Source organism: Kitasatospora sp. NPDC051164 (genome assembly GCF_044455625.1).
Taxonomy (GTDB): domain Bacteria; phylum Actinomycetota; class Actinomycetes; order Streptomycetales; family Streptomycetaceae; genus Kitasatospora.
On sequence record NZ_JBITFB010000017.1, the window covers coordinates 1 to 55,740 of the forward strand.

Below are 55,740 nucleotides of genomic sequence, written 5' to 3' on the forward strand. Positions count from 1 at the left end.
GGGGGGGCCGGGGAGCCCGCGACACGGGCCGAACGCCCCAACGTGACACCGGCAGCGGGTTTTCCAACGGGGGCCACGGGGGGGGGGGGGGGGGGGGCCCGGGGGGGGGCCCCCCCCCCCCCGGCGGGCGACGCCCGGCTGCGGGGCCGGGCGTCGCGGGTGACCGATGGCTACTGGACGAGCCGTGTGGTCAGCACGTCAGGGCTGGTCAGCCCATGTGCGGGTAGCGGTAGTCCGTCGGCGGGACGAAGGTCTCCTTGACCGAGCGGGTCGAGGTCCACCGCGTGAGGTTCTGCTTGGCACCGGCCTTGTCGTTGGTGCCGGAGGCCCGGCCGCCGCCGAAGGGCTGCTGGCCGACGACGGCGCCGGTGGGCTTGTCGTTGATGTAGAAGTTGCCGGCCGCGAAGCGCAGCTTGTGCATGGCGTCCTGGGCGGCGGCACGGTCCTGGGCGATGATCGCGCCGGTCAGGCCGTAGGCCGACGCCGACTCCATCTGCGCCAGCATCTCGTCGTACTTCTCGTCCTCGTAGACGTACACGGCGAGGATCGGGCCGAAGTACTCGTCGCGGAAGTACTCCGAGGCCGGGTCCTGGCACACGAGCACGGTCGGGCGGACGAAGTAGCCGACCGAGTCGTCGTAGGTGCCGCCGGCCAGGACCTCCACGGAGGAGTCGGCCTGGGCGCGGTCGATGGCGGCCTTGTTCTTGGCGAAGGCGCGCTCGTCGATGACGGCCGACATGAAGTTGGACAGGTCGGTGACGTCGCCCATGGTGAGGCCGTCGACCTCGGCCGCGAACTCGTCCTTGAGACCGGCCCACAGCGAGGCGGGGACGTAGGCGCGGGAGAGCGCCGAGCACTTCTGGCCCTGGAACTCGAAGGCGCCGCGGGTCATCGCGGTCTTCAGGACCTTCGGGTCGGCGGACGGGTGGGCGACCAGGAAGTCCTTGCCGCCGGTCTCGCCGACGATCCGCGGGTAGGTGCGGTAGCCGGCGATGTTGGTGCCGACCTCGCGCCACAGGTGCTGGAAGGTGGCGGTGGAGCCGGTGAAGTGGATGCCGGCCAGCGCCGGGTGCTTCAGCGCGACCTCGGAGACGGCCAGGCCGTCGCCGGTCACCATGTTGATGACGCCCTTGGGGAGGCCGGCCTCCTCGAGCAGCTGCATCAGCAGGTGCGCGGAGAACTGCTGGGTCGGGGACGGCTTCCAGAGGACCACGTTGCCCATCAGCGCGGGCGCGGTCGGCAGGTTGCCGGCGATCGCGGTGAAGTTGAACGGGGTGATGGCGTAGACGAAGCCTTCCAGCGGGCGGTGGTCGCTGCGGTTCCACACGCCGTCCGAGGAGATCGGCTGCTCGGCCATGATCTGGCGGGCGAAGTGCACGTTGAAGCGCAGGAAGTCGACCAGCTCGCAGGGGGTGTCGATCTCGGCCTGCTGGGCGGTCTTGGACTGGCCGAGCATGGTGGCGGCGGCCAGGGTCTCGCGCCAGGGGCCGGCCAGCAGGTCGGCGGCCTTGAGGAAGATCGCGGCGCGGGAGTCGAAGGAGAGCGCCTGCCAGGCCGGGGCTGCGGCCAAGGCAGTGTCGATGGCCTCCTGCGCGTCGGCCTGGGTGGCGTTGCGCAGGGTGCCGAGCCGAGCCGCGTGGTTGTGCGGCTGGACGACGTGGAACTCGGTGCCGCCGCCCATCCGGCGCTCACCGTTGATCGTCATGGTCAGCTGGACCGGCTCCTGGCCGCCCAGCTCCTTCAGCTTGGCCTCCAGACGGGCCCGTTCCGGGCTCCCGGGGGCGTAGCTGTGGACCGGCTCGTTCACCGGCGCGGGGACCTGGGTCACAGCGTCCATAGAGCGCACGCTCTCCTTCGTTCAATGCGGGGGGATTGCCGGCGCGGGTCGCACGCCGGCCACAGCACGAACGCTATTCCTGGCGACCGGGCCACTTGATTGGCCGCGCGGCTAAATTCCCCCGTACGGCGTTGTCCGGCCCGACGAAGGGGATCACGCTGCGGTCACGGTCGACCTTCACAGCGGCCCCCATCGTCCCCGGCGTCACGTCCGCCCCACCGGACCCACCGGCACGCCGACCGTCAGGCCGCGCGCTTGTCCCGCCCGTGACGGCCCGTCGTCCCCGCGCCCGTCGCGCCCGTCGCGCCCTGCGAGACCGGGGCAACCCGCCGGTCCCAGTCGATCCGGTAGCCGTGCACCGGCCGCAGCGTCCGCTCCGGGCTCAGGAAGGTCCGCATCGCGATCGGCGCGACCAGCCGGAACATCATCCGCCCGATCGGCCCGGAGGACTTCTGGCTGTTGGTGCGCGCCGCGTCGGCGGCGATCTTCTCGACCCGGGGCCGACGCAGCGCCTCGTACGCGGCGAAGGCAGCGGTATGGTCGGGCAGGTCGCGCAGGCAGCGGGCGAGTTCGACGGCGCTCTCGACGGCCAGTGAGACGCCCTGGCCCGAGCTGTTGGACGGGGCGTGCACCGAGTCGCCGACCAGGACCATCCGGCCGCGGTACCAGCGCGGCACGGACGGCATGATCTCCAGCCGCGGGAAGGTCTCGATGGTCTCGACGTCGGCCGTCCGCAGCACGTCGCGGGCGGGCAGGTCGTCGGAGTGCAGCTCGCGGCAGCGGCGCAGCCACTCCGCCGTGCCGACGGCGCGGGCCTCCTCCGGGGCGAGCGGCTCGGGCTGCGGGATGTTGCTGAACCAGGCGGTGCCGCTGCCGTCGGCCAGGCCCCAGTAGCCGAAGAAGGCGCGGGCGCCGTTGGCGAAGTGCACGGACTCGCCGCGGCCGGCCCGGCCGGGCAGCCGGTGGGAGCTGTAGCCGCCGACGCCGAGCAGTCCCGTGTACTGGGCGGCGGGCGCGGCCGGGTCGATCAGGGTGCGGACGGTGGAGCCGGTGCCGTCGGTGCCGATCAGCAGGTCGCCGGTGGCGCTGCTGCCGTCGGCGAACCGGGCGGTGATCCCGTCGGCGCGCTCCTCGACACCGACCAGCCGCTTGCCCCACCGCACCTCGATGCCGGTCTCCCGCAACCGCCGCTGCAGTACCTCGTACAGTTCGGCGCGGCGCATCAGCCGGCCGGGCGGCAGGTCGGCGAGGCCGGTGAACTCGGCCAGCACGCCGCCCTTGCCGTCCTCGATCACCATCGGCCCGACCGGTTGCCCGATCCGGCCGACCGCCGCTTCCAGCCCGACGACGGCCAGGGCGCCGAGGCCGTTGGGGGCGATCATGAAGGTCCCGCCGATGCCCTCGGCGGAGGTCCGGTACGCCTCGAACACGACCGGTTCGAGGCCGGCCTTGCGCAGTGCCAGCGCCATCACCGGTCCGGCGATGCCGCCGCCGATGACCAGCGCCTTACGGGTCGTGCCATTGGTGCCGTTGGTGCCGGCGATGCCATTGGTGCTGGTGGTGCTCATTCCAGGCTCCTCATGAATTCCTGCAGGGTCCGGTTGAACTCCGGTTCCCCGATCTGTCCGATGAGGTTCTCGGTGTAGCGGCGCTCGGCCTCCAGCAATGCGAGGGCGTACTCCTCCTCGACGACGAACATCGGGTGGACGTCCATCCCGGCGGCCTTGTGCAGCTGGGCGCGCGAGGCGTCGATCCGCGCGTCCAACGCCTCCAGCCGCCGGCCGAGCAGGTCGGCCGATTCCTCGGTCGGGAGCACCACCAGCAGGCAGAGGGCGACCCCGAAGGCCGGGTACTCCTCCTGCGGTTCGGCGATCCATTCGCGCATCCAGTCGAGGAGCTCCGCCTGGCCCTCGGGTGTGAGGGCATAGACGGTGCGCTCCGGCCGCTGGGTGTCGCGGACGGTCTCCTGCTCGGCGACGAACCCGGCCTTCCGCAGTTGCTCGACGACCATGTAGAGCGAGCTGCGGTTGTACTTGATGTTGCGGTCCTTGCCGTGCTCCTTGAGCCGGCGCCCCATCTCGTACGGGTGCATCGGCTCGGCTCCGAGTTCGGCCAGGACCGCGAGGGCCAGCGGGTTCGACACCTTGCGTCGCTTCGCCATGAGAACATTCCTCATCACTTGGTCAGTACTGACTATCCGGCATCGACTAGTCAGAATCAACTATTCAGGGGTGACGAACCGAAACTCTGTCCGTCCGGCTAAAATCAACCACACGGTATTGTCCGTGCGGATGAAGGAGGCCTGAGTGACCACCCCCGGCCTCCCGCTCCGTCAACTGCTGATGTCCCTCGGCGAACCGCTGGTCGAACTGCAGGCCGCCCCGCTGGGCCTGGACGTCGCGGTCCGCGACGTGGCGATCCTCGACCCGGAGGACCCGCCGACCGCCGCCCCCGGCGAACTCGTCCTCGCGATCGGCGCCCGCGGCCGCGCCGCCCTCCCCGCCCTGCGCGCGGCCGGCCGGGCCGGCGCGGCCGCCGTCGCGGTCAAGCTGGACGGCCCCGGCCAGGCCGACGCGCTGCGCGAGGCCGCCACCGAGGCGGGCGTCGCCCTGCTCTCGGTGCGCCGGGAGACCCGCTGGGAGCACCTCGACTCGCTGGCCCGGGCGGTCATCGCCGGCCCGGACGCCCCGGACGCGCCCGGCGCCCCCGACTCCAACGCGGGCGACCTCTTCTCCCTCGCCCAGACCGTCGCCGTGCTCACCAACGGCATCGTCTCGATCGAGGACACCTCCAGCCGGGTGCTGGCGTACTCCCGCTCCTCCGACTCCGACGAGGTCGACGACCTGCGCCGGCTCTCCATCCTCGGCTGGCAGGGCCCGGAGCCGTACCTGTCCAAGCTCCGCGAGTGGGGCATCTTCCAGCACCTGCGCAGCTCGGACACCCCGATCGCGGTCGAGCCGCACCCCGAGCTCGGCCTGCGCCGCCGCCTGGCCGTCGGCATCCGGGCCGGGGCACAGCCGCTCGGCACCATCTGGGTACAGGAGGGCGCGCAGCCGCTGGCGCCGCTGGCCGAGCAGGCGCTGGTCGGTGCCGCCCGCGTCGCGGCCGCCCAGCTGGTGCGCCGCCGCCGGGAGCTGTCCGCCGACGTCCGGCTCACCCGGACGCTGCTCACCGGACTGCTGGAGGGCTCCACCGGCCCCCAGTCGCTCGCCACCCATCTCGGCCTGGACCTGCGCCGCCCGGCCACCGTGCTGGCGTACAGCGCGCACACCACCGAGGCGCTGCACCGCTCCGACGTCACCGGCCTGATCTCGGTGCACACCGCCGCCCGGCACCGCACCGCGCTGCTCGCCCCGATCGAGTCCCGGGTGTACGTGCTGCTGCCCGAGCTGCCGCCGGGCCTGCCGATGACCACGGTGCGCGACTGGGCCTCCGAGGTGGTGACGGCTGCCCGGGAGCACCTCGGCGTCCCGCTACGCGCCGCGATCGGCTCGACCGTCGACGCCCTGGCCCAGGTGCCCGACTCGCGCGCGCAGGCGGACCGCATCCTGGACGCGATGGGCCGCGGCGGAGTGGACCTCGACGTCGCGGCGCTGATCGACGTCCAGGCGGAGGTGCTGGTCAGCGAGATGGTCGCGCTGCTGCAGGAGCGCTCCGGCCTGCGCGATCCGCGGCTCACCGCGCTCACCGAGTACGACCGCCGGCACGGCACCCGGCTGGCGGAGTCGGTGCTGGCCTGGCTGGACGCGCTCGGCGAGGTCAGGGTGGCCGCGGACGCCCTGCACATCCACCCCAACACCCTGCGCTACCGGGTTCGCCGCGCCGAGCAGTTGACCGGCATCGACCTGGCCCAGCCGCAGCAGCGCCTGCTGGCGATGCTGCAACTGCGGCTGCCCGCGGACGAGTAGTCCACGGGCAGCCGAACAGCCCCACCGCTCACACCTGGTGGACCGTCACTCGCCGTAGCCCTGGCCGCGCTTGTGCTCGTTCAGCCGACGCCACGGGCCGCTGATGGCCAGCTGGATGCCCGGGGTCTGGATGTTGGCGAACAGGGTCTTGCCGTCGTCCGAGAAGGTCACCCCGGTGAACTCGCTGAACTCGGGCTTCTCGGCGGTGCCGATGTTCAGCTCGTTGCGGGCGATCGGGTAGACCAGCCCGTCCTCGGTGGCGCCGAACAGGTGCGAGATGCCCTCGCCGTCCTCGCAGATCACGATGCCACCGTACGGCGAGACGGTGATGTTGTCCGGGCCGTCGAAGTTGTCGTGGTCGCCCCAGACGTCGGTGTTGACGCCCAGCAGGACCTTCAGGGTGATGGTGCGGCGGGCCGGGCTGTAGAACCACACCTGGCCGTCGTGCTGCAGCGGGCTCTCCGAGCGGGCGAAGCTGGAGACGAAGTAGAAGCCGCCGTCACCCCACCACATGCCCTCCAGCTTGCGGGCGCGGGTGACCTCGCCGTCCTTGAACTGCTTGCGGACGGAGACGGTCCTGGCGTCGCGGTCCTGGACCTTGACCCAGTCCACGCCGTAGGTGGTGCCGACCTTGGTGGCGCGGGAGAGGTCGTCGACGAACTTGCCCTGCCCGTCGAAGACCTTGAAGGCCTCCAGCACGCCGGCGTCGGCGGCGAGCCCCCGCAGCTGGTAGCGGCCGTGCTTGAAGCCGGCCGGCGGGGTCCAGCGGAACAGCAGGCCGTTGGGGTTCGAGGCGTCCTCGGTGAGGTAGACCTGGCCGCGCTTCGGGTCGACGACCACGGCCTCGTGCGCGTAGCGGCCGAAGGCCTTGACCGGCTGCGGGTCGCGGTTGTAGTCGTCGTCGAACGGGTCGACCTCGAAGATGTAGCCGTGGTCCTTGGTGAAGCCGTTCTTGCCGGCCTTGTCCTCGGTCTCCTCGCCGGACAGCCAGGTGCCCCACGGGGTCACGCCGCCCGCGCAGTTGGTGGAGGTGCCGGCGATGCCGACCCACTGCTCGACCGAGCCGTCCCGCTTGGCGTGCACGATGGTGCAGCCGCCGGCCGCGCCCGGGTCGTAGACGTGGCCCTCGGTCAGCGGCACCGGGTGCGGCCAGTTCGCGCGGGCGCCGGACAGCTCGTGGTTGACGACCATGTAGTTGCCGCCGCGCTCGTCCTCGAAGGCGGAGGTGCCGTCGTGGTTGCTCGGGGTGAACTCGCCGGTGCGCAGCCTGGTGACGCCGGCCCGGTTCAGGACCTTGTACGAGAAGCCCTTCGGCAGGGACAGCAGCCCGGCCGGGTCCTGCACCAGCGTGCCGTAGCCGACGGCGGTGCCACCGGCCGCGTTGGTGCCGGCGGCCGCGGCGGCCGGGGCCTCGCCGCCGACCGGGGCGGCGATCGCACCGGGGGCGCTGGCCAGGGCCTCGGCGCTGCCGGCGATCAGCACGCCGGCCCCGACGAGGGTGGAACGGTTGACGAAGTCCCGGCGGGACAGCGACATGGCAGCAACTCCTGAGGGGGTGAGCGGGGCGTCGGGGCGGGATGCCGACGCCAGCAGGCTCCGCCGGACGGGTGAACCCGGCATGACGCCCACCTCACGCCCGGGCGTCCATTTGCCGACTTGTGACCGACACATGACCTCCGCTTTGCCAAGGCGTCGTCAGCCCTGCCACAATCCGGCACACCGCCGCCACCGTCGGGCCGTCAGCGGCGGAGTGTCAGCGGCGGAGTGTCAGCGCCGGGCCGCCCGCCACTGCTCCCAGGCCGCCAGCCACAGCTGCTCGGCCAGCCGGTGCTGCTCCCAGACCCCGGCCCCGCCGCCGCCCGGCCGTTCCCGCCACAGCTGCTCCCAGGCCCGCTGGGCCGGCAGGCTCGCCACCTCGCTCGCGAACACCGTGTACCGGACGACCTCCTCGACGGCCGCCTCCCCCTCCGCCGTGCCGACCAGCCAGTGCGTCTGCTGGGACAGCCGGTTGAGGTGGTTGACCATCGAGGTCACCGCCGCCGCGGCCTCCTCCCGGGTCTCGGTGGCCAGCCTCATCTGCTGGCGCACCGCCGCCTCCCAGCGCACCGCGCAGGCGTCCCCGCGCAGACCGCGCGGCAACCGCGGCGTGCGCCCGGCCCGGACCTGCGCCTCGATCGCGGCGGTCTCCGCGACGCTCTGCGCGATCAGCGACCGGTGCGCCTCCAGCCCGACGACGGGCGGCAGTTCGCGTTCCTCGACCGGGACGTACCTGGCCTGCCGGGAGGCGAGGTCGCGCAGCAGGTCGGTGCGTCCGCGCAGGTACCGCTCGAAGTCGCCGATCCCGCCGAGTTCCACCCCGCCCGGGTTCACCCCGCGGCCGCAGACCATCACGGTCAGGCCGTCGATCCGCAGCCGCACGGCCCACACCGACCCGGGCCCGCCGGCCGCCGTGGCTCCGGGGCGCAGCACCCGCCGGTCCTCGTACACCTCCACGGCGCACGGCTCGCCGTCCACCGTGATCCACTCGCGCAGTGCCCGCACCCGGCCCGGCCCGTCGCCCTCGTCGACACCCAACTGCTCGTAGACGCGGTCCCGTTCGTCCTCGACCACGTCCTCCAGCTCGGGCAGCGGCTCGGCGCGCTCGGCGCCCGGACGGTAGGTGCGCACGGTCACGTACGGGCCCGCCGCCGAGCGCCAGTCGCCGCACTGCACCTCGACCCAGCGCAGTTCGCCGCCGGAGGTTTCGAAGGCGGCCAGCGCCTCACCGGTGCGGGCCGGGCCGGCGGCCACGCCGTACACGGGGAAGTCGACCGCGGCGAGGGTCCGGCGGGAGAACTCCACCTGGTCGGCGAAACGATCCTCCTGGCCCGACCGCTCCGGGACCGGGGCGCGGCCCGAAGGCCCGGTGTTCCACTCCTGGTGCCTGCCGCCGCTCTCCCGCATCATCCTGTGCCGCACCCCCGACTCCTCGCGCCCGCACCGCTGACGCCACCTTACGTGCCCGCCGCTGCCGGGTCATCAGCTCCTCTGCCGGACGGAGGCGGCGGCCGTGTCAGGACGCCCGGTTGTCAGCCGCCCTCCCTACCCTGGCGGCATGACAGCACAGAGCAGCACCACCGCAGGCGGCACCGCGGCACCGAACGGTGTCCCCGCCAGGATCAGCATCGTCACCCTCGGCGTCTCCGACCTCGACCGCAGCGCCCGCTTCTACGAGGACCTCGGCTGGCGGCGCTCCACCGCCTCCAGCCCGGAGATCGTCTGGTTCCGCACCGCCGACTCGGCGCTCGGCCTCTTCCCGAGCGACGAGCTGGCCGCCGACGCGGGCGTGCCCGCCACCGGCGAGCCGTCCTTCCGCGGCGTCACCCTCGCGGTGAACCTGGAGTCCCCCGCGCTGGTGGACGCCGCGATGAAGACGGCCGTCGAGGCCGGCGCCGTGCTGGTCAAGCCGCCGGTGCCGACGAGCTGGGGCGGCTACTCCGGCTACTTCGAGGACCCGGACGGCCACCTCTGGGAGGTGGCCCACAACCCGTTCTTCCCCTTCACCGAGGACGGCTCGCTGGACCTGCCCTGAGCCGCCTACTTCTTGGAGCGCGCCTTGAAGGCCGCCTTGCGGGCCTCCTTGGCCACCGCCCGGTCCAGGTGCAGCTCCCCGATCGCCTCCAGGACGTCCGCCGTGTACGGGTGGTCGACCCGCCACAGCTCGCCGAACCAGGCCGCCGGATCGCCCTTCACCGGCAGGTCGGTGACCAGTTCGCGCAGCAGCGCGGCGTCGCCGCCGTTGTCCAGCAGCTGGGCGGCAAAGGTGTCGACCACCGTCCACAGCGTCATCGTCCGGGTCGGCACCGGCACGTCCGTCGCGCCCTGCGCGGTCAGCCAGGCCCGCCCCGCGCCGCCCAGCTCCGGGTCGTCCAGCACCTCCCGGACGGCCGGTTCGGCGCCCGGCCCCAGCAGGTCGAGCGCGGAGACGCAGAGCATCCGCCGCAGCGGGCCGTACGCGTCGTCGCCGCGCGCCGCCACGAGCAGTTCGCGCGCCGCCGCGACCGGCTCCCGGTCGGCGGTCCACACCCGCAGCTCCTCCTCCGGCAGCACGTTGGCCGACTCGCTCAACCCGCGCAGCAGCTCGGCGGCGTCGCCCTGGGCCAGGTCGCCGACCAGCGGCGCGTCGTAGCCGTCCTCCAGCAGCCACTGCCGGATGCCGTACTGGCCGAGCGGGGTGAGCCGGACCAAGCCGAAGCGGGCCGACTCCTCCTCGTCCAGCGGCTCCTCGCCGACGACGGCGGGCTCCGCGCCCTCCTCCTCGTCGAACAGCTCCGGGTCGATCGGGCGGTAGTCCAGCAGGCCCAGCTCGGCCAGGTCGCCCAGCATCGGGTCCAGCGCGACCATCACATCGGTGATGTCGCCCAGCAGCTCCTCGCTCGGCTCCTCGCCCTCCGGCACCACCAGCAGCGCGGCCAGCACGCCCAGCGGCACGGTCTCGTTGCCCGGCTCGGCGAAGGCAGTGGTCTCGTAGAGCACCTGCAGCGCCTCGTCGAGCAGCTCGGCGGCTTCGTCCCGGGCCTCCTCGACCTCGGAGAGCCCGTCCTCGTCCTCCTCGCCGGGCTCGGCCTGCGCCTCGGCCCCCTCCGCCGTCTCCTCCGGCAGCGAGTCGGCCTCGACGGCCAGCTCCCGGACGATCCCGGCGGCGGTCAGCCACAGCTCCAGGACGGTCTCCGGATCGCCCTGCTCGGCGGGCTCCAGGTCCGGGCCGGGGACGGCGACGTGCTCGCCCTCCGCGGTCGTGCCCAGCTCCACCAGGTCCAGGTCACAGGCGAGCGACCAGGCCCGCAGCGCCTCGATCTCGGCCTCCTCCGGCACCTCGCCCTCGGCCGGGGCCAGGCCCAGCAGCCGCGCCGCGGGCGCCCGGTCCGCCTCGACGAGGTCGCCGAACTCGTCGACCACCAGGTGCGGGGCGGCCCAGCGGGCCAGCGCCAGCGCGTACCCGAACATCGGGACGGCCTTCGCCTGCCCGGCCAGTTCCTGCTCGGGGGGCAGCTTCACCGGCGGCACCAGCACGGCCGCGTCGTCCAGGTCCTCGTCGTCCAGTCCGTGGGCGGCGAACGCCCCGTAGAGGTCCTGGAGCTCCAGGTCGGCGGGCAGCACCGCCTCGGCCGCGCCTTCTCCCGCCGAGCCCCCGGTGTTCTTGCGACGTCGTCCGGCCATCGTTGTGCGCTCTCCCTCAGCCAGCGGTCAGCCCAACAGCGCCGCGTACCGTTTCACCACCTCAGCGTATAGGTGTGGCACCCTCGATGCCCGGCCGCAAGGGGCGCACGCAGGGGCGCGCGCCGCGAATGCGCTCCCACCCCTTATCCTTCGACCTGGTACCCGCGCACACCCCGCGCGGCCCGCCGGGCAACGAAGCCCGAAATCCTCAGCTCATCCGCTCCACCAGGGAGCCCCGCACCGCGGCCACCACCACAGCGCCTCAGGACGGGCGCGCCGGCCTACCCCGCCGACCCGGTGGTGCCCTGCCACAGGAGATCCCTTTCATGGCGGACCTCTCCCCCGCCGGCTCCGGCCTGCGCACCGCGCAGTTCGACGGACGCCGACTGTCGGAGGCCCTGCTTCCCCTGGAACTCGCGCCCCGGCCCCAGCTCCAGCTCTCCGCGATCAGCCGTTGGAACGCGATGCGCGGCGCCCGCGTCGGCCTGGTGGCCGGCGCCCTGCTGCTGATGCTGATCGGTGCCAACCTGGCGACGCCGATCTACCCGCTCCTCCAGCAGCGCCTCGGCCTCGGACCGCTCGACACCACGATCCTCTTCACGATCTACGTCTTCGCGCTGGTCCCCGTGCTCGCCGTGGTCGGCCACTGGTCCGACCACCTCGGCCGCCGTGCCCTGATCCTGCCCGCCGTCGCCCTGGCCGCCGCCGGCGACGTCGTGTTCGCCACCTCCCACAGCTTCTGGCAGCTCGCCGCCGGCCGGGCTGTCCAGGGCATCGCCGTCGGCCTGTCCACCGGCGCCGCCGGAGCCGCCCTCGGCGACCTGCTGCCCGACCACCCGACGCTCGCCGCCAAGCTCACCTTGGCCTGCTCCGCGGGCGGTGTCGCGCTCGGCCCGATCGTCGGCGCCCTGCTGTCCGGCGGCTCCGACCCGCTGCTGACCCCGTTCATCCTGCACGCCATCGCGCTGCTGACCCTCTGCGTGCCGCTGGCCGTGGTCCACCCCCGGATGCCCGGCCGCAACCGCCCGCCCGCGTCCCCGCCCCGGATCACCACCCCGGCCCACCTGCGCCCGCAGCGGCTCGCCCTGCCGGTCACCGGCCGCCGCGAGTTCCTGCTCGCCGCCGCCGCAGGCTTCATCTCGTACGGGGTCTTCGGTGTCTACCTGGCCCTCGCTCCGGCCTTCTCCGCCAAGCTGCTGCACACCCCCTCGCACCTGACCGGCGCGATCGTGGCCGCCCTGCTGCTCGGCTCCTCCGCCGCCGCCCAGCTCGTCGTCCCGCCGACCTCGGACCGCCTGGTGATCGCCCTCGGCATGACGGGCCTGGCCACCGGCCTCGCCCTGGTCGTCGCCGCCGGGTACACCGGCACGCCCGCGCTGCTCTTCATCGGCAGCGTCCTCGGCGGCATCTGCCAGGGCGTGGCCTTCCGCTCCCTGTTCACCACCGCCGTCGCCGCGATGAACCCGGAACGCCGCGGCTCGGAGATGAGCGCCCTCTGGATCATCGTCTACCTGGGCAGCTCCCTCCCCATCGTCGCCGTCGGCGCCCTGGTCCAGAGCTACGGCCTCCTCCCCGCCGTCAGCGGCTTCGCCGCCGTCGCAGCCCTCGCCTGCGCCGCCCTGGCCGTCGCCGTCGCCCGCAAACCCAAGACGGCCTGACCAGCCCCTGGGACGGGGGGGGGGGGGGCCCCCCCCCGGCGCGGGGCGGGGCCCCCCCCGCCCCGCCGGCCCCCCCCCCCCCCACCCCCCCCCCCCCCCCCCCCCCCCCCCCCGCCCCGGGGGGGGGGGGCCGCCGCCCCCCCCCCGCCCGCCCCCCCCCCCCCCCCCCGTCCCAGGCGAACACCCGCGCGTCATCCCGTCCACTGCGCACGTCCCCCACCGTTCCCCACCATCCCCCCACCACCACCCGCCTGCCGGCGGGTGCCCGCCCCCGCCCTCGGTGCGACAGGCACCACCACACAACTCCTTCGACCGATGGAGAGGTTCGCTCGGCAGCAGGTTGACGGCCTCTACCCAATCAGGGCGAGCTCTGCCTCCACTGCCGTAGAGGTAGCACGCCGTGCTCCCGGTGCAGCCGGACAGCCGTACCCCCTCATTCGCCGCCCTCGGACCGCCCGGGACACACGGGCGGACCCTGTGGCGCCGGGGCCCGACGACACCGAGTCGAACGGCGCGTCGGCTGCAACCGGTCCCGCCCGACGTCCACCGCTCGATCGACGAGGAAGCGGCCCACCAGCGGAGCATGCGCGACGACGGCGCTCCGTACCTCCTCAACTTCGGCTACAGCTACGGCTTCGCGTTCGTCAGCCCCGAACACCGCGAGGGCCGCTTATTCCGGGACGCCACCGGGATCGGAGCCGCGATCAGCCGAGCCCTGGCCGCCGCCGGAGCTGCCGTCGTCGCCGTCAACCACCTCGCACAGATCCACCATGCCCGCACCGTGCTCGCCGACGTACGACGCGAGGGCCGCGACGGCATCGAGGTCAGCGCCGACCTCACCGACTCGAACGCCGTCGCCGCGCTGGCCAGTCAGATCGAGTCCGAACTCGGGCCGGTCGACGTCCTCGTCAACAACGCGGGTGCCTACCCGCGCATCCCGTGGGACGAGCTCGGCGAGGACGAGTGGGCCCGCGCCATCGAGTCCAACCTGACCATCCACTACCGCACGTGCCGGTCCATCAGCCCCGGCATGACCGCCCGCCGGTGGGGCCGGATCGTCAACATCGGCAGCGTCAACGCCCGCACGGGCCGCCCCGGACTCACCACCTACAGCACCGCCAAGGCCGCGCTCCTCGGCCTTACCAGGCCGCTGGCCAGGGAACTTGGGCCGGCCGGGATCTGCGTGAACACTGTCGTACCCGGGGCCATCCAGGTTGAGGCGGAGAACGACCTGCCCGCCCACCACCGGGCCCGACCCGAGGACCAGATCCGCCGCCATGCGTCCAGCGCCGAGGCCGCCCCGAGGACGTCGCCGCCGCAGTCGCCTTCCTCGCCGGCCCCAGCGCGTCCTTCATCACCGGCCAGTCGTTGCACGTCGACGGCGGCTGGCTCCTCCACTGACCCGCCCGTCCTACCGAACAGGAAGCAGGCCGCCACCATGCAGCACCGCGTCCGCGCCGTCCTCCTCACCCCGAACGACACCATGCTGCTGATCAAGCGCATCCGCCCCGGCCTCGACCCGTACTGGGTGATCGTCGGCGGCAAGACCGAACCGACCGACGCGAGCCCCAAGGAGGCCCTGCTGCGCGAGGTCCGCGAGGAGATCGCGGGCGAGGCCGAGATCGTCAGCCTCCTCCACACCATCGAGACCGCCGACGAGCGCCAGGACTTCTACCTCGCCACCATCGAGAAGTGGAGCTTCGAGGACCGCACCGGGCCCGAGTTCACCCAGGAGGGCCGAGGCGAGTACCTCCTCGAAGAGATCCCCCTGACCGCCGACGCCCTCGACGCGGTCAACCTCCTGCCCCAGGGCTTCGCCACCGTCCTGCGCGCGGCCGTCGAGTACGGGGAACTCCTCCCGGCCCGGTAACCACGGGAGCGGCAGTAGGGAAGGCGTCAACACCGAGCGGGCGGCCCCCACCCCAGCAGGCCCGCGAATTCTGACGCCGCACCATCGCCTGGTCACGTTGCAACCGCGACCTGACCACCCGCGAGTCGACCGACCCGGCCTACGAGGACTTCCGGGCGGGGAACGTCCTGGAGTGGAACATCGGCTCGATGCTGGACCGCGCCCATCCCAACAGGCCCTGGCCACCGCCCTGTCCGATACCGTCCGCGAGGAAAAGCACATGGCCCTGGGCGAACTGCTGGCCGCCAGCAATACGGCCGTCGTCGCCCATCTCACCGGCGTCGCCACCGTGACCGGCCCCACCGCCGGGCCGTTCGACAAACGGCCCGCCTGGGACAACTGGTCGAACAAGGGCAAGTAGCGCCACCCCCGAACACCCTGGGCCCGCACCAGCGGTGCGGGCCCGGCCCTACCCTCGAGAGAGCGAAGCCCCTCATGGACAGCATCACCTTCGGCCGTGTCACCGTGACCCTGCCCCACCTGGACGAGCCCGGCCTGTACCTGTCCAACGTCACCACCCTCGACTCCGCCCGGGGCATCGTCCAAGACTTCCAGTACGGTGACGCCGACCTGCGGGATCTGGATCTCGCCGAGACCCGCCTCGTCACAGGCCGCGTCTCCAACCCACGGGTCAACCGCATGCAGCTCGATCAAGTCCGCCTCGAATCCGTCGAGTTCGACACCTGCGACCTCGCCGCCGCTCGCATCACCGACAGTAAGCTCTCCCGGGTCGTCTTCCGTAACTGCAAGATCATGGGCGCCGGGCTCATCGGCGGGACCCTGGACAACGTCCTCTTCGACAACTGCAAGCTCGACTACGCGACCTTCGAGCAGCTCCGCACCACCGGCGCGGTCGTCTTCTCCAAGTGCGAGCTCACTGAGGCCTCGTTCACTGGTTGCGACCTCGGCGGCACGGTTCTCGACACCTGCAACCTGCGGCTGACCGAGTTCGGCCGGGGGAAATACCAGGGCCTCGACCTGCGGGGCAACGACCTCACCACGCTGCGGGGCGTCGCCGACCTCGGCAAGGTCCTCATCGACCGCACCCAGCAGGCCGAACTCGCCGAAGCCCTGGTCACCGAGCTGGACGTGACCTTCGCCGACAACCTCGACGACCGGTAAACCCAGCCTGGGAGGAATCCGCGTGAGTCTCGCCATCGCCCACACCGATCCTGCCGCCCTTCTCGCCCGGTGTGACAGCACCGGCGTCCGCACCGCTCGCGGCGAGCCCGACTACGAGGACGGGGCTGTCCTCCCGGCCGGCCCCTGGCGGCCCGTCACCGCCGTGCTGGCGGCGGAACTGCGCCCGACCGAGCGGAGCACCGACAGCACGCTCGTGGAACTGGTGAAGCTGCCCGACGGCCCGCCACCGGCCACCCTTGCCACCCTCGCCGACCAACTCGGCGACCCCGACGCCGTCCACCTCGGCCAAGCCAGGAGCCCGGCCAAGGCCCTCACCACCACTCCCAATTACCAGGACGGCCGCCGTATCGGCCTGCACATCGACAATTGGGACAGGCTCCGCTACCAGGCCAAGCACACCGGTCGCCGACGCCTGTGCTTCAACCTCGGTCCCGGAACCCGCTACCTCCTGCTCGGTGGTCTCGACATCCGCGCCGTCTGCCGCAATCTCCACGCCGACCCCGAGGACCGCCATCCGCACACCGACGACCTGCGCGCCTATGCCGCCCTCGGGCTGCCAATGCGTGTCTTCCGGCTGCGGATCGACCCCGGCGAGGGCTACATCGCCCCCACCGAACTGCTGCCCCACGACGGCTCCACCGAGGACCAGTCCCCATCGTCCACCGCCTCGTTCTGGCTCGGCCACTGGCCACGCGGCGTCCTCGTCTCGCTGATCTGACACCGGCCCGTGCGAGCTGTTCCGCTGCCCGTGATCGTGACAGCGCCGCGTCCGATCCCCAATCACGTAGGAGACTTCCATGGCTGCTGCACCGCCGCAAAGCCCTCGTACGGTCACGCCTCGACTGTCGACCGGCCCGACCTTCGACCAGGAGCTGTGCGGGCTCGTGCTCGACACCGCACCCCGCCTGTTCGCCGTCGTCCAGGTTTGGGGCGAGGGCCTCCCGAACGTGGACGGGTGGGTCGTGGCCTGGGGAGTCGCCGACCACAGCGGGCCAGCGCACGTGATCAGCACCGACGGGCGGGCGCGAATGACCCTCACGTCTCCCGGTCGGGCCTTGCGCCATTTCGCCGGGCGACCGGGGGTCACCGCACGGCTGGTCTGGCTCGCACAGCCGAGTGCAGCGGCAGTGGATCGGGCCGAAGCTGCCTGACCTTGACCTGCTGGCACGAGCAGGCCGTGATGGTGCGGCGGACTCGGGTCATGCACTGAATGTCGCGAATGCCTCACACTGCGTCAAGTGCCGTGGTACGTTCCGCACTCCAACCGAAAATAGGTGACCCCGGCGGTGCTACCAACACCCCGGGGTCCGGCACCAGGAGCCAACACTCCCCATGCGTGTCCATCGTAGCGCCCACGTGCGCAACTTCACCGTGCTGCCCAACGGCCTGCTGCAGTACCGGCAGCTGTCCTACACCGCCCGCGGCCTGCTCGCGGACCTCCTCTCCCGCCCGGACGGCCGGCGCGAGGACGGCCGGCACATGGCCGACACCAGCCCCCAGGGGCACGGTGCGATCCGCAAGGCCCTGAAGGAACTGACCGAGGCCGGTTACTACCGGGTCGCGAAGATCCGTATGCCGGACGGCACGATCCGCACCGAATCCCACGTCTACGACACCCCGCAGCTCGCGCGACCGAGTGCCACCCCTCCGGCGTCCGGTGGATCGGGTGCCGGCCGCGCTGTCGGCTCTGTAGTAAAGAACCGGCAGCAAGAACCCACCCTCCCGCCACCGCCGGATCCCGAAACCGAAGAGGTCCGCACAGCGGTGGCCACCCTGTTCCGGGTGATCCGGCCCGAGCCGCGTCTGCGCCTCGGCGAGGCCGAGGCGCGGGAGTTGGCGCCGCTGGTCGCACAGTGGCTGGCCCGCGGCTGCACGTCCGCCGACCTCGCCCACGCCCTGCTGCCGGGCCTGCCCGTCCCGATGCACTCGGCGGCCGCCGTGCTCCGCTACCGCCTGGAGCACAAGAGGCCGCCCGCCCAGCCTGCTGCACGACCACCGGCCCGGTACGCCGAGTGTGCCAAGTGCCACGACCCCGTGCCCCGGCCGGGCATCTGCCGCCCGTGCTCCGGCCTGACAGGCCGAACCCCCACGGCCGGCAAGGGGGCAGAGGTGGCAGCCGCAGGTGCCGCCCGAGTCCGAACCGCCCTGCGTTCCGCGATGACCGGTGGTCTGCCTGCACGCATCGCTGCCTGAGACGCGCTGTCCCACCGGTTACCGCGTGCCGCCCGGCCGGGCGGCACGCGGCCAGGCCCGGGGGCGGGCACCCGCCGACAGGCGGGTGGGGGGTGGATGGTGGGGAGCGGCGGTGAGCCTACTCAACGAAGCAGATGATGCGCGAGTGTTCACCCACCTGAGCTGCGGAAACGCCACCGCCCGGGACTCCGAACAGGAGTCCCGGGCAGCGACGGAAAGCACAGACAGCGGTCAGACGTTGAAGCCCAGCGCCCGCAGCTGCTCGCGGCCGTCGTCGGTGATCTTGTCAGGGCCCCACGGCGGCATCCAGACCCAGTTGATGCGCAGGTCCTGCACCAGGCCGTCGGTGGCGGTCTTGGCCTGGTCCTCGATGACGTCGGTCAGCGGGCAGGCCGCCGAGGTGAGCGTCATGTCGATGGTGGCCACGTCGGACTCGTCGATGTGGATGCCGTAGATCAGGCCCAGGTTGACGACGTCGATGCCCAGTTCGGGGTCGACGACGTCCATCAGGGCCTCGGTCAGGTCCTCGACGGAGACGGTGCCGGCGGTGGTGCCGACGATGAGGCCGGTCGGCTGCTCCTCCGCAGCGGAGGGGGTTTCGTCAGTCATGGTCATTCCTCCTCTGCAGGATCAGTCGTTCACGACGGGGTGCTGGGCGAGCGCCTGGGCGGTCGCGTCCTTCCAGGCCATCCAGCTGAGCAGGGCGCACTTGACCCGGGCCGGGTACTTGGAGACGCCGGCGAACGCGACCGCGTCCTCCAGCACCTCCTCGTCGCCCTCGCCCTGGCCCTTGCTCTGCATCAGCTCCAGGAAGGCCTCCTGGACGGCCTGGGCCTCGCCGACGGTCTTGCCGACCACCAGGTCGTTGAGCACCGAGGCGCTGGCCTGGCTGATCGAACAGCCCTGGGACTCGTACGAGACGTCGGTGACCGTCGCGCCGTCGAGCTTCACCCGCAGGGTGATCTCGTCGCCGCACGTCGGGTTGACGTGGTGCACCTCGGCGTCGCCGTCCCGCAGCCCCTTGCCGTGCGGGTTGCGGTAGTGGTCCAGGATGATGTCCTGGTACATCGAGTCGAGCTTCATGGTCGTCCTGCCCTGTCCCGTCAGCCGAAGAAGTTCCGGACGTGGTGCAGGCCGTCGATCAGCGCGTCGACCTCGCCCGGCGTCGAGTACAGGTAGAAAGACGCCCGCGTGGTCGCCGGAATTCCGTACCGGAGGCAGACCGGCCGCGCGCAGTGGTGTCCGACGCGCACGGCGATGCCCTGCTCGTCCAGCACCTGACCCACGTCGTGCGGGTGGATGTCGCCGAGGGTGAAGGAGATCGCCGCACCGCGGTCCACGGCCGTGCGCGGGCCGATGATCCGCAGGTCCGGGACCTCCAGCAGCCGCTCGACGGCGTACTCGGTGATCGCGTGCTCGTGCGCCGCGATCTTCTCCATGCCGACGCCCTGCAGGTAGTCGATGGCCGCGCCGAGCCCGACCGCCTGGGCGATCGGCGGGGTGCCGGCCTCGAACTTGTGCGGCGCCGGGGCGTAGGTGGACGAGCCCATGGTGACGGTCTCGATCATCTCGCCGCCGCCGAGGAACGGCGGGAGGTCCTCCAGCAGCTCCTGGCGGCCCCAGAGCACGCCGATGCCGGTCGGGGCCAGCATCTTGTGGCCGGTGAAGGCGACGAAGTCGGCCTCCAGCGCCTGCACGTCCAGCACCATGTGCGGCGCGGCCTGCGAGGCGTCGATGACGACCAGCGCGCCGACCGACTGGGCCTTGCGGACGATCGTCTCGACCGGGTTCACCGTGCCGAGCAGGTTGGAGACCAGGGTGAAGGAGACCACCTTGGTCTTCTCGGTGATCAGCTCGTCGATGTTCGACAGGTCCAGCCGACCCTCGTCGCTCAGCCCGAACCACTTGAGCTTCGCACCGCTGCGCTGCGACAGCAGCTGCCACGGGACGATGTTGGAGTGGTGTTCCATCTCCGTGATGACGATCTCGGAGTCGGCGTCCACCCGGTACGGCTCATCCGCCCAGGCCAGCATGTTGGCCACGAGGTTGAGCGACTCGGAGGCGTTCTTGGTGAAGATCACCTCGTTGCGGCTCGGCGCGTTGACGAAGGCCGCGACCTTGTCCCGGGCGCCCTCGTACAGCGCGGTGGCCTCCTCGGCGAGCACGTGCACGCCGCGGTGGACGTTGGCGTTGTGCCGCTCGTAGTAGGCGGTCAGCGCCTCCAGCACCTGGCGCGGCTTCTGCGAGGTCGCCGCGTTGTCCAGGTAGACCAGGGGCTTGTCGTCGTGCAGCAGCCGCTGCAGGACCGGGAAGTCCTTGCGGATCGCGTCGGTGTCGAGCAGTCCCGTAAACGTATGGGTCACTCGGAAGCGCCCCCCTTCACGTACGCCTCGTAGCCCTCGTTCTCCAGCTTGTCGGCCAGCTCGGCACCGCCGGACTCGACGATGCGGCCGCCCGCGAAGACGTGGACGTAGTCGGGCTTGATGTACCGCAGGATGCGGGTGTAGTGGGTCACCAGCAGGGTGCCGACCTCGCCGGTCGAGCGGACCCGGTTGATGCCCTCGGAGACGATCCGCAGCGCGTCGACGTCCAGGCCGGAGTCGGTCTCGTCGAGGATCGCGATCTTCGGCTTGAGCAGCTCGAGCTGGAGGATCTCGTGGCGCTTCTTCTCGCCGCCGGAGAAGCCCTCGTTGACGTTGCGCTCGGCGAAGGCCGGGTCCATCTGGAGGGCGGCCATCGCCTCCTTGACCTCCTTCACCCACAGCCGCAGCTTCGGGGCCTCGCCGCGGACGGCGGTGGCGGCGGTGCGCAGGAAGTTGCTGACCGAGACGCCCGGGACCTCGACCGGGTACTGCATGGCCAGGAAGACACCGGCCTTGGCGCGCTCGTCGACGGACATCTCCAGGACGTCCTCGCCGTCCAGCAGCACCGAGCCGCCGGTGACGGTGTACTTGGGGTGGCCGGCCAGCGAGTAGGCCAGGGTGGACTTACCGGAGCCGTTCGGACCCATGATGGCGTGGGTCTCGCCCTGCTTCACGGTCAGATCGACGCCCTTCAGGATCTCGCGCGGGCCGTTCTCGGCCTCGACGGAGACGTGCAGGTCGCGGATTTCAAGGGTTGCCATGTGTACTCAGGACTCCTGGTTGACGGAGACGAGCACATCGTCCCCTTCGATCTTTACGGGGTAGACAGCGACCGGCTTGGTGGCGGGCAGGCCCGAGGGCTTGCCGGTGCGCAGGTCGAAGCTGGAGCCGTGCAGCCAGCACTCGATCATGCAGTCCTCGACCTCGCCCTCCGAGAGCGAGACGTTCGCGTGCGAGCAGATGTCGTTGACCGCGAACACCCCCTCGTCGGTGCGCACGACGGAGACCGGCACGCCGTTGAGGTCCACGCGCCTGGGCACGTCTTCCTGGAGGTCGCTCAGCGCGCAGGCACGGAGGAAGGTCATCGTGTTCAGACCGCCGCTTCCAGCTCGGCGTCGATCTTCTCCATGAGCTGCTCCTGGATCTCGGCCACGCCGATCTGCTGGAGCAGCTCGGCGAAGAAGCCGCGCACCACCAGGCGGCGGGCCTCGTCGGCCGGGATGCCGCGGGCCTGCAGGTAGAACAGCTGCTCGTCGTCGAAGCGGCCGGTCGCCGAGGCGTGGCCGGCGCCGACGATCTCGCCGGTCTCGATCTCCAGGTTCGGGATCGAGTCGACCCGGGCGCCGTCGGTGAGCACCAGGTTCCGGTTGAGCTCGTAGGTGTCGGTGCCGAGTGCGGCGGCGCGGATCAGCACGTCGCCGACCCAGACCGCGTGCGCGTCCTGGCCCTGCAGCGCGCCCTTGTACGCCACGTTCGACCGGCAGTGCGGCGTGTCGTGGTCGATCACCAGGCGGTGCTCCAGGTGCTGGCCGGCGTCGGCGAAGTAGAGGCCGAACAGCTCGGCCTCGCCGCCGGGGCCCGCGTAGTTGACCCGCGGGTGCAGGCGGACCAAGTCGCCGCCGAAGGTCACGACCACGGACTTGTACGTGGCGTCCCGGCCGACCAGCGCGTTGTGCTGGGCGACGTGGACGGCGTCGCGCTCCCAGTCCTGGACGGAGACGAAGGTGAGCTTGGCACCGTCGCCGACCAGCAGCTCGACGTTGGCGGCCCGGGTGCCGGTGCCCGCGTGGTTGAGCACCACGACGGCCTCGGCGAACGGCTTGACGTCGATCACCACGTGGGCGAAGCGGACGCCGCCCTCGCCGCGCACGTCGATCCTGACCGGCTCGGTCAGCACCGCGTCCTTGGGGACGGTGACCACCAGGGCCTGCTCGAAGGCGCTGAACGCCTGCGCGGCCACCCGGTCCACCGGCGTGCCGGCCTTGCCCAGGCGGGCGTCGTCGCGGCCGACGGTCTCGGCGGTGACGCCGTCAGGCAGCGTGAACTCGACCTTGTCCTCGCCCCGCTCGGCGGCGGCGGCGGTCCCGTCGTGCAGCCCGCCGAGGCGGTGCAGCGGGGTGAACCGCCAGTCCTCCTCGCGGCCGTGCGGCACCGGGAAGTCGTTCACGTCGAAGGACGGCTTGACCGCGACGCGCGCGTCGATGGGCTGCTGGACCGTGGCGCGGCCGGTGCCGGGGCCGGCGAGCTGCGCGCCCGCGCCGGCGGTGCCGACCTCGATCGAACCGGCGGTGGTCGAGCCGGTGGTGTTCTGAACGTCAGCCATGGCTGTCGTGTAGCTCTCTTCCTCGAAAGTCGGTTGGGCGGTCGGTGGCCGGGGTCAGCCGACCGCGCCCTCCATCTGCAGCTCGATCAGCCGGTTGAGCTCCAGCGCGTACTCCATCGGCAGTTCGCGCGCGATCGGCTCGACGAAGCCGCGGACGATCATCGCCATGGCCTCGGTCTCGGTCAGACCGCGGCTCATCAGGTAGAACAGCTGGTCCTCGCTGACCTTGGAGACGGTCGCCTCGTGGCCCATGGACACGTCGTCCTCGCGGACGTCCACGTACGGGTAGGTGTCCGAGCGGGAGATCGTGTCGACCAGCAGCGCGTCGCACAGCACGTTGGACTTGGCGCCGTGCGAGCCCTCGCCGATCTCGATCAGACCGCGGTAGGAGGTCCGGCCGCCGCCGCGCGCCACCGACTTGGAGACGATGTGCGAGGAGGTGTTCGGCGCCATGTGCACCATCTTGGCGCCGGCGTCCTGGTGCTGGCCCTCGCCCGCGAAGGCGATCGACAGGGTCTCGCCCTTGGCGTGCTCGCCCATCAGGTAGACGGCCGGGTACTTCATGGTGACCTTGGAGCCGATGTTGCCGTCGACCCACTCCATGGTCGCGCCCTCGTACGCCACGGCGCGCTTGGTGACCAGGTTGTAGACGTTGTTCGACCAGTTCTGGATGGTCGTGTAGCGGCAGCGGCCGCCCTTCTTGACGATGATCTCCACGACCGCGGAGTGCAGCGAGTCGGAGGAGTAGATCGGCGCGGTGCAGCCCTCGACGTAGTGGACGTAGGCGTCCTCGTCGACGATGATCAGCGTCCGCTCGAACTGGCCCATGTTCTCGGTGTTGATCCGGAAGTAGGCCTGCAGCGGGATGTCGACGTGCACGCCCTTCGGCACGTAGATGAACGAGCCACCGGACCACACCGCGGTGTTCAGCGCGGCGAACTTGTTGTCGCCGGCCGGGATGACGGTGCCGAAGTACTCCTTGAACAGCTCCGGGTGCTCGCGCAGCGCGGTGTCGGTGTCCAGGAAGATGACGCCCTGCTCCTCCAGGTCCTCACGGATCTGGTGGTAGACGACCTCGGACTCGTACTGGGCGGCGACACCGGCGACCAGGCGCTGCTTCTCCGCCTCCGGGATGCCCAGCTTGTCGTAGGTGGCCTTGATGTCCGCCGGCAGGTCCTCCCAGGACTCGGCCTGCTTCTCGGTGGAGCGGACGAAGTACTTGATGTTGTCGAAGTCGATGCCGGTCAGGTCGGAGCCCCAGGTCGGCATGGGCTTCTTGCCGAACAGCTTCAGGCCCTTGAGACGCAGGTTGAGCATCCACTCGGACTCGCTCTTCTTCGCGGAGATGTCGCGCACGACCTCCTCGCTGAGCCCGCGCTTGGCCGTGGCGCCGGCGGCGTCCGGGTCGGCCCAGCCGTACTCGTAGTTGCCCAGGCCTTCGAGCTCGGGGTGCGAAACGGTGTCAGTCATGCGAGCTTCCTAACGCGCGGACGCAGAATCTTCGGTGGACGTACCGGCAGTCGGCGCTGCATCGGAGTCGCGGCCCGCGGAACCACGGGCGGACGACGATGCGGCACCGGGTGCCGGCACATAGGTGGTGCAGACCCCGTCGCCGTGGGCGATGGTGGCCAGCCGTTGCACATGGGTGCCCAGGAGCTGGGAGAAGACCTCGGTCTCCGCCTCGCAGAGCTGGGGGAACTGCTCGGCGATGTGCGCAACCGGGCAGTGGTGCTGGCAGAGCTGGGCGCCCGCCGGGGCCTTGGCCGCGGCCGACGGGACACGCCGCACCGTGGCAGCGTACCCGTCCACGCTGAGCGCCTGGGCGAGTGCCTCGGTGCGATCCTCCACCCCAGCCTCGCGCAGCGCCTCCCGGTACTTCTCGCCCTGCTTGCCGAAACGGGCCCGGGCGAAGGCGGCGACCGCCTCCTCGCCCGCCTTGCCGCCGCCCACCGCGTCCGAGATCCAGCGCAGCGCGTCGGCGGCGAGCTGGTCGTACGCCTGGTAGAAGGCGTCCCGGCCGCCGTCGGTGAGGGCGAAGACCTTGGCCGGACGGCCCCGGCCGCGGCTGCCGTAGACCCGCTGTTCGCGGGACTCGACCAGGCCGGCGGCGGCCAGGCCGTCGAGGTGGCGGCGGACGGCGGCGGAGGTGAGGCCGAGCCGGTTCGCCAGGTCGGCGGCGGAGGAGGGGCCGTGGTCCAGAATCGAGCGGGCGACCCGGTCCCGGGTGGCACGGTGGCCGTCCAGCAGCACCTCGGCCGCCGTCACGGGCACGTCGCAGTGGGAGGCCGACTCGGCCTCCTGCTGCTGGGCGTGCTCGCGCATGTTTTTCACAACACCAGTGTTGCGTAATTACTCCCGTTGGGACAACCCGTGATCCAGGCCTCACCGGTGTCATCGATCACGCAGGTAAGCCTTACCTGGCCTGGGGAAACAATCACCGAGGCGCCGTCCGCTCGAAACGTGAGGCCCTCTTACACTCGCCGGTATGCACTCCGAACCCGCGGTCCAGGTCGCCGGGCTGGTCAAGCGCTACGGCGACAAGCAGGCCGTGGACGGTCTCGACCTCACCATCGCGACCGGCGCGATCACCGCCGTCCTCGGCCCCAACGGCGCCGGCAAGACCACCACCATCGAGACCTGCGAGGGCTACCGCCGCCCCGACGCCGGCACCGTCCGCGTCCTCGGTCTCGACCCGGTCACCCAGAGCGCCGCCCTGCGCCCCCGGATCGGCGTCATGCTGCAGTCCGGCGGCGTGTACGCGGGCGCCCGCGCCGTCGAGATGCTGCGGCACACCGCCAAGCTGCACGCCCACCCGCTGGACGTGGACGCCCTGGTCGAGCGCCTCGGCCTCGGCTCCTGCGGCCGCACCACCTACCGGCGGCTGTCCGGCGGCCAGCAGCAGCGGCTCGCCCTGGCCATGGCCGTGGTCGGCCGCCCCGAGCTGGTCTTCCTGGACGAGCCCACCGCCGGCCTCGACCCGCAGGCCCGCCGCGCCACCTGGGAGCTGGTCCGCGACCTGCGCCGGGACGGCGTCACCGTGGTCGTCACCACCCACCACATGGACGAGGCCGAGCAGCTCGCGGACCGCGTCGCCATCGTGGACCGTGGCAAGGTGATCGCCGACGGCACCACCGAGGAGCTGTGCCGCGGCGGCGCCGAGAACGCCCTGCGCTTCGACGCCCCGCCCGGGCTCGACCTCGGCCCGCTGCTCAAGGAGCTGCCCGAGGGCGCCACCGCCGTCGAGACCGCCCCCGGCAGCTACCGCGTCGAGGCGCCGGTGGACCCGCAGCTGCCGGCCACCGTCACCGGCTGGTGCGCGGCCGTCGGCGTCCTGCCCGAAAGGCTGTCCGTGCAGCGCCGCAGCCTCGAAGACGTCTTCCTCGACCTGACCGGACGGGAGCTCCGCGCATGAGTGAGCGAAGCGAGCGGGACTACTCGCCCGAGCCCGGTGCCGCCCCCGTCGGCCGGATGCTGCTCGCCCAGACCGCGTTCGAGACCCGGATGCTGCTGCGCAACGGTGAGCAGCTGCTGCTCACCGTCGTCATCCCGACCGTGCTGCTGGTGCTGTTTTCCGCCGTCGACATCGTCACGGTCGAGGGCCCCGGCAAGCGGGTCGACTTCCTCGCCCCCGGACTGCTCGCGCTGGCCGTGATGTCCACCGCCTTCACCGGGCAGGCCATCGCCACCGGCTTCGAGCGCCGCTACGGCGTGCTGAAGCGGCTCGGCGCCAGCCCGCTGCCGCGCTGGACGCTGCTGACGGCCAAGACCGGCTGCGTCCTGGTGACGGAGGCGCTGCAGGTCGCACTGCTGTCGGTGATCGCGTTGGCGCTCGGCTGGTCGCCTCATGGCAACCCGCTGGCCGTCGTCGCGCTGCTGGTCCTCGGCACCGCTGCCTTCTCCGGGCTCGGCCTGCTGATGGCCGGCACGCTGAAGGCCGAGGCCACGCTGGCCGCCGCCAACCTGGTGTTCATCCTGCTGCTGCTCGCGGGCGGGGTGATCGTGCCGCTGAGCAAGTTCCCCGACGCGGTGCGGTCGGTGCTGGAACTGCTGCCGATCTCGGCGCTCTCGGACGGCCTGCGGTCGGTGCTGCAGACCGGCGCCGGGGTGCCCTGGGCTGACCTCGGGATCCTGGCCGGCTGGGCCGTGCTCGGCCTGGCCGCGGCCGCCCGCTTCTTCCGCTGGGAGTAGCCGCCGAGGTGGCCGCACCCGCGAGCAGCCGCCCCCTACGAACGTCGAACGCCCCCCGGCCTCAACCGGGCCGGGGGGCGTTCGGCGTTCGTACCGCCCTGCGTCAGCTCTCGCTGCCGCCACGGCGCTTGCGGGCGAGCAGGACGAGCGCGCCACCGACCAGCAGCACGCCGCCGCCGGCCGCCGCGATCATCGGGGTGGCGTCGTTGCTACCGGTCTGGGCGAGCGCCGGCGCGCTGGTGGCGGGCGCCGGGGCGGGCGGGCTGACCGGGGCCGGCGTGGTCGGCGGGGGCGTGGTCGGCGCCACGGTGGGCGTCGTCGGCGCGGGGGTCGGGGTCTTCGTCGGCGTCGGGGTGGGCGTCGGCGTCGAGGTGGGGGTGGGCGTGGGGGTGGGGGTGGGCGTGGGGGTGGGGGTCTTGGTGGGCGTGGGAGTCGGGGTCGGAGTCGGCGTGTGGCACGGCTCGATGGTCTTGGTCTCGTTGATGTTCCAGCCCTTGTCGTTCGGGTTCTCCGTGGTGGTGACCACCAGGTTCGCCTTGATCGGGGCCGTGTGGTCCTTCACCGGGAAGGTGCCGTGGAATTCGGCGGGAAAGGCCTTGGCATCCAGGACCTTGTCGCCGTCGATGGTGAGGCTGACGGTGTTCTTCACGTCGGCCTTGGGGCTGTAGTTGATCAGGTCGATCACGACCTTGTCGCAGGTCACCGACCAACTCGGCACGTGCGCCGAGGCGTTGGTGGCCAGTGCCAGGGGCAGTAGAAATCCGGCCGCTGCCGTGCCTGCCAGTGCCGCCGCGCCGATCCCGATGTGCCGCTGCTGTCGCGCCATTACGCTGTTCCCCTCCGAACGGTCTTGTGCAGCAGGCGTGTTGATTGGTTCGCGGTGGCCCGCTACGACTGTCCGGGGGACTCTACCGGCACTCCCGCGTCCCGCCACACCCCGCCGTACGACCGGATTTCGTCTGTGCGTCCGTTCTCTGATGTGCATGACCAGCCCATCACAGCTGCCACCTCGCAGAACGCGGATTCGGCAAACTTGAATGAACTTCGTCACCTTCAAGACAGAACGGCGCCCCCGGCGATCGGGTTCAATCACCAAGGGTGCCGCTTCCATCAGCTGACGAGCACGTCGCTTCACCGCGTGGCGCCAGGCCTTCCTGGCCGCCTTGCGCCGGGCGGCCACCACGATCGCGGGCGGGAGGAGTGGGAGCCGATCCACATAAAGGTAGGGACCATTCCGCACTTTTTCGATCAACCGGTCGATTGATCAAGACCACTGACCGTCTTGCCCGAACAGTCCCATATGCGCGCCGGACGCGGCGAGCCAGCCCCGCCCCAAGATCGCCCGTAAAGCCACCTACCATGGACGTCGTGCTTAAGACCACCCCCTTCTCCCTGCTCGCCGAGCGCTGGCAGCCCTCCGCCGCGATGGTCCGGCGCGCCGCGTTCGCCGCGCTGGTGATGAGCGTGGTGATCGTCGTCACCGGCGGCGCCGTCCGGCTCACCGCCTCCGGCCTCGGCTGTACGACCTGGCCCCGCTGCACCGACGAGAGCCTGACGCCCACCGCCGAGATGGGCTTCCACGGCGTCATCGAGTTCACCAACCGGATGCTCACCTACGTGCTCAGCGCCGCGGTGGGCTGGGCGATCCTGGCCGCCCGCTGCCACCGGCCCTGGCGGCGCGGCCTGACCAAGCTCGGCTGGGCGCAGTTCTGGCTGGTGATGAGCAACGCCGTGCTCGGCGGCATCACCGTGCTGACCGGCCTCAACCCGTACACCGTCGCGCTGCACATGATCGCCGCGATGGCCCTGGTCTGGGTCGCCCTGCTGATGTGGGAGCGCAGCAAGGAGGGCGACGGCCCGGCGAAGCTGTCCGTGGCCCGGCCGATCCACCAGCTCTCGTACGTCCTCGTCGCCGTGATCGGGCTGCTCGTCGCAGCCGGCACCCTGGTGACGGGCGCCGGCCACCACCCGGGCACGCCCAAGGACAACAAGATCGTCCCGCGGATCCCGATCGACTACGACAGGTTGGCCCAGTTCCACGCCGACTTCGCCTTCATCTCCGTCGGCCTCACCATCGCCCTGATCTTCGTCTTCACTGCGATCAAGGCCCCGCAGCCCGCCAAGGCCCGCACCAGGGAACTCCTCGCGGTGCTGCTCCTCCAGGGCGTCCTCGGCTTCATCCAGTACTTCACCGACGCCCCCGAGCTCATGGTCGGCCTCCACATGCTCGGCGCCTCGCTGACCTGGATCGCCGCCCTCCGCATCCCCCTCGCCCTCCGCACCCGCGAGGCCGAAGATGCTCCCGAGCAGTTGCCCGCCCAGGCCCCACAAGCTGCCACCGTCTGATCCTCGGCGAAGGCCCCCATCCTCGGATGGGGGCCTTCGCCATACCAGGTGCAAACTGGGACCTGCCCATCTGACCGTTCGACGAAGGCCCGGCTCCCCGTACGAGGGGAGCCGGGCCTTCGCGGTGTCCGGAGGGTGCTCAGCCGCCGAGCTGGATCCCGGCCATCCGCTTCCACTCGTACGGGCCGGTCTTCACCCGCAGGCCCAGCTCGCCCTCGAAGTTGTCGTGCAGGGTCAGCCCGGCCAGCTCGGCGGCCCGGCGGCCGACGGCGTAGCTGGGGGCCACCTGGTCGCCCCAGGCGCCATCCGCGCCGACCACGACGATCCGGGTGGCCACGGCGCCGACGTACTCGACGACCGCGTCGGCGCTGCCCCCGTGCTGCCGGGCGAAGCTGGTGAGGTTCTTGGCGATGCGCTTGGCGCGGCGCTCGGTGCGGGCGTCCGGCGCGGCGGTGGCGGTCTCTGCGCTGCTCATGCCCGCATGCTACCCACCGGTAAGCGCGCTGGCGACGGGAGCACCCTGTGCACCGGGACACATACTGGACGTGTGACCTTCTCCGGCTGGCCGACCGAGGCGCTCGACTTCTACGAGCACCTGGAGGCCGACAACTCGAAGACCTTCTGGCAGGCCCACAAGGGGCGGTACGAGGACGCCGTGCGCGCGCCGATGGAGCAGCTCCTCGCCGACCTGGAACCGGAGTTCGGGCCGGGGAAGATCTTCCGCCCGAACCGCGACGTCCGCTTCAGCGCCGACAAATCCCCGTACAAGACGCACATCGGCGCGCACCTGGAGAGCGGCGGCTACATCCAGCTCTCCGCCGACGGCCTGGCCTGCGGCAACGGCATGTACCAGCTCGCCCCGGACCAGTTGGAGCGCTACCGCGCCGCCGTCGCCGAGGACGTCACCGGCGCCGAGCTGGAGCGGGTGATCACCCGGGTGGAGAAGGACGGCCCGCAGGTGGTCGGCCGGGACTCCCTGAAGTCGGCCCCGCGCGGCTACCCGAAGGACCACCCCAGGATCGAGCTGCTGCGCCACAAGGGCCTGGTGGCCTGGCAGGAGTGGGAGCCCGCGAAGTGGCTGGGCACCCGCGCCGCGTACACCCGGATCACCGGCTTCCTGCGCGCCTCCCGGCCGCTGCGGGACTGGCTGGACGGCCACGTCGGCCCCTCCGAGCTGCCCGCCCGCTGAGCCGCCGGCCGAGCGGTCGGCCGAGCGGCCCGCCCCGAACGCGAAAAGCCCCCGACCCGAACCCGCCCCGAACGCGGGAGAGCCCCCGAACGCGAAAAGCCCCCGAACGCGGGAGAGCCCCGGTCCACCGGACCGGGGCTCTCTCAGTGAGTCTGCCTACTTCACGAACGGGTCGACCGCGCACACCACCATCAGCAGCGACAGGTAGGTGATCGACCAGTGGAACAGCCGCATCTCCTTGAGCTTCGCGCCCACGACGCCGGCCTTGGCCCGCGCGTACAGCGCGTGCGCCTCGCGCAGCCAGGCGGCGCCCAGCACCACCGCGGCGACCGGATACAGCCAGCTCATGTGCCCGAGCGGCCAGAGCGCCAGCGAGACGGCGACCATCACCCAGGAGTAGATGACGACCTGCTTGCCGACCGCCACGTTGCCCTTGATGACCGGCAGCATCGGCACGCCGGCCCGCAGGTAGTCGTCGCGCACCTTCATCGACAGCACCCAGGTGTGCGGCGGCGTCCAGAAGAACACCACCAGGAACAGCACCACGGCCGCCCAGGACATCGAGTTGGTGACCGAGGACCAGCCGACCAGTACCGGCATGCAGCCGGCGATGCCGCCCCAGACGATGTTCTGCGAGGTGCGCCGCTTGAGCCCCAGCGTGTAGACGAACACGTAGAACAGCAGCGCGCCCAGCGCCAGTCCGGAGGAGAGCCAGTTGACGCCGAAGCCCAGCACCAGCGTCGACACGACGGCGAGCACGATGCCGAACACCAGCGCCTCGCGCGGCGACACCATCCCGGTGACGATCGGCCGCCGCTCGGTGCGGGACATCACCGCGTCGATGTCGCGGTCGATGTACATGTTGAGGGCGTTGGCGCCGCCCGCCGAGAGGTAGCCGCCGACCACGACCTTCAGCACCAGCAGCATGTTCGGCACGCCCTGCTGGGCCAGGAACATCACCGGCACGGTGCTCATCAGCAGCAGCTCGATGATCCGAGGCTTGGTCAGTGCGACGAACGCGCCGACACGGGCCCCGATCGGCCGGTGCGCAGGAGTCGCCCCGGTGACCCCGGCGGGACGGGTTTCGACGGCGGTCACTAACACCCCAACTGAAGATGAATCTTCGCAGGCGTCCACAGGAACGAAGGGTCCCGAATCGTCCGCTCTGCGCGTACCACGACACCATAGACGCTCCATATATCCCATCCGGCTTCGGGGTCCCCCGGCGAGGCGGAACCGCACACCCCCGGGTGAACCGCCTGGGTGATGCCACGAACCGCCTCCGGCGGGTCCTGCTAGCCCGTCCTGACCACCCCGGCGGCGGGCGGGCGCGAATCGGGAGAGCCTGGGACAAAAGCACTCACACCGGCCTAGTGGGAATCACCATGCGGAAATGCCGGTTGTCTCAGCACGGAGGGTGAGCCCCGGCCCAAACGGTAGGCTCGCACGCAGAAGCGGGATCTACCCTCCGTGACCGGCACCACCCAGCGTCGGGACCACAGCGCCGTGGCCGACCCGGTCCCCATTCACGGGGTCACTCTTCAATGGAAGGAGCCCTGAGACAGGGTGAGCACTGCGCCGACGAACGCATTCGAGTGGACCGATATGGACGAGCGCACGGTTGACACCGCGCGAGTCCTCGCCATGGACGCTGTCCAGAAGGTCGGCAACGGACACCCCGGGACGGCCATGACGCTGGCCCCGGCCGCGTACCTGATCTTCCAGCGGTTCCTGCGCCACGACCCGACCGACCCGGCCTGGGTCGGCCGCGACCGCTTCGTCCTCTCCCCCGGGCACACCAGCCTGACCCTCTACACCCAGCTGTACCTCTCGGGTTACGGCCTGGAGCTGGACGACCTCAAGGCCTTCCGCGTCGCGGGCAGCCGCACCCCCGGCCACCCCGAGCACGGCCACACGGCCGGCGTGGAGACCACCACCGGCCCGCTCGGCCAGGGCATCGCCAACGCGGTCGGCATGGCGATGGCCGCCCGCTACGAGCGCGGCCTCTTCGACCCCGAGGCCCCGGCCGGCGAGTCCCCCTTCGACCACACCATCTGGGCCATCGTCTCCGACGGCGACCTGGAGGAGGGCATCTCCGCCGAGGCCTCCTCGCTGGCCGGCCACCAGAAGCTGGGCAACCTGGTCGCCCTGTACGACGACAACCACATCTCGATCGAGGGCGACACCGAGACCGCCTTCTCCGAGGACGTCCTCAAGCGCTACGAGGCGTACGGCTGGCACGTCCAGCGGGTGACCCCGAAGTCCAACGGCGACATCGACGTGGCCGTCCTCGCGGACGCGCTGGCCGCGGCCAAGGCCGAGACCTCCCGCCCGTCGATCATCGCGATGCGCACCATCATCGCCTGGCCGGCCCCGGACGCCCAGAACACCGCCAAGGCGCACGGCTCCGCGCTCGGCGCCGCCGAGATCGCCGCCACCAAGAAGGTCCTGGGCTTCGACCCGGAGAAGACCTTCGAGGTCAGCGACCAGGTCATCGAGCACGCCCGGCTGGTCATCAAGCGCGGCAAGGCCGCCCGCGACCAGTGGCAGCAGTCCTTCGAGGCCTGGCGCGCCGCCAACCCGCACCGCGCCGCCGACTTCGACCGGACCCAGGCCGGCGAGCTGCCCGAGGGCTGGAAGAAGGCCGTCCCCTCCTTCCCGGCCGGCAAGGACGTCGCCACCCGCAAGGCCTCCGGCGACACCCTCAAGGCGATCGGCGCGGTGATCCCGGAGCTGTGGGGCGGCTCGGCCGACCTCGCGGAGTCCAACCTCACCACCATCGACGAGGACAGCTCCTTCCTCCCCGAGGGCAACCCGCTGAAGTCGGCGAGCCCGTACGGCCGGACGATCCACTTCGGCATCCGCGAGCACGCCATGGGCTCGATCATGAACGGCATCGCGCTGCACGGCAGGACCCGCGTGTACGGCGGCACCTTCCTGGTCTTCGCCGACTACATGCGCCCGGCCGTCCGCCTGGCCGCGCTGATGAAGCTGCCGGTCACCTACGTCTGGACGCACGACTCGATCGGCCTGGGCGAGGACGGCCCGACCCACCAGCCGGTCGAGCACATGGCCTCGCTGCGCGCCATCCCGGGCCTGGCCATGGTCCGCCCGGCCGACGCCAACGAGACCGCCGTCGCCTGGCGCACCATCATCGAGCGCCAGACCAGCCACCCCGGCCCGGTCGGCCTGGCCCTCACCCGCCAGGGCGTCCCGACCTTCGACCGTGAGGTCTTCGGCTCCGCCGAGGGCACCGCGAAGGGCGGCTACACCCTGGCCGAGGCCTCGAACGGCGACCCGCAGCTGATCCTGCTCGGCACCGGCTCCGAGGTCCAGCTGGCCGTCAAGGCCCGCGAGGTGCTCGAGGCGGAGGGCATCGCGACCCGCGTGGTCTCGCTGCCGTCCTTCGAGTGGTTCCAGGAGCAGGACCAGGCCTACCGCGACAGCGTGCTGCCGCCGTCGGTGAAGGCCCGCGTCTCGGTCGAGGCCGGCATCGCCCAGGGCTGGCGCGAGCTGGTCGGCGACCACGGCCGGATCGTCTCGCTGGAGCACTTCGGCGCCTCCGCCGACTACAAGGTGCTCTTCGAGGAGTTCGGCATCACCGCCGAGCGCGTGGTGGCCGAGGCCCACAACGCCCTGCGCTCCCTCGAAGCCGTCAACCGCTAGCGGCCCCGAGCACGAGCCAAAGGGAGCGCCGATGCCGAAAGCGACAAGCGACAAGCGAGCGCTGGAGCGAGGAACGTCGGCATCGGGTACGAGCTCCCGGCGGCGCGTGCGGGACAACGGGCCGGGGCGGCCGACCGCACATCGGCGCCCCGGCCCCTCTGACTACCCCACGAAGCAGAAGAACAAGGGACTGAAGCACCATGACTGACGCACTGAAGCGCCTCAGCGACGAAGGCGTTGCGATCTGGCTGGACGACCTCAGCCGCAAGCGGCTCAACTCCGGCAACCTGGCCGAGCTGGTGCAGAACAAGCACGTGGTGGGTGTGACCACCAACCCGACCATCTTCCAGAAGGCCATCGCCGGCAGCGGCGACGACTCCTACGACAGCCAGCTGCGCGACCTCGCCGTCCGCAAGGTCACCACCGAGGAGGCGATCCGCATGATCACCACCTCCGACGTGCGCGACGCGGCCGACGTGCTGCGCCCGGTCTACGACGCCTCCAACGGCCGCGACGGCCGGGTCTCCATCGAGGTCGACCCGCGCCTGGCGCACGAGACCGCCCCCACCGTGGCCGAGGCCAAGCAGCTGTGGTGGCTGGTGGACCGCCCGAACGTCTTCATCAAGATCCCCGCCACCAAGGCCGGCCTGCCCGCGATCAGCGAGGTCATCGGCAAGGGCATCAGCGTCAACGTCACGCTGATCTTCTCGCTGGAGCGCTACAAGGCCGTCATCGACGCCTACCTGAGCGGCCTGGAGGCCGCCAAGGGCAAGGGCCTGGACCTCTCCCAGATCGAGTCGGTCGCCTCCTTCTTCGTCTCCCGCGTGGACACCGAGATCGACAAGCGCCTGGACAAGGTCGGCGGCGACGCCAAGAACCTGCGATCCAAGGCCGCGCTGGCCAACGCCCGCCTCGCCTACCAGGCGTACGAGGAGGTCTTCGGCAGCGTCGACGGCAAGACCGCCGGCAACGCCCGTTGGCTCTCCCTGGAGGCCGCCGGCGCCAAGCCGCAGCGCCCGCTGTGGGCCTCCACCGGCGTCAAGGACCCGGCCCTGCCGGACACCCTGTACGTCACCGAGCTGGTCGCCCCCGGCACCGTCAACACCATGCCCGAGGCGACCCTGGACGCCACCGGCGACCACGGCGTGGTCACCGGCAACACCATCGTCCCCAACTACGCGGACGCCAAGGCCGTGCTGGACGCGATCGCCGCAGCCGGCGTGGACTACGACGACGTGGTCCAGGTCCTGGAGGACGAGGGCGTCGAGAAGTTCGAGCAGTCCTGGAACGAGCTGCTCGACACCGTCACCGCCTCGCTCGCTTCCTTCGCCGACGAGAAGTGACCCCCGCTCACAGCCAGCGCACGAAAGCGGAGCCCATCAAGTGAGCACTGATTACCCCGAGTTGACGTCGGAATCGGACGCGGACGACCTCCCGCCCGCCCCGGTCAACCCGCTTCGTGACCCCTCCGACCGACGGCTCCCGCGCATCGCGGGGCCGTCCGGTCTGGTCATCTTCGGGGTCACCGGCGACCTGTCCCGCAAGAAGCTGATGCCGGCCATCTACGACCTGGCCAACCGCGGTCTGCTTCCGCCGGGCTTCTCCCTCGTCGGCTTCGCCCGCCGCGAGTGGGACGACGAGGACTTCGCCAAGGAGGTCCACGACGCCGTCCGGGACCACGCCCGCACCCCCTTCCGGGAGGAGGTCTGGCAGCAGCTCGCCAAGGGCATGCGCTTCGTCCACGGCACCTTCGACGACGACGAGGCCTTCGACAAGCTGCGCGAGACCATCGTGGAGCTGGACAAGGCCCAGGGCACCGGCGGCAACTTCGCCTTCTACCTGTCCGTCCCGCCGAAGTTCTTCCCGACGGTCGTCCAGCAGCTCAAGAAGCACGGCCTGGCCGACCCGCCGCAGGGCTCCTGGCGCCGCGCGGTCATCGAGAAGCCCTTCGGCCACGACCTGGAGAGCGCGCAGGAGCTCAACAAGGTCGTCCACGAGGTCTTCCCCCGGGACGAGGTCTTCCGGATCGACCACTACCTGGGCAAGGAGACGGTCCAGAACATCCTGGCGCTGCGCTTCGCCAACCAGATGTTCGAGCCGATCTGGAACCGGTCGTACGTCGACCACGTGCAGATCACCATGGCCGAGGACATCGGCATCGGCGGCCGGGCCGGCTACTACGACGGCATCGGCTCCGCCCGTGACGTCATCCAGAACCACCTGCTCCAGCTGATGGCGCTCACCGCCATCGAGGAGCCGGCGTCCTTCCACCCGAAGGCGCTGGTGGCCGAGAAGCTCAAGGTGCTCAGCGCCGTCAAGCTCCCGGCCGACCTCGGCCGGCACACCGTGCGCGGCCAGTACGCCTCCGGCTGGCAGGGCGGCGAGGAGGTCGTCGGCTACCTCGACGAGGACGGCATCAACCCGGACTCCAAGACCGACACCTACGCGGCCATCAAGCTGGAGATCAACAACCGCCGCTGGGCGGGCGTCCCGTTCTACCTGCGCACCGGCAAGCGCCTGGGCCGCCGGGTCACCGAGATCGCGGTCGTCTTCCAGCGCGCCCCGTACCTGCCCTTCGACTCCTACGCGACCGAGGAGCTGGGGCAGAACGCCCTGGTCATCCGGGTCCAGCCGGACGAGGGCGTGACGGTGCGGTTCGGCTCCAAGGTGCCGGGCACCTCCTTCGAGGTCCGGGACGTCACGATGGACTTCGCCTACGGCGAGTCCTTCACCGAGTCCAGCCCGGAGGCGTACGAGCGGCTCATCCTCGACGTGCTGCTCGGCGACGCCAACCTGTTCCCGCGCCACCAGGAGGTCGAGCTGTCCTGGCAGATCCTCGACCCGATCGAGAAGTACTGGGACACCCACGGCAAGCCCGCCCAGTACGCGGCGGGGACCTGGGGCCCGGTCGAGGCGGACGAGATGCTCGCACGAGACGGCAGGAGCTGGCGCCGACCATGAAGATCGACCTCACCAACACGACGTCCAGCAAGATCAACGCCGCGCTCATGGAGGCGCGCCGCGCCAGCGGCTCCACCGCCGCCGGCATGGTGCTCACCCTGGTGATCGTGACCGACGAGGGCAGCGCCTACGACGCCCTCAAGGCCGCCAACGACGCCTCCCGCGAGCACCCGATGCGCACCCTCGCGGTGATCAAGCGCGCCGGGCGCTCGCCACGGGCCCGCGCGGAGACCCGGCTGGACGCCGAGATCCTGGTCGGCTCGGACGCCGGCTCCGGCGAGACCGTCGTCCTGCGCATGCACGGCGAGCTCGCCGCGCACGCCCAGTCGGTGGTCCTGCCGCTGCTGCTGCCGGACGCCCCGGTCGTGGTCTGGTGGCCGGACAACGCGCCGCTGCACCCGGCGCAGGACCCGCTGGGCTCGCTCGCCCAGCGCCGGATCACCGACGCCGTCACCGCCGAGTCCCCGGTCGGCCAGCTCGCCCAGCGGGCCCAGAGCTACACCCCGGGCGACACCGACCTGGCCTGGAGCCGGATCACCGGCTGGCGCTCGATGCTGGCCGCCGCGCTGGACCAGCGGCCGTCCGCCATCGTCTCCGCGGTGGTCGAGGGCGAGTCCTACAACCCCAGCGTCGAGCTGCTCGGCCTGTGGCTGACCAACCGGCTGCACGTGCCGGTCGAGCGGGTCGTCACGGGTGGCCCCGGCATCACCGCGGTGCACCTGCGCACCAAGGACGGGGACATCACCCTGGACCGCCCGGACGGCCTGCTGGGCACGCTCTCCATGCCCGGCTCGCCGGACCGCCAGGTGGCGCTCAAGCGACGCGAGACCTCGGAGCTGATCGCCGAGGAGCTGCGCCGCCTGGACCCGGACGACATCTACGCGACGGCCGTGCGCACGCCCGTCGACCGGCTGCACGAGCCGGCCAACGCCGAGACGGCGGCGGCCGAGCGGGTCGCCCGCGCGGTCGAGGACGCCACCGAGGAGGCCGTGGCCGACCCGGAGGCGGTCACCGCCGACGCATCGGAGAGGAAGCCCGCGAAGAGGGCCACCGGCAAGCGCACCACCAAGGAAGGCGCATGACCAACGCGACCCCGCAGCTGGTCGTCCACCGGGACAAGGAGCTGATGGCCCAGGCGGCCGCGGCCCGGCTGATCACCCGGATCGTGGACGCCCAGGCCGCCCGCGGCGCCGCCTCGGTGGTGCTCACCGGCGGCCGCAACGGGAACGCCCTGCTGGCCGCGATCGCCGCCTCCCCGGCGCGCGACGCGGTCGACTGGGGGCGGCTGGACCTCTGGTGGGGCGACGAGCGCTTCGTGGCCGCCGCCGACCCGGACCGCAACGCCGTCCAGGCCCGCGCCGAGCTGCTGGACTCCGTCCCGCTCGACCCGGCGCGGGTGCACGAGATGCCCGCCTCGGACGGGGTGGACGGCTCGGACGTGGAGGCCGCCGCGGCCCGCTACGCGCAGGAGCTGGCGAAGGCGGCCGGGCCGGGCGACCGGTTCGGCGTCCCCGCCTTCGACGTGCTGCTGCTCGGCGTCGGCCCGGACACCCACGTGGCCTCGCTCTTCCCCGAGCACCCGGGCGTGCGGGAGACCGAGCGGACCGTGGTCGGCGTGCGCGGGGCCCCCAAGCCCCCGCCGACCCGGATCTCGCTCACCCTCCCGGCCATCCGGGCCGCCCGCGAGGTCTGGCTGCTGGCCGCCGGCGAGGACAAGGCGGGCGCGGTCGCGCTGGCCCTGTCCGGCCCCGGCGAGCTCCAGGCGCCCGCGTCCGGCGCGTACGGCCGCAGCCGCACCCTGTGGCTGCTGGACCGCGCCGCCGCGGAGCGGATCCCGCCGCAGCTCTACCCGCCGGCCTCGGCGTAACGGCCGGACGGGCCCTGCGGTCCGCAACGCCGAAGGGCGCCACCGTCGTTCGACGGTGGCGCCCTTCTCGTTCGGGTCGCCTCAGAGGTCGGGTCGCCTCGGATCTCGCCTCAGATCTCGCCGCGGAGCTTCGCCAGCGCCTCGGCCAGGATCGCCTCGCCGTCGGCGTCGGTGCGCCGCTCACGGACGTAGGCGAGGTGCGTCTTGTAGGGCTCGTTGCGCGAGGGCGCGGGCGGGTTGTGCTGGTCCTGCCCGGCCGGGAAGCCGCAGCGCGGGCAGTCCCAGGTGTCCGGGATCGCCGCCTCGGCGGCGAAGCTGGGCCGGGTCTCGTGCTTGTTGGCGCACCAGAAGGAGATCCGGTTGCGCGGGGCGGACTCGCCGCGCTCCGCCTCGCCCATCGGGCCGGCCCCAACCCTGCTGCCACGGATGGCATTGCCACTTGCCACGGTCTGACTCCCTGCGTACTGGTGCGCCGACCCGCCGCGGTGCGCGTCGGTGGCGAAAGTCGTCCTAGTGTAAGCAGGAGTTAAGCCTCCGCCACCACTGCCTCCGCACCCGACCGTCCCAGGATAGGCGCTCGGGCGACGGGCCGTCAGGGTTGTGTCAGCCCTTGTACTTCAGCAGCAGGCCGAGCACGATGATGCTCGCGAACCAGCCCAGGCCGACCACGACGGTGATGCGGTCCAGGTTGCGCTCGGCCACCGCCGAGCCGCCGCCGGTGGACATCGCGCCACCGCCGAACATGTCCGACAGGCCGCCGCCCTTCCCCTTGTGCAGCAGCACCAGGAGGATCATCAGCAGACTGAAGATGATCAGGGCAATCGAGAACCCGAGAACCACGGCGGGACCAACTCTCTCGTATCTTCGGCGAAGGGGCCGGACCGCGTACGGCGGTCCGACCCCAAAGCCTACGTTGCTGCGGCGGCGTTAGCCTACTGCCTGCTCACGGTAGCGCACGATCTTGACGAACTCCTCGGCGTCCAGCGAGGCACCGCCGATCAGGCCGCCGTCGATGTCGGGCTTGGCCATCAGGCCGGCCGCGCTCGACGACTTGACCGAACCGCCGTACAGCACGCGGACCTTGCCGGCCAGCTCGGCGTCGTACAGCTCGGCGATCCGCTTGCGGATGGCGGCGCAGACCTCCTGCGCGTCCTCCGGGGTGGCCACCTCGCCGGTGCCGATCGCCCAGACCGGCTCGTAGGCGACCACGACGGTCTCGGCCTGGTGGGCCGGGACGTCCGCGAGGGCACCGTCCAGCTGGGCCAGGGTGTACTCGACGTGGGTGCCGGCCTTGCGGATGTCCAGCGGCTCGCCGATGCACAGGATCGGGGTGATCCCGGCGCGGTAGGCGGCCTTCACCTTGGCGTTGACGATCTCCTCGTCCTCGCCGTGGTACTGGCGGCGCTCGGAGTGGCCGATCACCGCGTAGGTGCACTTGAGCTTGGCCAGCATCGGGCCGGAGACCTCGCCGGTGTAGGCACCGGAGTCGTGCCGCGAGATGTCCTGCGAGCCGTACTTGATCTTCAGCTTGTCGCCGTCGACCAGGGTCTGCACCGAGCGCAGGTCGGTGAACGGCACCAGGACCGCGACCTCGACGGCCTCGTAGTCCTTGTCGGCCAGCGCGAAGGCCAGCTTCTGGGTGTGCTGGATGGCCTCGAGGTGGTTGAGGTTCATCTTCCAGTTGCCCGCCATGAGCGGGAGACGGTCGGTCATGCTGTCAGCCTTCCAGGGCGGCGAGACCGGGAAGGGTCTTGCCCTCCAGGTACTCGAGGCTCGCGCCACCGCCGGTCGAGATGTGTCCAAAGGCGTTCTCGTCGAAGCCCAGGATGCGGACGGCCGCGGCGGAGTCCCCGCCGCCGACCACGGTGAACGCGTCGCTGTCCAGCAGGCCCTGCGCGACGGCCTTGGTGCCGTTCGCGTAGTCCGGGTGCTCGAAGACGCCCATCGGGCCGTTCCAGAACACCGTGCCGGCGTCGGCCAACTTGGCCGCGTACAGCTCGCGGGTCTTCGGGCCGATGTCCAGGCCCTCCTTGTCGGCCGGGATCGCGTCCGAGGCGACGACCTCGAAGCTCGCCGGGGCCTTGGTCTTGAGGTCCGGGAACTCGGCGGAGACCAGGACGTCCTTCGGCAGCACGAACTCGACGCCGCGCTGCTCGGCCTCGGCCAGGTAGCCCAGGACGGTCGGGATCTGGTCCTCCTGCAGCAGCGAGATGCCGACCTCGTGGCCCTTGGCCTTGAGGAAGGTGTACGCCATGCCGCCGCCGATCAGGATCCGGTCGGCCTTCTTCAGCAGGTTGTCGATCACGGCGAGCTTGTCGGAGACCTTGGCGCCGCCGAGCACCACCACGTACGGACGCTTGACGTCCTCGGTGAGCTTCTTCAGGACGCCGACCTCGGTGGCGATCAGGTCGCCCGCGGCGTGCGGCAGCAGGCCGGGCAGGTCGAACACCGAGGCGTGCTTGCGGTGCACGGCGCCGAAGCCGTCGCCGACGTACAGGTCGGCCAGCGCGGCGAGCTGCTCGGCGAAGGCCTTGCGCTCGGCGTCGTCCTTGCTGGTCTCGCCCGCGTTGAAGCGCAGGTTCTCCAGCAGCGCGACCTCGCCGTCGCCGAGCGCGGCGACGGTGGCCGCGGCGCTGTCACCGACGGTGTCGGTGGCGAAGGCGACGTCCTTGCCGATGATTTCGCCGAGCCGCTCGGCCGCCGGCGCGAGCGAGAACTGCGGGTCCGGCGCGCCCTTGGGGCGGCCGAGGTGCGAGGCGACGACGACCTTCGCGCCGGCCGCCGCCAGCTTGGCGATGGTCGGGGCGACGGCGCGGATCCGGCCGTCGTCGGTGATCGTCGTGCCGTCCAGCGGGACGTTCAGGTCGGCGCGCACGAACACGCGCTTTCCTTCGACACCGGCTTCGATGAGCTCTTCGATGGTCTTCACGGGGATTCGGTTCTCCTGGGGAGATGGTTGATGCGCAGTGAGGCGGCACGGCGCAGGGGCCGCCTGGGAAGTACTGGAAGCGCGGAACGAGGGCCCGGTCGGCATGGTGCGCCGTCCGGGCCCTCGCCCCTACATCACGTCAGCTCCCGCAAGGTCAGAGCTGCTCACCGACGAGGGTGGTCAGGTTGACGAGGCGGTTCGAGTAGCCCCACTCGTTGTCGTACCAGCCGAGCACCTTGACCTGGTTGCCCTGGACCATGGTGAGCTGGCTGTCGAAGATGCAGGAGGCCGGGTCGTTGACGATGTCCGAGGAGACGATCGGGTCCTCGGTGTAGGCCAGGATGCCCTTGAGCGGGCCCTCCGCGGCCTTCTGGAACGCGGCGTTGACCTCGTCCTTGGTGACCTCGCGCTCCAGGGTGACGACCAGGTCCGTGATCGAGCCGGTCGGGACCGGGACGCGCAGCGAGGTGCCGTCCAGCTTGCCCTTCAGCTCCGGCAGGACCAGGGCGGTCGCCTTGGCGGCACCGGTCGAGGTCGGGATGATGTTCTGCGACGCGGCGCGGGCGCGGCGCAGGTCCTTGTGCGGGAAGTCCAGGGTGACCTGGTCGTTGGTGAACGCGTGGACGGTGGTCATCAGACCCTTGACGATGCCGAAGCTCTCGTTCAGCACCTTGGCCATCGGCGCCACGCAGTTGGTGGTGCAGGAGGCGTTGGAGATGATGGTGTGCTTGGCGGCGTCGTACTTGTCGTCGTTGACGCCCATGACGATGGTGACGTCCTCGTCGGTGGCGGGCGCCGAGATGATGACCTTCTTCGCGCCGGCGGCGAGGTGCTTCTTCGCGGCCTCGGCCTTGGTGAAGATGCCGGTGGACTCGACGACGATGTCGGCGCCCAGGGCGGCCCACGGCAGGTTCGCGGGGTCACGCTCGGCAGTCACCTGGAAGGTCTTGCCGTCGACGGTGATGCTGTCCTCGGTGTGCGAGACCGTACCCGGGAAAGTGCCCAGCGTGGTGTCGTACTTGAGCAGGTGAGCCAGGGTCTTCGTGTCGGTGAGGTCGTTGACACCGACGATCTCGATGTCCGCGCCCTGGGCCTTGACCGCCCGGAAGAAGTTGCGGCCGATGCGGCCGAAGCCGTTGATGCCTACCCGGATCGTCACGAACCGATCTCCTCGTTAGGTACGCCGGGCCGGAGCCCGACGGGGGTGAGATTTGGGAAGTCCCCGACCGCCTATGACCCTACCCCTCCGGGGCGCGGGAGGGCACATCGCGCCGCCTGGTGAGACTGGGCGTGGCGCCCCTCAAACCCCATTTCAGGCCGTCCGGCCCTGGTCCGGCGGGCAGTTGCTCTCGGGCCAATGGTCTCTACCAATTGGGGAGTCTCGCGGACGCCCGGAAACGCCGACGGCCGGTGCCCGGAATTCCGGGCACCGGCCGTGTCGCGATCACGGACCGCGAGGGTCAGTTCATCGCCATCTCGTCGGTCAGGCTGGCCTCGGTGCTCGGCAGGCCGAGCTCGGAGGCGCGCTTGTCGGCCATCGCCAGCAGACGGCGGATCCGGCCGGCCACCGCGTCCTTGGTCAGCGGCGGATCGGCGAGCGCGCCCAGTTCCTCCAGCGAGGCCTGCTTGTGCTGCATCCGCAGCTGGCCGGCCGCGGCCAGGTGCTCGGGCACCTCCTCGCCGAGGATCTCCAGCGCGCGCTGCACCCGGGCGCCGGCCGCCACCGCGGCGCGGGCCGAGCGGCGCAGGTTGGCGTCGTCGAAGTTGGCGAGGCGGTTGGCGGTGGCCCGTACCTCGCGCCGCATCCGGCGCTCCTCCCAGGCGAGCACCGACTCGTGCGCGCCCAGCCGCGTCAGCAGCGCGCCGATCGCGTCACCGTCGCGGATGACCACCCGGTCCACGCCGCGGACCTCGCGGGCCTTGGCCGGGATGCCGAGCCGGCGGGCCGCGCCGACCAGGGCCAGCGCCGCCTCGGAGCCGGGGCAGGTGATCTCCAGCGAGGAGGAGCGGCCCGGCTCGGTGAGCGACCCGTGCGCGAGGAAGGCGCCGCGCCAGGCCGCCTCGGCATCGCAGGTGGCGCCGGAGACGACCGCCGGGGGCAGGCCCCGGATCGGGCGCCCGCGCCCGTCCACCAGACCGGTCTGGCGCGCGAGCAGCTCGCCGTCCTTGACCACGCGCACCACGAAGCGGCTGCCGCGGCGCAGCCCGCCGGGGGCCATCACCACGAGGTCGGAGGAGTGCCCGAAGATCTCCAGCAGGTCCTTGCGCAGCCGCCGTGCCGCCGCTCCGGTGTCCAGCTCCGCCTCGATCACGATGCGGCCGCTCACGATGTGCAGCCCGCCCGCGAACCGCAGGATCGCCGACACCTCCGCCTTGCGACAGCAGGCCCGGGTGACCGGAAGCCGGCTGATCTCGTCCTTCACCGCTGGAGTCATCGCCATGGCCCGATCCTTCCATGTGTCCGGAAAATCCGGTCGTACGCTGCCGCCAACAGCTCCGGGTCGTGTCGCGGCGTACCGTCGGTGCGGGCCACCGAACCGAGCACCAGGGCGGCGCCCATCCGCTCGGCAGCCTTCTCCAGACCGTCGAGGTCCGCCTGGCCGAAGGCGCCGCCGGTGACGGCGCGCTCGTCCACCAGGATCGCATCCACCGCGAGCTCCGGGGCGTGGTCGGCGATGACCTCCAGGTGACGCTGCGGGGTGAAGCCCTCGGTCTCGCCGGGCTGGGGGGCCAGGTTCAGGGTGAGCAGGCGGCGGGCGCGGGTCTCGGTGAGCGCCTTGGCCAGCTCGGGCACCAGCAGGTGCGGCAGCACGCTGGTGAACCAGGAACCGGGGCCGAGCACCACCCAGTCCGCCTCGCGCACGGCGGTGACCGCCTCCGGGACGGCCGGCGGCCCGTCCGGCAGCAGCCGGATCGACTGCACGGTGCCGGGGGTGACCGCGACGTTCGCCTGGCCCCGGACCGCCGACACCTCGCCGGGCAGCGCCGGGTCGTGGCCGCGGACGGTCGCCTCGATGTCCAGCGGCACCGCCGACATCGGCAGCACCCGGCCCTGGACGTTGAGCAGTCGGCCGACCCAGTCCAGGGCCGCCACCGGGTCGCCCAGCTTCTCCCAGAGCGCGACGATCAGCAGGTTGCCGACGGCGTGGCCGCCGAGCTCGCCGTTGCCGGTGAAGCGCTGCTGGATCACCTCGGACCAGGTGCGGCCCCAGTCGTCGTCCCCGCACAGCGCGGCCAGCGCCTTGCGCAGGTCGCCCGGGGGCAGCACGCCCAGCTCGGTGCGCAGCCGTCCGCTGGAGCCGCCGTCGTCGGCGACGGTGACCACGGCGGTGAGGTCGCTGGTCAGGCGGCGCAGCGCGGACAGCGAGGCGGACAGGCCCTGGCCGCCGCCGAGCGCGGTGATCCGCGGGGCCGGATTGGTCCGGGCGGGACCGCTGCGCGGACGGCTCGGCGCCGGGAGCCGGGCCGGGCTGCCCGCCCGGTCACCGGTCCTGCTCTGCGGCTGCCGCCCGGGCACGTATCCCGCCACACATCACCTCGCGTTCCTCTGCCCCGCCACCGGTTCCGCCGGCGGCCCGGCAGGGAAAGCGGCGGTTACTCCCGTCCCATGTCACGGTGAACGAGCACCGTCTCGACTCCGTCGGCGATGAGACGCTTGGTCAGTCGCTCGGACATGGCGACGCTGCGGTGCTTGCCACCGGTGCAGCCTACGGCAAGCGTCATGTAGCGCTTCCCCTCGCGTCGGTACCCCTCGGTCACGATGCGCAGCAGCTCGGTGTAACCGTCCAGGAACTCGTTGGCGCCGGGCTGCTGGAACACGTAGTCGGCGACGTCCGGGTCGGTGCCGGTACGGGCACGAAGCTCGGGCACCCAGTGCGGGTTGGGCAGGAAGCGGCAGTCCACCACGAGGTCGGCGTCGACCGGCAGGCCGTACTTGAAGCCGAAGGACATCACGGTGGCGCGCAGCTCGGGCTCGTCGTGGTCGGCGAACTGGGCGTCCAGCTTGGCGCGCAGCTGGTGCACGTTGAGGTTGGAGGTGTCGATCACCAGGTCGGCCTCGCCGCGCAGGTCGCGCAGCAGGTCGCGCTCCTGGGCGATGCCGTCCACGATCCGGCCGTCGGCCTGCAGCGGGTGCGGGCGGCGGACGCTCTCGAAGCGGCGCACCAGCGCGTCGTCGGAGGAGTCCAGGAAGACGACCCGGAGCCGGACGCCGCGCTTCTCCAGCTCGTCCAGCGAGGTCAGCAGGTCGTCGAAGAACTGGCGGCCGCGGACGTCCACGACCACGCCGATCCGGGCGACGTTGCCCTGGGACCGGGCGCCCAGGTCGACCATGGTCGGGATCAGGGCCGGCGGCAGGTTGTCCACCACGAACCAGCCGAGGTCCTCCAGGCACTTGGCGGCGGTGGAGCGGCCGGCTCCGGACATGCCGGAGATGATCACCAGCTCCGGCGCGTTCTCGGCCACGTCTGACACGGTCACTTCGGTTCCCCGTTCTCGGTCTTTCTGCTGGGGAGAACGCGCACGGCGCGGCCGCCCTTCCCCGGCCCGGGCAGGCGGGCGGGGTCGGGGCACACCGGCTGACGGGCGGCGTCGGCCGTCATGGCGTCTCCTGGGATGGTGCGGTCTGGGGTGCTGCTGCCACCGGCTCGGTGGCGTGGTCGGCCCCGTCCTCGATGATCTCGCCGGTCGCGGTGTTGACCGCAGGTGCGGCGGGTGTACGGGACGACAACGCCGCCGCAACAGTCTCCGCGGTGCGGCGTCCGATGCCGGGTACCGCGCAGAGCTCGTCCACGGTGGCGGCCCGGAGCTTCTTCAGCGAGCCGAAGTGCTTGAGCAGCGCCTGGCGGCGAGTCTCGCCGAGGCCCGGGACGGAGTCCAGTTCCCCTGCGGTGAGTCGCTTGGAACGCTTGGTGCGCTGGTAGCCGATCGCGAAGCGGTGGGCCTCGTCGCGCACCCGCTGGAGCAGGTAAAGGCCCTCGCTGGAGCGGGGCAGCACCACCGGGTCGTCCTCGCCGGGCAGCCAGACCTCCTCCAGGCGCTTGGCCAGGCCGCACAGCGCGACGTCGTCGATGCCGAGTTCGTCCAGGGCGCGCCTGGCGGCGGCGACCTGCGGCTGGCCACCGTCGACCACCAGCAGCTGGGGCGGGTAGGCGAACCGCTTGGGGCGGCCCTCCTCGTCCCGGGCGGCGCTGCCGGGTTCGCCGTTGCCGGGTTCGGTGGCGCCGGGCTCGTCCTCCTCGGGGACGGCCCACTCGCCGGTCTGCTCGCGCTCCCGGAGATAGCGGCGGAAGCGGCGGCTGATCACCTCGTGCATCGAGCGGACGTCGTCCTGGCCCTCGAACCCCTTGATCTGGAAGCGCCGGTACTCGCTCTTGCGGGCCAGGCCGTCCTCGAAGACGACCATGGAGGCGACCACGTCCTCGCCCTGCAGGTGGGAGATGTCGTAGCACTCGATCCGCAGCGGGACGGAGTCCAGCTCCAGCGCGTCGGCGATCTCCTGCAGGGCGCGACTGCGGGTGGTGAGGTCGGAGGCGCGCTTGGTCTTGTGCAGCGCGAGCGCCTGCTGGGCGTTGCGCTGCACGGTGGCCATCAGGTCCTTCTTGTCGCCGCGCTGCGGGATGCGCAGGTCGACCTGGCTGCCGCGCAGGCCGCTCAGCCACTCCCGCACCGGCTCGACCGGGTCGGGCAGGGCGGGGACCAGCACCTCGCGCGGGACGGACTCGTTCCGTTCGTCCACGGTGGCGCCGCCGTAGAGCTGCTGGAGGGCGTGCTCGACCAGCCCGGCCGTGTCGACGTCCTCGACCTTGTCGGTGACCCAGCCGCGCTGGCCGCGCACCCGGCCGCCGCGGACGTGGAAGATCTGCACGGCGGCTTCGAGTTCGTCCTCGGCGACGGCCAGCAGGTCGGCGTCGGTGGCGTCCGCGAGCACGATGGCGTTCTTCTCCATCGCGCGCTTCAGGGCGCCGATGTCGTCCCGCAGCCGGGCCGCCTTCTCGTACTCCAGCTCGGCCGCGGCCTCCTGCATCTGTTCTTCCAGCCGGCGCAGGTAGTTGCCGGTGCGCCCGGCCATGAAGTCGCAGAAGTCCTCGGCCAGCGCCCGGTGTTCGTCCGCCGAGACCTTGCCGACGCAGGGCGCGGCGCACTTGCCGATGTAGCCGAGCAGACAGGGCCGGCCGACCTGCCGGGCGCGCTTGAAGACGCCGTTGGAGCAGGTGCGGACGGGGAAGACGCGCAGCAGCAGGTCGACCGTCTCGCGGATCGCCCAGGCGTGCCCGTACGGGCCGAAGTAGCGCACGCCCTTCTTGTGCGCCCCGCGCATCACCTGGACCCGCGGGTACTCCTCGTTGAGGGTGACGGCGAGTTCCGGATAGCTCTTGTCGTCGCGGTACTTGACGTTGAACCGCGGGTCGTACTCCTTGATCCAGGAGTACTCCAGCTGGAGCGCCTCGACCTCGGTGCCGACCACGGTCCACTCCACCGAGGCGGCGGTGGTGACCATGGTCGCGGTGCGCGGGTGCAGGCCGGCCAGGTCCTGGAAGTAGGACGACAGGCGCGGCCGCAGGCTCTTGGCCTTGCCGACGTAGATGACCCGGCCGTGGGCGTCACGGAACCGGTAGACGCCCGGGGAGGTCGGGATCGCGCCGGGCGCCGGGCGGTAGGTGCTCGGGTCAGCCATGGGTCCACCGTACCGACAGCGGGTGGGGGTGCGAAGGGGAGATCAACTCGGCGGGGCTCAACTGCTTCAGCTCGGGGTCACCTTGAGGTTTCCGCCCTCGACCGTGACGGTGTAGGCGGGCAGCGGGGAGGGGGCCGGGCCGTCCTGCACGGCGCCGTCGGCGATGCCGAACCGGCTGCCGTGGCAGGGGCACTGGATCTGCTGGTTCTTCACCTGGTCCACGATGCAGCCGGCGTGGGTGCACTTGGCACTGAACGCCTTGTACTGGCCGGCGGCCGGCTGGGTCACCACGATCCTCTGCTCGTGGAACACCTTGCCGCCGCCCTCCGGTACGTCCGAGGCCGGGCCGAGGTCCACCGGGCCCTTGGGGGCGCCGCTCGAACCGGAGGAGCCGGAGGAGCCGGAGGAGGAGCTGCAGCCGCTGACCGCCACGGTGCCGCCGGCCGCGAGGACGGCCGCGGCCCCGCAGAGCAGGGTGCGGCGGGTCGCGGTGGGGCTGGTCTCGAGGGCCTCGGACATCGGTGCGCTCCTACGGTTGCTGCTGCTGCGAGGGACCACGGAAGTCTATGCCGCACCCGCCCCGCCGTTCCCGGGAGTCCCGGGAACGGCGGGGCGGACAGGACTACTTCTTCGCCGCGGCGGCCCGCTTGCGCGGCGCCGCCTTCTTCGCCACCGGGGCGGCCGGGGCGTCCGCGAAGTCGCTCGGCAGGATGTCCCGCAGGAACTTGCCGGTGTGGCTCTCCGCGACGGCGGCGATCTGCTCGGGGGTGCCCTCGGCGACCACCATGCCACCGCCGGAGCCGCCCTCGGGTCCCATGTCGACGACCCAGTCGGCGGTCTTGATCACATCGAGGTTGTGCTCGATGACGATCACCGTGTTGCCCTTGTCGACCAGCCCGCTGAGCACCTTGATCAGCTTGCTGATGTCCTCGAAGTGCAGGCCGGTGGTCGGCTCGTCCAGCACGTACACCGTCCGCCCGGTGGAGCGCTTCTGCAGCTCCGAGGCCAGCTTGACGCGCTGCGCCTCGCCGCCGGAGAGCGTGGGCGCGGACTGGCCGAGCCGGACGTAGCCGAGGCCGACGTCGTTGAGCGTCCTGAGGTGCCGGGCGATCGCCGGGACGGCCTCGAAGAAGGCCAGCCCCTCCTCGATCGGCATGTCCAGCACCTCGGCGATGGACTTGCCCTTGTAGTGCACCTCCAGCGTCTCCCGGTTGTACCGGGCGCCGTGGCAGACCTCGCACGGCACGTAGACGTCCGGCAGGAAGTTCATCTCGATCTTGATGGTGCCGTCGCCCGAGCAGTTCTCGCAGCGGCCGCCCTTGACGTTGAACGAGAATCGGCCGGGCAGGTAGCCGCGGACCTTGGCCTCCTGGGTCTCCGCGAAGAGCCGGCGGACGTGGTCGAACACCCCGGTGTAGGTGGCCGGGTTGGAGCGCGGGGTGCGGCCGATCGGCGACTGGTCGACGTGCACCACCTTGTCCACCTGGTCGGTGCCGGTGATCCGGGTGTGCCGGCCGGGCACGCTGCGGGCGCCGTTCAGCTCCCGCGCGAGGTGGGTGTAGAGGATGTCGTTGACCAGCGTCGACTTGCCGGAGCCGGAGACTCCGGTGATCGCGGTGAAGGTGCCGAGCGGGAAGCCGACCGTGACGTCCTTGAGGTTGTGCTCGCGGGCGCCGTGGACTGTCAACTGGCGCTTCTTGTCCCGCTCGCGGCGGCCCGCCGGGACCGGGATGGACCGCTTGCCGGAGAGGTACTGCCCGGTCAGCGACTCCTTGTTGGTGAGCAGCTGCTTCAGCGACCCGGAGTGCACCACCTTGCCGCCGTGCTCGCCGGCGCCCGGGCCGATGTCGACCACCCAGTCCGCGGTCTTGATGGTGTCCTCGTCGTGCTCGACCACGATCAGGGTGTTGCCGATGTCGCGCAGCCGCACCAGCGTCTCGATCAGCCGGTGGTTGTCCCGCTGGTGCAGGCCGATGGACGGCTCGTCCAGCACGTAGAGCACGCCGACCAGGCCGGAGCCGATCTGGGTGGCCAGCCGGATGCGCTGGGCCTCGCCGCCGGACAGGGTGCCGGCCGCGCGGTCGAGCGAGAGGTAGTCCAGGCCGACGTCGACCAGGAAGCGCAGCCGCTCGTTGACCTCCTTGAGGACCCGCTCGGCGATCTGCTTGTCCCGGGCGTTGAGCTTCATCGCGCCCAGGAACTCGGAGCAGTCGCTGATCGACATCGAGGAGACGTCGGCGATCGACTTGTCCTGGACGGTGACCGCGAGCACCACCGGCTTGAGCCGGGTGCCCTGGCAGGTCGGGCAGGGCACCTCGCGCATGTAGCCCTCGAAGCGCTCGCGGCTGCTGTCGCTCTCCGCCTCGGTGTGCCGGCGCTGGATGAACGGGACGGCGCCCTCGAAGCCGGTGCTGTACGAGCGCTCGCGGCCGAAGCGGTTGCGGTAGCGGACCTCCACCTGGTGCTTGTGCCCGTACAGCAGCGCCTTCTTGGCGCGGGCGGGCAGCCCGGCCCAGGGGATGTCGGTGCGGAAGCCGAGCTCCCCGGCGAGCGCGTCGATCAGGCGCTGGAAGTACTCCTTGGCGTGCCCGGCCGACCACGGGTGGATCGCGCCCTCGTCGAGCGAGCGCTCGACGTCCGGCACCACCAGCTCCGGGTCGACCTCCATCCGGTTGCCCAGGCCCGAGCAGTCCGGGCAGGCGCCGAACGGCGAGTTGAAGGAGAACGAGCGCGGCTCCAGCACCTCGAACGACACGTCGTCGTACGGGCAGTAGAGGTGCTCGGAGTACATCCGCTCGCGCTCGGGGTCGTCCTCGGGGAGGTCGACGAAATCGAGCACGACCATGCCGCCGGACAGTCGCAGGGCCGTCTCCACCGAGTCGGTGAGCCGCCGCTTGGCGCTGTCCTTGACGGTCAGGCGGTCGATCACCACCTCGATGGTGTGTTTCTCCTGCTTCTTGAGCTTCGGCGGCTCGGCGAGCTGGATCGTCCCGCCGTCCACCCGGGCGCGGGAGTAGCCCTTGGACTGCAGGTCGGCGAAGAGGTCGACGAACTCGCCCTTGCGCTCGCGCACCACCGGGCTCAGCACCTGGAAGCGGGTGCCCTCGGCGAGCTCCAGCACCTTGTCCACGATCGCCTGCGGCGACTGCTTGGCGATCGGGCGGCCGCAGTGCGGACAGTGCGGCTTGCCGATCCGGGCAAACAGCAGACGCAGGTAGTCGTAGACCTCGGTGATCGTGCCGACGGTCGAACGGGGGTTGCGGTTGGTGGACTTCTGGTCGATCGAGACGGCCGGGGAGAGGCCCTCGATGAAGTCCACGTCGGGCTTGTCCATCTGCCCGAGGAACTGACGGGCGTAGGAGGACAGCGACTCGACGTAGCGGCGCTGGCCCTCGGCGAAGATCGTGTCGAAGGCGAGCGAGGACTTGCCGGAGCCGGAGAGGCCCGTGAAGACGATGAGGGAGTCGCGGGGCAGGTCGAGCGAGACGTTCTTGAGGTTGTGCTCGCGAGCACCGCGGACGATGAGGCGGTCGGCCACTGCTTCTGGCGCCTTTCTCCGGGGCGAGATGGCTTGCGGTGAGATTCGGTACTTCTTCCAGGATGCGGCAGCCAGCCTATAGCTCAGACGTTCGAATCTCGACTCTGTCCAGTGGAGACCACCCGAACGAGTGAGGACCACCCCGCGACCGTCCGTACCCACACTGTCCGCGTACCGAAAAACGCCCTGCTCAGGGCCCGGATTCGGCGATAGCGTCGCCTGGTCAACGAGCGAAGCCCCCCGCGGGCAACGCGCCGTCCCTACCGAAGGCAGATTCGATGACCGACCCGCAGTCCGCCGCCGCCTCCGCCGCCTCCTGGCTGAGCCAGGTCGAGGAGAGCACCCAGCGCCTGCTGCAGACCGTCTCCGCACTGAAGCCCGAGGCCGTCACCGAACCCTCCGCCCTCCCCGGCTGGACCCGCGGCCACGTACTGGCCCACCTCGCCCGCAACGCCGACTCCCTGGTCAACCTGCTGACCGGCGCCCGCACCGGCACCGACATCCCGCAGTACGCGAGCAACGAGGCCCGCGACCAGGACATCGAGCGCGACGCGCCCCGCCCGCTCGACGTCCACCTCGCCGACCTGCGCGCCTCGCACGCCCGCTTCGCCGAGGCCGCCGCGCTGATGACCCCCGAAGCCTGGGCCGCGACGGTCAAGCACCGCTCCGGCTATCTCTTCCCGGCCTCCGACATCCCGCACAAGCGCCTGCTGGAGCTGGAGTACCACCACGTCGACCTGGCCGCCGGCCACGGCCCCGGCGACTGGCCGGAGGAGTTCGCCGTCGAGGAGTTCCACCGGCTCGTGGAGAAGCTCCACGGCGCCGACCTGCCCGCCGTCGAGGTGCACGCGCAGGACACCGGACGGTTCGGCACGATCGGCACCGGCACCACCTCGCTGACCGTCGAGGGCCCCGTCCGCGCCCTCGCCGCCTGGCTCTCCGGCCGCTCCGCCGGCGCCGGCCTGCGCCGCACCCCCGACACCGCCCTCCCCCCGCTTCCCCCGATGGGCTGACGGCGCGAGGTTGGCTTCCTCCCCTCTCCTAGCCGAGAGGGGAGTCCCCTCAGCCTCGCAGCTGAGCCGCCGCGCGTGTGCGCGGCGATGGGACGACTTCCTGTTTCACCGACGGCCGCCCGCTCGGAGTGCTCCGTTGAGGTCTTACACCGTCTCCACAGGCTGCAACCGCCAGCCCGACGGCCGGGATGTTCTTCGCCGCGTTCACGTCCCGGTCGTGGACCGCTCCGCAGTCACACGCCCACTCGCGGACGTTCAACGGCATCGTGGCGGCGATGGCGCCGCAGGCCGAGCACAGCCTGGAGCTGGGGAACCACCGGTCGATGGTCACCAGCCGTACCAGGCGCACTTGTACTCCAGCATGGCCCGCAGCGCGCTCCGGCTCGCGTCGCTGATCGCGCGCGCGAGCTTCTTGTTCTTGAGCATGTTGCGGACCGCGAGGTCCTCGATCACGACCGTTTGGTTTTCGCGGACGAGTCGAGTCGTGAGCTTGTGCAGGAGATCCCTGCGCCGGTCGGCGATCCTCGCGTGGATCTTCGCGACCTTTCTGCGGGCCTTCTCCCAATTGGCGGAGCCGTTGTCCTTACGGCACAGGTCCCGCTGGGCCCTGGCCAAGCGCTCCCGGTCCCGGCGCTCATGCCGGGGGTTGGCAATCTTCTCCCCGGTGGAGAGTGCCACCAGGGACGTGACGCCCGCGTCGATCCCGATCGCCGTGTCCAGGGTGGGTAGAGGCCTGGTACCAGGGTCCTCGCACACCACGGTGACGAACCAGCGGCCGGCCGCGTCGCGGCTGACGGTCACCGTGGACGGCGAAACACCCTCGGGAAGGGGACGGGACCAGACGATGTCCAGCGGCTCCGCCATCTTGGCCAGCGTCAGCTTCCCGTCGCGGAAGCGGAACGCCGAGGCGGTGTACTCCGCCGAGTCGCGGGACTTCTTTCTTTGACTCGAACCGCGGGTGCTTCGCCCGCTTCGCGAAGAAGTTCGTGAAGGCCCCCTGCAGATGCCTCAGCGCCTGCTGCAACGGCACGCAGGAGACCTCGGACAGATAGGCCAGGTCGTCGGTCTCCTTCCACGCCGTCAGCATTGCCGACGTGGCGTTGTAGTTGACCCGCTCCCCCCCCCGAAGCAGCCACGCCTCGGTTCGGGCAGCCAGCGCCAGGTTGTAGACCTTCCGCACGCAACCGAACGTGCGCGACAGCTCGGCCGCCTGCACAGCGGTCGGATAGAAGCGGAACTTGAACGCCCGCTTCACCGGAGAGTCCTGCACAACTCGCACGATATACCGTCGGATTGTGACCACACACGGGTCATCACCCGCTCAGACGCCGAACCGCCTTGACGGCGGTCCGGCTCTCCCTGTCCCGCCACGCGGGAGTTCGTTTCTCTCCGGCTGAAGCCGGGAGCATCCACCAAGGAGTCCTGATGACGTACCACGGAGCGGTCAAGGTCGGCGGGCCGCCGGACGTGCGCGAGCTGGCCCACCTGATCATCACCAAGGTGGCCGTCGGCCCGTATGACAACAACGCCTATCTGCTGCGCTGCCGGGCCACCGACGAGCAGTTGCTGATCGACGCGGCCGCCGACGCCCCGGTGCTGCTGGAGACCGTCGGCGACGACCTCGAAACGGTGGTCACCACCCACCGGCACCACGACCACTGGGGCGCGCTCGCCGAGGTGGTCGCCACCACCGGCGCCCGCACCGCCGCCGGCGAGCACGACGCCGAAGGCATCGACGTGCCCACCGAGCTGCTGCTCGCCGACGGCGCCGAGCTGCGGGTCGGCGCCGTCGAACTCACCGTCCGGCACCTGGTCGGGCACACCCCGGGCGCGATCGTGCTGATCTACGACGACCCGCAGGGCCACCCGCACGTCTTCACCGGCGACTGCCTCTTCCCCGGCGGCGTCGGCAACACCTGGGGCGACCCGGAGGCCTTCCGGACCCTCTTCCGGGACGTCAACGAGAAGATCTTCGATGTCCTCCCCGACGAGGCCTGGGTCTACCCCGGCCATGGCAACGACACCACCCTCGGCGCCGAGCGCCCGCACCTCGACGAGTGGCGCGAGCGCGGCTGGTGACGCCACCGGGCCGGTTGGCTCCACCCGGAGCCGACCGGCCCGGATCATTGCCCGCTTCCCGAGAGATGCCGAGCGCAGGCACACGACGGCTCCACACAGAGGCACACCAGGGCGACAGCCCCGGACACCTCTCGGATGCCGCCGGGACAGGCCCAATGCGCATCGAGCTGGCACTCGGCGCCGACGTAGCGCCTGGCCTTGCCCACGTCGAAACGGATCACGATGCCGGCCGACGAGTCCGATCGGTGGGCGGCGGAGGTCATGACCAGACCTCCATGTCGGTCATGTTGAAGTCCTCCAGCTCGACCCAGACGATGACTTCGCTCGTAGCGTCGGTGGAGCCCCATTCACAGCCCGACCGGAGGATGTCGAGCACCTCGGTCCACTGCGTGGACGAGGTGTCGCCCGGCGCTGTTGTTGAGAGCCGAACACGACCGGCCCTTCCTTTGGTGATTCGCACGGGCGCCCCTGCGGCCTGACCAAGAGAGGCCTTGAGCAGACTTGTGCGCATGCTGATCTGCACCGACGCCCCCCTTATCGGCACGGTGAAATCGTATCGATAGAGTAGCGCTGTGAGCGTTACGGTGTCAGCCGCAACGCACCATTCGGAGTGAGGAGGCCGAGGCGTGAGCGAGACACCCTCTTACCTGCACGTCGCGGACGCTTTGCGCGGCCACATCACCTCCCGGCGGCTTCAGCCGGGCGATCGAATGCCGTCCATCAGTGCCCTTCAGCGCGAGCACAACGCCTCGACC

At 71.3% G+C, this 55,740-nt stretch carries 51 protein-coding genes and 3 pseudogenes (1 of these 54 only partly in view); 23 read left to right on the forward strand and 31 right to left on the reverse strand.

Features of this window, described 5'->3' with window-relative positions; all coding sequences use genetic code 11:
- Positions 1–208: 208 nt before the first annotated feature.
- From pruA to ACIBEC_RS24900, 3 genes are all read right to left on the reverse strand, one after another.
- Positions 209–1,837: an L-glutamate gamma-semialdehyde dehydrogenase gene (gene pruA, locus ACIBEC_RS24890; RefSeq protein ID WP_360499479.1), complete on the reverse strand. Its 1,629-nt coding sequence runs from the start codon at positions 1,835–1,837 to the stop codon at positions 209–211.
- A 242-nt stretch (positions 1,838–2,079) separates the two neighbouring features.
- Positions 2,080–3,405 (reverse strand): FAD-dependent monooxygenase, encoded by a 1,326-nt coding sequence (locus ACIBEC_RS24895; RefSeq protein ID WP_360499477.1) that lies wholly within the window; start codon positions 3,403–3,405, stop codon positions 2,080–2,082.
- Positions 3,402–3,998, reverse strand: a complete 597-nt coding sequence (locus ACIBEC_RS24900) for a PadR family transcriptional regulator (RefSeq protein WP_360499475.1) — start codon at positions 3,996–3,998, stop codon at positions 3,402–3,404. The genes ACIBEC_RS24895 and ACIBEC_RS24900 overlap by 4 nt, the downstream gene beginning before the upstream one ends.
- Positions 3,999–4,143: 145 nt before the next feature.
- On the opposite strand from ACIBEC_RS24900, the gene ACIBEC_RS24905 reads away from it, so the two are divergent.
- Positions 4,144–5,745 (forward strand): helix-turn-helix domain-containing protein, encoded by a 1,602-nt coding sequence (locus ACIBEC_RS24905; RefSeq protein ID WP_360499473.1) that lies wholly within the window; start codon positions 4,144–4,146, stop codon positions 5,743–5,745.
- Positions 5,746–5,790: 45 nt separating this feature from the next.
- Here ACIBEC_RS24905 and ACIBEC_RS24910 read toward each other — a convergent pair whose 3' ends face one another.
- Together ACIBEC_RS24910 and ACIBEC_RS24915 are read right to left on the reverse strand one after the other, a co-directional pair.
- Entirely contained in the window at positions 5,791–7,281 is a 1,491-nt protein-coding gene (locus ACIBEC_RS24910; RefSeq protein ID WP_360499471.1) for an alkaline phosphatase PhoX, read from the reverse strand.
- A 231-nt stretch (positions 7,282–7,512) separates the two neighbouring features.
- Positions 7,513–8,703 carry a hypothetical protein gene (locus ACIBEC_RS24915; RefSeq protein ID WP_360499469.1) on the reverse strand — a complete coding sequence of 397 codons (1,191 nt, stop codon included), beginning with the start codon at positions 8,701–8,703 and terminating at the stop codon, positions 7,513–7,515.
- Positions 8,704–8,839: 136 nt separating this feature from the next.
- Here ACIBEC_RS24915 and ACIBEC_RS24920 point away from each other — a divergent pair, with 136 nt between their 5' ends.
- Entirely contained in the window at positions 8,840–9,316 is a 477-nt protein-coding gene (locus ACIBEC_RS24920; RefSeq protein ID WP_360499467.1) for a VOC family protein, read from the forward strand.
- 5 nt (positions 9,317–9,321) lie between these two features.
- Here ACIBEC_RS24920 and ACIBEC_RS24925 read toward each other — a convergent pair whose 3' ends face one another.
- Complete coding sequence (locus ACIBEC_RS24925; protein WP_360499465.1) at positions 9,322–10,944, reverse strand: hypothetical protein; 1,623 nt, start codon at positions 10,942–10,944, stop codon at positions 9,322–9,324.
- A 326-nt stretch (positions 10,945–11,270) separates the two neighbouring features.
- On the opposite strand from ACIBEC_RS24925, the gene ACIBEC_RS24930 reads away from it, so the two are divergent.
- The 9 genes and pseudogenes from ACIBEC_RS24930 to ACIBEC_RS24970 all read left to right on the forward strand — a co-directional run bounded on the left by ACIBEC_RS24930 (position 11,271) and on the right by ACIBEC_RS24970 (position 17,847).
- Positions 11,271–12,602: an MFS transporter gene (locus tag ACIBEC_RS24930; RefSeq protein ID WP_360499463.1), complete on the forward strand. Its 1,332-nt coding sequence runs from the start codon at positions 11,271–11,273 to the stop codon at positions 12,600–12,602.
- 583 nt (positions 12,603–13,185) lie between these two features.
- Positions 13,186–13,797: pseudogene (locus tag ACIBEC_RS24935) on the forward strand (SDR family NAD(P)-dependent oxidoreductase); the annotation flags it as partial.
- A gap of 137 nt (positions 13,798–13,934) precedes the next feature.
- A pseudogene (locus tag ACIBEC_RS24940) lies at positions 13,935–14,003 on the forward strand (hypothetical protein); the annotation flags it as partial.
- Between the two features lie 37 nt (positions 14,004–14,040).
- Positions 14,041–14,472, forward strand: coding sequence for an NUDIX domain-containing protein (locus ACIBEC_RS24945; RefSeq protein WP_360499722.1), 432 nt, complete (start codon positions 14,041–14,043; stop codon positions 14,470–14,472).
- Between the two features lie 259 nt (positions 14,473–14,731).
- Positions 14,732–14,872 (forward strand): hypothetical protein, encoded by a 141-nt coding sequence (locus tag ACIBEC_RS24950; protein WP_360499461.1) that lies wholly within the window; start codon positions 14,732–14,734, stop codon positions 14,870–14,872.
- Positions 14,873–14,946: 74 nt separating this feature from the next.
- Positions 14,947–15,633 carry a pentapeptide repeat-containing protein gene (locus ACIBEC_RS24955; protein WP_360499459.1) on the forward strand — a complete coding sequence of 229 codons (687 nt, stop codon included), beginning with the start codon at positions 14,947–14,949 and terminating at the stop codon, positions 15,631–15,633.
- A 22-nt stretch (positions 15,634–15,655) separates the two neighbouring features.
- Entirely contained in the window at positions 15,656–16,372 is a 717-nt protein-coding gene (locus ACIBEC_RS24960) for a hypothetical protein (protein ID WP_360499457.1), read from the forward strand.
- A gap of 79 nt (positions 16,373–16,451) precedes the next feature.
- Entirely contained in the window at positions 16,452–16,805 is a 354-nt protein-coding gene (locus ACIBEC_RS24965; protein ID WP_360499455.1) for a hypothetical protein, read from the forward strand.
- A 181-nt stretch (positions 16,806–16,986) separates the two neighbouring features.
- On the forward strand, positions 16,987–17,847 hold the full coding sequence (locus ACIBEC_RS24970; RefSeq protein WP_360499453.1) for a hypothetical protein: 861 nt from the start codon (positions 16,987–16,989) through the stop codon (positions 17,845–17,847).
- Between the two features lie 231 nt (positions 17,848–18,078).
- Here the strand turns inward: ACIBEC_RS24970 and ACIBEC_RS24975 are convergent, their stop codons facing one another.
- Genes ACIBEC_RS24975 through ACIBEC_RS25010 form a run of 8 tightly spaced genes read right to left on the reverse strand, consistent with a single transcriptional unit; the run spans position 18,079 to position 24,855 of the window.
- Complete coding sequence (locus tag ACIBEC_RS24975; RefSeq protein WP_360499451.1) at positions 18,079–18,456, reverse strand: metal-sulfur cluster assembly factor; 378 nt, start codon at positions 18,454–18,456, stop codon at positions 18,079–18,081.
- Between the two features lie 21 nt (positions 18,457–18,477).
- Positions 18,478–18,930: a Fe-S cluster assembly sulfur transfer protein SufU gene (gene sufU, locus ACIBEC_RS24980; RefSeq protein WP_350511661.1), complete on the reverse strand. Its 453-nt coding sequence runs from the start codon at positions 18,928–18,930 to the stop codon at positions 18,478–18,480.
- A gap of 20 nt (positions 18,931–18,950) precedes the next feature.
- Entirely contained in the window at positions 18,951–20,210 is a 1,260-nt protein-coding gene (locus ACIBEC_RS24985; protein WP_360499449.1) for a cysteine desulfurase, read from the reverse strand.
- A complete protein-coding gene (gene sufC / locus ACIBEC_RS24990) occupies positions 20,207–20,971 on the reverse strand; it encodes a Fe-S cluster assembly ATPase SufC (RefSeq protein ID WP_030290237.1) in 765 nt (254 codons plus the stop codon). Before sufC ends, ACIBEC_RS24985 begins: the two co-directional genes overlap by 4 nt.
- 6 nt (positions 20,972–20,977) lie before the next feature.
- A complete protein-coding gene (locus tag ACIBEC_RS24995; RefSeq protein WP_360499447.1) occupies positions 20,978–21,295 on the reverse strand; it encodes a bifunctional 3-phenylpropionate/cinnamic acid dioxygenase ferredoxin subunit in 318 nt (105 codons plus the stop codon).
- Between the two features lie 5 nt (positions 21,296–21,300).
- Positions 21,301–22,533, reverse strand: a complete 1,233-nt coding sequence (sufD, locus tag ACIBEC_RS25000; protein ID WP_360499445.1) for a Fe-S cluster assembly protein SufD — start codon at positions 22,531–22,533, stop codon at positions 21,301–21,303.
- A gap of 54 nt (positions 22,534–22,587) precedes the next feature.
- Entirely contained in the window at positions 22,588–24,003 is a 1,416-nt protein-coding gene (sufB, locus tag ACIBEC_RS25005) for a Fe-S cluster assembly protein SufB (protein ID WP_360499443.1), read from the reverse strand.
- 9 nt (positions 24,004–24,012) lie between these two features.
- A complete protein-coding gene (locus tag ACIBEC_RS25010; protein ID WP_396288889.1) occupies positions 24,013–24,855 on the reverse strand; it encodes a helix-turn-helix transcriptional regulator in 843 nt (280 codons plus the stop codon).
- 163 nt (positions 24,856–25,018) lie between these two features.
- Here ACIBEC_RS25010 and ACIBEC_RS25015 point away from each other — a divergent pair, with 163 nt between their 5' ends.
- Together ACIBEC_RS25015 and ACIBEC_RS25020 are read left to right on the forward strand one after the other, a co-directional pair.
- Positions 25,019–25,945, forward strand: a complete 927-nt coding sequence (locus ACIBEC_RS25015; RefSeq protein ID WP_360499439.1) for an ABC transporter ATP-binding protein — start codon at positions 25,019–25,021, stop codon at positions 25,943–25,945.
- Positions 25,942–26,721, forward strand: a complete 780-nt coding sequence (locus ACIBEC_RS25020) for an ABC transporter permease (RefSeq protein WP_360499437.1) — start codon at positions 25,942–25,944, stop codon at positions 26,719–26,721. The genes ACIBEC_RS25015 and ACIBEC_RS25020 overlap by 4 nt, the downstream gene beginning before the upstream one ends.
- A gap of 103 nt (positions 26,722–26,824) precedes the next feature.
- On the opposite strand, the gene ACIBEC_RS25025 is transcribed toward ACIBEC_RS25020, so the two are convergent.
- Positions 26,825–27,547, reverse strand: a complete 723-nt coding sequence (locus ACIBEC_RS25025; RefSeq protein ID WP_360499435.1) for an LAETG motif-containing sortase-dependent surface protein — start codon at positions 27,545–27,547, stop codon at positions 26,825–26,827.
- Between the two features lie 533 nt (positions 27,548–28,080).
- Between ACIBEC_RS25025 and ACIBEC_RS25030 the strand changes: the two genes are divergently transcribed.
- Positions 28,081–29,067, forward strand: coding sequence for a heme A synthase (locus tag ACIBEC_RS25030; RefSeq protein WP_396288890.1), 987 nt, complete (start codon positions 28,081–28,083; stop codon positions 29,065–29,067).
- 139 nt (positions 29,068–29,206) lie between these two features.
- Here ACIBEC_RS25030 and ACIBEC_RS25035 read toward each other — a convergent pair whose 3' ends face one another.
- Positions 29,207–29,542, reverse strand: a complete 336-nt coding sequence (locus ACIBEC_RS25035) for a hypothetical protein (RefSeq protein ID WP_360499433.1) — start codon at positions 29,540–29,542, stop codon at positions 29,207–29,209.
- 72 nt (positions 29,543–29,614) lie between these two features.
- Between ACIBEC_RS25035 and ACIBEC_RS25040 the strand changes: the two genes are divergently transcribed.
- A complete protein-coding gene (locus ACIBEC_RS25040; protein WP_360499431.1) occupies positions 29,615–30,256 on the forward strand; it encodes a DUF2461 domain-containing protein in 642 nt (213 codons plus the stop codon).
- Positions 30,257–30,412: 156 nt separating this feature from the next.
- Here ACIBEC_RS25040 and ACIBEC_RS25045 read toward each other — a convergent pair whose 3' ends face one another.
- Positions 30,413–31,360: a heme o synthase gene (locus tag ACIBEC_RS25045; RefSeq protein WP_360499429.1), complete on the reverse strand. Its 948-nt coding sequence runs from the start codon at positions 31,358–31,360 to the stop codon at positions 30,413–30,415.
- A 462-nt stretch (positions 31,361–31,822) separates the two neighbouring features.
- Between ACIBEC_RS25045 and tkt the strand changes: the two genes are divergently transcribed.
- From tkt to pgl, 5 genes are all read left to right on the forward strand, one after another.
- Positions 31,823–33,922, forward strand: a complete 2,100-nt coding sequence (gene tkt / locus ACIBEC_RS25050; RefSeq protein WP_360499427.1) for a transketolase — start codon at positions 31,823–31,825, stop codon at positions 33,920–33,922.
- Between the two features lie 200 nt (positions 33,923–34,122).
- A complete protein-coding gene (tal, locus tag ACIBEC_RS25055) occupies positions 34,123–35,265 on the forward strand; it encodes a transaldolase (RefSeq protein ID WP_360499425.1) in 1,143 nt (380 codons plus the stop codon).
- A 61-nt stretch (positions 35,266–35,326) separates the two neighbouring features.
- Positions 35,327–36,883 (forward strand): glucose-6-phosphate dehydrogenase, encoded by a 1,557-nt coding sequence (gene zwf / locus ACIBEC_RS25060; protein ID WP_360499718.1) that lies wholly within the window; start codon positions 35,327–35,329, stop codon positions 36,881–36,883.
- Positions 36,880–37,965: a glucose-6-phosphate dehydrogenase assembly protein OpcA gene (opcA, locus tag ACIBEC_RS25065; RefSeq protein WP_360499423.1), complete on the forward strand. Its 1,086-nt coding sequence runs from the start codon at positions 36,880–36,882 to the stop codon at positions 37,963–37,965. Before zwf ends, opcA begins: the two co-directional genes overlap by 4 nt.
- Positions 37,962–38,750 carry a 6-phosphogluconolactonase gene (gene pgl / locus ACIBEC_RS25070; protein ID WP_360499421.1) on the forward strand — a complete coding sequence of 263 codons (789 nt, stop codon included), beginning with the start codon at positions 37,962–37,964 and terminating at the stop codon, positions 38,748–38,750. Before opcA ends, pgl begins: the two co-directional genes overlap by 4 nt.
- Positions 38,751–38,860: 110 nt before the next feature.
- Here the strand turns inward: pgl and ACIBEC_RS25075 are convergent, their stop codons facing one another.
- From ACIBEC_RS25075 to uvrA, 11 genes are all read right to left on the reverse strand, one after another.
- Positions 38,861–39,148 (reverse strand): RNA polymerase-binding protein RbpA, encoded by a 288-nt coding sequence (locus tag ACIBEC_RS25075; protein ID WP_030238413.1) that lies wholly within the window; start codon positions 39,146–39,148, stop codon positions 38,861–38,863.
- Between the two features lie 205 nt (positions 39,149–39,353).
- Positions 39,354–39,590: a preprotein translocase subunit SecG gene (gene secG, locus ACIBEC_RS25080; RefSeq protein WP_360499419.1), complete on the reverse strand. Its 237-nt coding sequence runs from the start codon at positions 39,588–39,590 to the stop codon at positions 39,354–39,356.
- An 87-nt stretch (positions 39,591–39,677) separates the two neighbouring features.
- On the reverse strand, positions 39,678–40,463 hold the full coding sequence (gene tpiA, locus ACIBEC_RS25085; protein ID WP_360499417.1) for a triose-phosphate isomerase: 786 nt from the start codon (positions 40,461–40,463) through the stop codon (positions 39,678–39,680).
- A gap of 4 nt (positions 40,464–40,467) precedes the next feature.
- Positions 40,468–41,679, reverse strand: coding sequence for a phosphoglycerate kinase (locus tag ACIBEC_RS25090; protein WP_360499415.1), 1,212 nt, complete (start codon positions 41,677–41,679; stop codon positions 40,468–40,470).
- A gap of 154 nt (positions 41,680–41,833) precedes the next feature.
- The gene (gene gap, locus ACIBEC_RS25095) at positions 41,834–42,838 is read right to left on the reverse strand and encodes a type I glyceraldehyde-3-phosphate dehydrogenase (RefSeq protein WP_360499413.1); all 1,005 of its coding nucleotides are present in this window, start codon (positions 42,836–42,838) and stop codon (positions 41,834–41,836) included.
- A 301-nt stretch (positions 42,839–43,139) separates the two neighbouring features.
- Entirely contained in the window at positions 43,140–44,120 is a 981-nt protein-coding gene (gene whiA / locus ACIBEC_RS25100) for a DNA-binding protein WhiA (RefSeq protein WP_030238424.1), read from the reverse strand.
- Positions 44,111–45,208, reverse strand: coding sequence for a uridine diphosphate-N-acetylglucosamine-binding protein YvcK (gene yvcK / locus ACIBEC_RS25105; RefSeq protein WP_360509974.1), 1,098 nt, complete (start codon positions 45,206–45,208; stop codon positions 44,111–44,113). The genes whiA and yvcK overlap by 10 nt, the downstream gene beginning before the upstream one ends.
- Positions 45,209–45,273: 65 nt before the next feature.
- Positions 45,274–46,158: an RNase adapter RapZ gene (rapZ, locus tag ACIBEC_RS25110; RefSeq protein ID WP_360509973.1), complete on the reverse strand. Its 885-nt coding sequence runs from the start codon at positions 46,156–46,158 to the stop codon at positions 45,274–45,276.
- 118 nt (positions 46,159–46,276) lie between these two features.
- On the reverse strand, positions 46,277–48,355 hold the full coding sequence (gene uvrC / locus ACIBEC_RS25115; RefSeq protein WP_360509972.1) for an excinuclease ABC subunit UvrC: 2,079 nt from the start codon (positions 48,353–48,355) through the stop codon (positions 46,277–46,279).
- 66 nt (positions 48,356–48,421) lie between these two features.
- Positions 48,422–48,874, reverse strand: a complete 453-nt coding sequence (locus ACIBEC_RS25120; protein WP_360509971.1) for a Rieske (2Fe-2S) protein — start codon at positions 48,872–48,874, stop codon at positions 48,422–48,424.
- 103 nt (positions 48,875–48,977) lie between these two features.
- The gene (gene uvrA, locus ACIBEC_RS25125) at positions 48,978–51,893 is read right to left on the reverse strand and encodes an excinuclease ABC subunit UvrA (RefSeq protein ID WP_360509970.1); all 2,916 of its coding nucleotides are present in this window, start codon (positions 51,891–51,893) and stop codon (positions 48,978–48,980) included.
- A 278-nt stretch (positions 51,894–52,171) separates the two neighbouring features.
- Here uvrA and ACIBEC_RS25130 point away from each other — a divergent pair, with 278 nt between their 5' ends.
- Complete coding sequence (locus ACIBEC_RS25130) at positions 52,172–52,906, forward strand: maleylpyruvate isomerase family mycothiol-dependent enzyme (RefSeq protein WP_360509969.1); 735 nt, start codon at positions 52,172–52,174, stop codon at positions 52,904–52,906.
- Positions 52,907–52,955: 49 nt separating this feature from the next.
- On the opposite strand, the pseudogene ACIBEC_RS25135 reads toward ACIBEC_RS25130, so the two are convergent.
- A pseudogene (locus ACIBEC_RS25135) lies at positions 52,956–54,176 on the reverse strand (RNA-guided endonuclease InsQ/TnpB family protein).
- Positions 54,177–54,331: 155 nt separating this feature from the next.
- Here ACIBEC_RS25135 and ACIBEC_RS25140 point away from each other — a divergent pair.
- A complete protein-coding gene (locus tag ACIBEC_RS25140; RefSeq protein WP_360509968.1) occupies positions 54,332–54,985 on the forward strand; it encodes an MBL fold metallo-hydrolase in 654 nt (217 codons plus the stop codon).
- Positions 54,986–55,029: 44 nt separating this feature from the next.
- Here the strand turns inward: ACIBEC_RS25140 and ACIBEC_RS25145 are convergent, their stop codons facing one another.
- Together ACIBEC_RS25145 and ACIBEC_RS25150 are read right to left on the reverse strand one after the other, a co-directional pair.
- Positions 55,030–55,248, reverse strand: coding sequence for a hypothetical protein (locus ACIBEC_RS25145; RefSeq protein ID WP_360509967.1), 219 nt, complete (start codon positions 55,246–55,248; stop codon positions 55,030–55,032).
- Positions 55,245–55,508 carry a hypothetical protein gene (locus ACIBEC_RS25150; protein ID WP_360509966.1) on the reverse strand — a complete coding sequence of 88 codons (264 nt, stop codon included), beginning with the start codon at positions 55,506–55,508 and terminating at the stop codon, positions 55,245–55,247. Before ACIBEC_RS25150 ends, ACIBEC_RS25145 begins: the two co-directional genes overlap by 4 nt.
- A gap of 103 nt (positions 55,509–55,611) precedes the next feature.
- On the opposite strand from ACIBEC_RS25150, the gene ACIBEC_RS25155 reads away from it, so the two are divergent.
- On the forward strand, positions 55,612–55,740 hold the beginning of the coding sequence (locus tag ACIBEC_RS25155) for a GntR family transcriptional regulator (protein ID WP_360509965.1). It continues 627 nt past the right edge of the window; 129 of the gene's 756 nt are visible here — the first part of the coding sequence; it begins with the start codon at positions 55,612–55,614; its stop codon lies beyond the right edge, outside the window.

What these genes read in the sequence shown, in the direction of transcription:
- ACIBEC_RS24945 (WP_360499722.1), top strand. Translation starts at nt 14,041, where the DNA reads ATGCAGCACCGCGTCCGCGCCGTCCTCCTCACCCCGAACGACACCATG.
- ACIBEC_RS24910 (WP_360499471.1), bottom strand. Translation starts at nt 7,281, where the DNA reads ATGTCGCTGTCCCGCCGGGACTTCGTCAACCGTTCCACCCTCGTCGGG.
- ACIBEC_RS24925 (WP_360499465.1), bottom strand. Translation starts at nt 10,944, where the DNA reads ATGGCCGGACGACGTCGCAAGAACACCGGGGGCTCGGCGGGAGAAGGC.
- ACIBEC_RS24930 (WP_360499463.1), top strand. Translation starts at nt 11,271, where the DNA reads ATGGCGGACCTCTCCCCCGCCGGCTCCGGCCTGCGCACCGCGCAGTTC.
- ACIBEC_RS25025 (WP_360499435.1), bottom strand. Translation starts at nt 27,547, where the DNA reads ATGGCGCGACAGCAGCGGCACATCGGGATCGGCGCGGCGGCACTGGCA.
- sufD (WP_360499445.1), bottom strand. Translation starts at nt 22,533, where the DNA reads ATGGCTGACGTTCAGAACACCACCGGCTCGACCACCGCCGGTTCGATC.
- ACIBEC_RS25035 (WP_360499433.1), bottom strand. Translation starts at nt 29,542, where the DNA reads ATGAGCAGCGCAGAGACCGCCACCGCCGCGCCGGACGCCCGCACCGAG.
- sufU (WP_350511661.1), bottom strand. Translation starts at nt 18,930, where the DNA reads ATGAAGCTCGACTCGATGTACCAGGACATCATCCTGGACCACTACCGC.
- uvrC (WP_360509972.1), bottom strand. Translation starts at nt 48,355, where the DNA reads ATGGCTGACCCGAGCACCTACCGCCCGGCGCCCGGCGCGATCCCGACC.
- ACIBEC_RS25015 (WP_360499439.1), top strand. Translation starts at nt 25,019, where the DNA reads ATGCACTCCGAACCCGCGGTCCAGGTCGCCGGGCTGGTCAAGCGCTAC.
- ACIBEC_RS24950 (WP_360499461.1), top strand. Translation starts at nt 14,732, where the DNA reads ATGGCCCTGGGCGAACTGCTGGCCGCCAGCAATACGGCCGTCGTCGCC.
- pgl (WP_360499421.1), top strand. Translation starts at nt 37,962, where the DNA reads ATGACCAACGCGACCCCGCAGCTGGTCGTCCACCGGGACAAGGAGCTG.
- ACIBEC_RS24965 (WP_360499455.1), top strand. Translation starts at nt 16,452, where the DNA reads ATGGCTGCTGCACCGCCGCAAAGCCCTCGTACGGTCACGCCTCGACTG.
- ACIBEC_RS25030 (WP_396288890.1), top strand. Translation starts at nt 28,081, where the DNA reads ATGGACGTCGTGCTTAAGACCACCCCCTTCTCCCTGCTCGCCGAGCGC.
- ACIBEC_RS24995 (WP_360499447.1), bottom strand. Translation starts at nt 21,295, where the DNA reads ATGACCTTCCTCCGTGCCTGCGCGCTGAGCGACCTCCAGGAAGACGTG.
- ACIBEC_RS24975 (WP_360499451.1), bottom strand. Translation starts at nt 18,456, where the DNA reads ATGACTGACGAAACCCCCTCCGCTGCGGAGGAGCAGCCGACCGGCCTC.
- ACIBEC_RS24970 (WP_360499453.1), top strand. Translation starts at nt 16,987, where the DNA reads ATGCGTGTCCATCGTAGCGCCCACGTGCGCAACTTCACCGTGCTGCCC.
- tpiA (WP_360499417.1), bottom strand. Translation starts at nt 40,463, where the DNA reads ATGACCGACCGTCTCCCGCTCATGGCGGGCAACTGGAAGATGAACCTC.
- pruA (WP_360499479.1), bottom strand. Translation starts at nt 1,837, where the DNA reads ATGGACGCTGTGACCCAGGTCCCCGCGCCGGTGAACGAGCCGGTCCAC.
- ACIBEC_RS25020 (WP_360499437.1), top strand. Translation starts at nt 25,942, where the DNA reads ATGAGTGAGCGAAGCGAGCGGGACTACTCGCCCGAGCCCGGTGCCGCC.
- ACIBEC_RS24895 (WP_360499477.1), bottom strand. Translation starts at nt 3,405, where the DNA reads ATGAGCACCACCAGCACCAATGGCATCGCCGGCACCAACGGCACCAAT.
- ACIBEC_RS24920 (WP_360499467.1), top strand. Translation starts at nt 8,840, where the DNA reads ATGACAGCACAGAGCAGCACCACCGCAGGCGGCACCGCGGCACCGAAC.
- opcA (WP_360499423.1), top strand. Translation starts at nt 36,880, where the DNA reads ATGAAGATCGACCTCACCAACACGACGTCCAGCAAGATCAACGCCGCG.
- sufB (WP_360499443.1), bottom strand. Translation starts at nt 24,003, where the DNA reads ATGACTGACACCGTTTCGCACCCCGAGCTCGAAGGCCTGGGCAACTAC.
- ACIBEC_RS25130 (WP_360509969.1), top strand. Translation starts at nt 52,172, where the DNA reads ATGACCGACCCGCAGTCCGCCGCCGCCTCCGCCGCCTCCTGGCTGAGC.
- whiA (WP_030238424.1), bottom strand. Translation starts at nt 44,120, where the DNA reads ATGGCGATGACTCCAGCGGTGAAGGACGAGATCAGCCGGCTTCCGGTC.
- ACIBEC_RS25010 (WP_396288889.1), bottom strand. Translation starts at nt 24,855, where the DNA reads ATGCGCGAGCACGCCCAGCAGCAGGAGGCCGAGTCGGCCTCCCACTGC.
- ACIBEC_RS25075 (WP_030238413.1), bottom strand. Translation starts at nt 39,148, where the DNA reads ATGGGCGAGGCGGAGCGCGGCGAGTCCGCCCCGCGCAACCGGATCTCC.
- sufC (WP_030290237.1), bottom strand. Translation starts at nt 20,971, where the DNA reads ATGGCAACCCTTGAAATCCGCGACCTGCACGTCTCCGTCGAGGCCGAG.
- tal (WP_360499425.1), top strand. Translation starts at nt 34,123, where the DNA reads ATGACTGACGCACTGAAGCGCCTCAGCGACGAAGGCGTTGCGATCTGG.
- ACIBEC_RS25140 (WP_360509968.1), top strand. Translation starts at nt 54,332, where the DNA reads ATGACGTACCACGGAGCGGTCAAGGTCGGCGGGCCGCCGGACGTGCGC.
- ACIBEC_RS24900 (WP_360499475.1), bottom strand. Translation starts at nt 3,998, where the DNA reads ATGGCGAAGCGACGCAAGGTGTCGAACCCGCTGGCCCTCGCGGTCCTG.
- ACIBEC_RS24955 (WP_360499459.1), top strand. Translation starts at nt 14,947, where the DNA reads ATGGACAGCATCACCTTCGGCCGTGTCACCGTGACCCTGCCCCACCTG.
- ACIBEC_RS25145 (WP_360509967.1), bottom strand. Translation starts at nt 55,248, where the DNA reads ATGACCTCCGCCGCCCACCGATCGGACTCGTCGGCCGGCATCGTGATC.
- ACIBEC_RS25120 (WP_360509971.1), bottom strand. Translation starts at nt 48,874, where the DNA reads ATGTCCGAGGCCCTCGAGACCAGCCCCACCGCGACCCGCCGCACCCTG.